57 protein-coding genes (2 of these 57 only partly in view) are annotated in these 54,501 nt (G+C 74.2%); 23 read left to right on the top strand and 34 right to left on the bottom strand.

Annotation, left to right across the window (positions count from 1 at the left end):
* Positions 1-334, bottom strand: partial view of a VOC family protein gene (locus QSK00_RS26090; RefSeq protein ID WP_285595671.1) — the 5' portion only. 131 nt of this gene lie to the left of the window's left edge; only the first 334 of its 465 coding nucleotides appear in the window; the start codon lies at positions 332-334; its stop codon lies off the left edge, out of view.
* A 62-nt stretch (positions 335-396) separates the two neighbouring features.
* Between QSK00_RS26090 and QSK00_RS26085 the strand changes: the two genes are divergently transcribed.
* The 4 genes from QSK00_RS26085 to QSK00_RS26070 all read left to right on the top strand — a co-directional run bounded on the left by QSK00_RS26085 (position 397) and on the right by QSK00_RS26070 (position 3,433).
* A complete protein-coding gene (locus QSK00_RS26085) occupies positions 397-1,440 on the top strand; it encodes a helix-turn-helix transcriptional regulator (protein WP_285595669.1) in 1,044 nt (347 codons plus the stop codon).
* A gap of 62 nt (positions 1,441-1,502) precedes the next feature.
* On the top strand, positions 1,503-2,093 hold the full coding sequence (locus tag QSK00_RS26080; RefSeq protein WP_285595667.1) for a TetR/AcrR family transcriptional regulator: 591 nt from the start codon (positions 1,503-1,505) through the stop codon (positions 2,091-2,093).
* A gap of 100 nt (positions 2,094-2,193) precedes the next feature.
* Positions 2,194-2,928: an SDR family NAD(P)-dependent oxidoreductase gene (locus tag QSK00_RS26075; protein WP_285595665.1), complete on the top strand. Its 735-nt coding sequence runs from the start codon at positions 2,194-2,196 to the stop codon at positions 2,926-2,928.
* 349 nt (positions 2,929-3,277) lie between these two features.
* Entirely contained in the window at positions 3,278-3,433 is a 156-nt protein-coding gene (locus tag QSK00_RS26070; RefSeq protein ID WP_285595663.1) for a hypothetical protein, read from the top strand.
* A gap of 112 nt (positions 3,434-3,545) precedes the next feature.
* On the opposite strand, the gene QSK00_RS26065 is transcribed toward QSK00_RS26070, so the two are convergent.
* Complete coding sequence (locus QSK00_RS26065) at positions 3,546-3,992, bottom strand: winged helix-turn-helix transcriptional regulator (RefSeq protein WP_285595661.1); 447 nt, start codon at positions 3,990-3,992, stop codon at positions 3,546-3,548.
* Positions 3,993-4,074: 82 nt separating this feature from the next.
* Here QSK00_RS26065 and QSK00_RS26060 point away from each other — a divergent pair, with 82 nt between their 5' ends.
* Entirely contained in the window at positions 4,075-4,488 is a 414-nt protein-coding gene (locus tag QSK00_RS26060; protein WP_285595659.1) for a tautomerase family protein, read from the top strand.
* A gap of 57 nt (positions 4,489-4,545) precedes the next feature.
* Here the strand turns inward: QSK00_RS26060 and QSK00_RS26055 are convergent, their stop codons facing one another.
* The 15 genes from QSK00_RS26055 to dnaK all read right to left on the bottom strand — a co-directional run bounded on the left by QSK00_RS26055 (position 4,546) and on the right by dnaK (position 20,934).
* The gene (locus tag QSK00_RS26055; protein ID WP_285595657.1) at positions 4,546-5,424 is read right to left on the bottom strand and encodes an ABC transporter substrate-binding protein; all 879 of its coding nucleotides are present in this window, start codon (positions 5,422-5,424) and stop codon (positions 4,546-4,548) included.
* 31 nt (positions 5,425-5,455) lie between these two features.
* On the bottom strand, positions 5,456-6,202 hold the full coding sequence (locus QSK00_RS26050) for an SDR family NAD(P)-dependent oxidoreductase (RefSeq protein WP_285595655.1): 747 nt from the start codon (positions 6,200-6,202) through the stop codon (positions 5,456-5,458).
* Positions 6,203-6,402: 200 nt separating this feature from the next.
* Positions 6,403-8,961, bottom strand: coding sequence for an HAD-IC family P-type ATPase (locus tag QSK00_RS26045; protein WP_285595653.1), 2,559 nt, complete (start codon positions 8,959-8,961; stop codon positions 6,403-6,405).
* A complete protein-coding gene (locus QSK00_RS26040) occupies positions 8,958-9,386 on the bottom strand; it encodes a hypothetical protein (RefSeq protein WP_285595651.1) in 429 nt (142 codons plus the stop codon). The genes QSK00_RS26045 and QSK00_RS26040 overlap by 4 nt, the downstream gene beginning before the upstream one ends.
* Positions 9,383-9,862, bottom strand: a complete 480-nt coding sequence (locus tag QSK00_RS26035; RefSeq protein WP_285595649.1) for an FMN-binding protein — start codon at positions 9,860-9,862, stop codon at positions 9,383-9,385. The genes QSK00_RS26040 and QSK00_RS26035 overlap by 4 nt, the downstream gene beginning before the upstream one ends.
* Positions 9,856-11,247 (bottom strand): ferredoxin reductase family protein, encoded by a 1,392-nt coding sequence (locus QSK00_RS26030; protein WP_285595647.1) that lies wholly within the window; start codon positions 11,245-11,247, stop codon positions 9,856-9,858. Before QSK00_RS26030 ends, QSK00_RS26035 begins: the two co-directional genes overlap by 7 nt.
* Complete coding sequence (locus tag QSK00_RS26025) at positions 11,244-11,792, bottom strand: hypothetical protein (RefSeq protein ID WP_285595646.1); 549 nt, start codon at positions 11,790-11,792, stop codon at positions 11,244-11,246. Before QSK00_RS26025 ends, QSK00_RS26030 begins: the two co-directional genes overlap by 4 nt.
* 45 nt (positions 11,793-11,837) lie before the next feature.
* Entirely contained in the window at positions 11,838-13,289 is a 1,452-nt protein-coding gene (locus QSK00_RS26020; RefSeq protein WP_285595644.1) for a sensor histidine kinase, read from the bottom strand.
* Positions 13,286-13,993 carry a response regulator transcription factor gene (locus QSK00_RS26015; RefSeq protein WP_285595642.1) on the bottom strand — a complete coding sequence of 236 codons (708 nt, stop codon included), beginning with the start codon at positions 13,991-13,993 and terminating at the stop codon, positions 13,286-13,288. The genes QSK00_RS26020 and QSK00_RS26015 overlap by 4 nt, the downstream gene beginning before the upstream one ends.
* Before the next feature lie 70 nt (positions 13,994-14,063).
* Positions 14,064-14,549 carry a thioredoxin gene (gene trxA / locus QSK00_RS26010; protein ID WP_285595640.1) on the bottom strand — a complete coding sequence of 162 codons (486 nt, stop codon included), beginning with the start codon at positions 14,547-14,549 and terminating at the stop codon, positions 14,064-14,066.
* A complete protein-coding gene (clpB, locus tag QSK00_RS26005; RefSeq protein ID WP_285595638.1) occupies positions 14,546-17,182 on the bottom strand; it encodes an ATP-dependent chaperone ClpB in 2,637 nt (878 codons plus the stop codon). The genes trxA and clpB overlap by 4 nt, the downstream gene beginning before the upstream one ends.
* Positions 17,182-17,493 (bottom strand): chaperone modulator CbpM, encoded by a 312-nt coding sequence (locus tag QSK00_RS26000; RefSeq protein ID WP_285595636.1) that lies wholly within the window; start codon positions 17,491-17,493, stop codon positions 17,182-17,184. The genes clpB and QSK00_RS26000 overlap by 1 nt, the downstream gene beginning before the upstream one ends.
* Entirely contained in the window at positions 17,490-18,449 is a 960-nt protein-coding gene (locus tag QSK00_RS25995; protein WP_285595634.1) for a DnaJ C-terminal domain-containing protein, read from the bottom strand. The genes QSK00_RS26000 and QSK00_RS25995 overlap by 4 nt, the downstream gene beginning before the upstream one ends.
* Before the next feature lie 6 nt (positions 18,450-18,455).
* Entirely contained in the window at positions 18,456-19,010 is a 555-nt protein-coding gene (locus QSK00_RS25990; protein ID WP_285595632.1) for a nucleotide exchange factor GrpE, read from the bottom strand.
* A 10-nt stretch (positions 19,011-19,020) separates the two neighbouring features.
* Positions 19,021-20,934, bottom strand: coding sequence for a molecular chaperone DnaK (dnaK, locus tag QSK00_RS25985; protein WP_285595630.1), 1,914 nt, complete (start codon positions 20,932-20,934; stop codon positions 19,021-19,023).
* Positions 20,935-21,275: 341 nt separating this feature from the next.
* Between dnaK and QSK00_RS25980 the strand changes: the two genes are divergently transcribed.
* The 4 genes from QSK00_RS25980 (at position 21,276) to QSK00_RS25965 (ending at position 25,096) form a co-directional block, all read left to right on the top strand.
* On the top strand, positions 21,276-21,548 hold the full coding sequence (locus QSK00_RS25980) for a UBP-type zinc finger domain-containing protein (protein ID WP_285595628.1): 273 nt from the start codon (positions 21,276-21,278) through the stop codon (positions 21,546-21,548).
* On the top strand, positions 21,545-23,257 hold the full coding sequence (locus QSK00_RS25975) for an FAD-dependent oxidoreductase (protein WP_285595626.1): 1,713 nt from the start codon (positions 21,545-21,547) through the stop codon (positions 23,255-23,257). The genes QSK00_RS25980 and QSK00_RS25975 overlap by 4 nt, the downstream gene beginning before the upstream one ends.
* Before the next feature lie 155 nt (positions 23,258-23,412).
* Complete coding sequence (locus QSK00_RS25970) at positions 23,413-23,709, top strand: putative quinol monooxygenase (protein WP_285595625.1); 297 nt, start codon at positions 23,413-23,415, stop codon at positions 23,707-23,709.
* 259 nt (positions 23,710-23,968) lie between these two features.
* On the top strand, positions 23,969-25,096 hold the full coding sequence (locus tag QSK00_RS25965; RefSeq protein ID WP_285595623.1) for an AI-2E family transporter: 1,128 nt from the start codon (positions 23,969-23,971) through the stop codon (positions 25,094-25,096).
* 9 nt (positions 25,097-25,105) lie between these two features.
* Here the strand turns inward: QSK00_RS25965 and QSK00_RS25960 are convergent, their stop codons facing one another.
* Both QSK00_RS25960 and QSK00_RS25955 read right to left on the bottom strand, forming a co-directional pair.
* Positions 25,106-26,320, bottom strand: a complete 1,215-nt coding sequence (locus QSK00_RS25960; RefSeq protein WP_285595618.1) for an MFS transporter — start codon at positions 26,318-26,320, stop codon at positions 25,106-25,108.
* Between the two features lie 64 nt (positions 26,321-26,384).
* Complete coding sequence (locus QSK00_RS25955; RefSeq protein ID WP_285595616.1) at positions 26,385-26,972, bottom strand: PadR family transcriptional regulator; 588 nt, start codon at positions 26,970-26,972, stop codon at positions 26,385-26,387.
* Here QSK00_RS25955 and QSK00_RS25950 point away from each other — a divergent pair.
* Together QSK00_RS25950 and QSK00_RS25945 are read left to right on the top strand one after the other, a co-directional pair.
* A complete protein-coding gene (locus QSK00_RS25950; RefSeq protein WP_285595614.1) occupies positions 26,931-27,263 on the top strand; it encodes a hypothetical protein in 333 nt (110 codons plus the stop codon). The genes QSK00_RS25955 and QSK00_RS25950 overlap by 42 nt on opposite strands.
* Positions 27,260-28,033 (top strand): PIG-L deacetylase family protein, encoded by a 774-nt coding sequence (locus tag QSK00_RS25945; protein ID WP_285595612.1) that lies wholly within the window; start codon positions 27,260-27,262, stop codon positions 28,031-28,033. Before QSK00_RS25950 ends, QSK00_RS25945 begins: the two co-directional genes overlap by 4 nt.
* Positions 28,034-28,431: 398 nt before the next feature.
* Here QSK00_RS25945 and QSK00_RS25940 read toward each other — a convergent pair whose 3' ends face one another.
* Positions 28,432-29,001: a TetR/AcrR family transcriptional regulator gene (locus tag QSK00_RS25940; RefSeq protein WP_285595610.1), complete on the bottom strand. Its 570-nt coding sequence runs from the start codon at positions 28,999-29,001 to the stop codon at positions 28,432-28,434.
* A gap of 89 nt (positions 29,002-29,090) precedes the next feature.
* On the opposite strand from QSK00_RS25940, the gene QSK00_RS25935 reads away from it, so the two are divergent.
* The gene (locus QSK00_RS25935) at positions 29,091-30,104 is read left to right on the top strand and encodes an NADP-dependent oxidoreductase (RefSeq protein ID WP_285595608.1); all 1,014 of its coding nucleotides are present in this window, start codon (positions 29,091-29,093) and stop codon (positions 30,102-30,104) included.
* A 60-nt stretch (positions 30,105-30,164) separates the two neighbouring features.
* On the opposite strand, the gene QSK00_RS25930 is transcribed toward QSK00_RS25935, so the two are convergent.
* Positions 30,165-31,202: an LLM class flavin-dependent oxidoreductase gene (locus QSK00_RS25930; RefSeq protein ID WP_285595606.1), complete on the bottom strand. Its 1,038-nt coding sequence runs from the start codon at positions 31,200-31,202 to the stop codon at positions 30,165-30,167.
* 134 nt (positions 31,203-31,336) lie between these two features.
* Here QSK00_RS25930 and QSK00_RS25925 point away from each other — a divergent pair, with 134 nt between their 5' ends.
* Both QSK00_RS25925 and QSK00_RS25920 read left to right on the top strand, forming a co-directional pair.
* Positions 31,337-31,912, top strand: coding sequence for a TetR/AcrR family transcriptional regulator (locus tag QSK00_RS25925; protein ID WP_285595604.1), 576 nt, complete (start codon positions 31,337-31,339; stop codon positions 31,910-31,912).
* Positions 31,913-32,012: 100 nt separating this feature from the next.
* The gene (locus tag QSK00_RS25920; RefSeq protein ID WP_285595707.1) at positions 32,013-34,166 is read left to right on the top strand and encodes a malate synthase G; all 2,154 of its coding nucleotides are present in this window, start codon (positions 32,013-32,015) and stop codon (positions 34,164-34,166) included.
* A 17-nt stretch (positions 34,167-34,183) separates the two neighbouring features.
* Here QSK00_RS25920 and QSK00_RS25915 read toward each other — a convergent pair whose 3' ends face one another.
* Positions 34,184-36,196: a fatty acid desaturase gene (locus tag QSK00_RS25915; RefSeq protein ID WP_285595603.1), complete on the bottom strand. Its 2,013-nt coding sequence runs from the start codon at positions 36,194-36,196 to the stop codon at positions 34,184-34,186.
* 76 nt (positions 36,197-36,272) lie between these two features.
* Here QSK00_RS25915 and QSK00_RS25910 point away from each other — a divergent pair, with 76 nt between their 5' ends.
* Positions 36,273-36,854, top strand: a complete 582-nt coding sequence (locus QSK00_RS25910) for a TetR/AcrR family transcriptional regulator (RefSeq protein WP_285595601.1) — start codon at positions 36,273-36,275, stop codon at positions 36,852-36,854.
* Positions 36,855-36,888: 34 nt separating this feature from the next.
* Entirely contained in the window at positions 36,889-37,671 is a 783-nt protein-coding gene (gene budC, locus QSK00_RS25905) for a meso-2,3-butanediol dehydrogenase (RefSeq protein ID WP_285595599.1), read from the top strand.
* A gap of 4 nt (positions 37,672-37,675) precedes the next feature.
* On the opposite strand, the gene QSK00_RS25900 is transcribed toward budC, so the two are convergent.
* Entirely contained in the window at positions 37,676-38,590 is a 915-nt protein-coding gene (locus QSK00_RS25900) for a ketopantoate reductase family protein (protein ID WP_285595597.1), read from the bottom strand.
* Between the two features lie 6 nt (positions 38,591-38,596).
* Entirely contained in the window at positions 38,597-39,439 is an 843-nt protein-coding gene (locus tag QSK00_RS25895; protein WP_285595595.1) for a sulfurtransferase, read from the bottom strand.
* Positions 39,440-39,504: 65 nt separating this feature from the next.
* Between QSK00_RS25895 and QSK00_RS25890 the strand changes: the two genes are divergently transcribed.
* Positions 39,505-40,089 carry a CGNR zinc finger domain-containing protein gene (locus tag QSK00_RS25890; protein ID WP_285595594.1) on the top strand — a complete coding sequence of 195 codons (585 nt, stop codon included), beginning with the start codon at positions 39,505-39,507 and terminating at the stop codon, positions 40,087-40,089.
* Positions 40,090-40,093: 4 nt separating this feature from the next.
* Here the strand turns inward: QSK00_RS25890 and QSK00_RS25885 are convergent, their stop codons facing one another.
* The 5 genes from QSK00_RS25885 to QSK00_RS25865 are packed head-to-tail and all read right to left on the bottom strand — an operon-like array spanning position 40,094 to position 44,526.
* The gene (locus QSK00_RS25885; RefSeq protein WP_285595592.1) at positions 40,094-40,807 is read right to left on the bottom strand and encodes a flavin reductase family protein; all 714 of its coding nucleotides are present in this window, start codon (positions 40,805-40,807) and stop codon (positions 40,094-40,096) included.
* On the bottom strand, positions 40,804-41,667 hold the full coding sequence (locus QSK00_RS25880; protein WP_285595590.1) for an MBL fold metallo-hydrolase: 864 nt from the start codon (positions 41,665-41,667) through the stop codon (positions 40,804-40,806). Before QSK00_RS25880 ends, QSK00_RS25885 begins: the two co-directional genes overlap by 4 nt.
* An 11-nt stretch (positions 41,668-41,678) precedes the next feature.
* A complete protein-coding gene (locus QSK00_RS25875) occupies positions 41,679-42,476 on the bottom strand; it encodes an enoyl-CoA hydratase/isomerase family protein (RefSeq protein WP_285595588.1) in 798 nt (265 codons plus the stop codon).
* Positions 42,473-43,387, bottom strand: coding sequence for an alpha/beta hydrolase (locus QSK00_RS25870; RefSeq protein ID WP_285595586.1), 915 nt, complete (start codon positions 43,385-43,387; stop codon positions 42,473-42,475). Before QSK00_RS25870 ends, QSK00_RS25875 begins: the two co-directional genes overlap by 4 nt.
* Positions 43,384-44,526: an alpha/beta fold hydrolase gene (locus QSK00_RS25865; RefSeq protein ID WP_285595585.1), complete on the bottom strand. Its 1,143-nt coding sequence runs from the start codon at positions 44,524-44,526 to the stop codon at positions 43,384-43,386. Before QSK00_RS25865 ends, QSK00_RS25870 begins: the two co-directional genes overlap by 4 nt.
* A 189-nt stretch (positions 44,527-44,715) precedes the next feature.
* On the opposite strand from QSK00_RS25865, the gene QSK00_RS25860 reads away from it, so the two are divergent.
* From QSK00_RS25860 to QSK00_RS25845, 4 genes are all read left to right on the top strand, one after another.
* Positions 44,716-45,927, top strand: coding sequence for a thiolase family protein (locus QSK00_RS25860; protein ID WP_285595583.1), 1,212 nt, complete (start codon positions 44,716-44,718; stop codon positions 45,925-45,927).
* On the top strand, positions 45,924-46,622 hold the full coding sequence (locus tag QSK00_RS25855; protein ID WP_285595581.1) for an SDR family oxidoreductase: 699 nt from the start codon (positions 45,924-45,926) through the stop codon (positions 46,620-46,622). Before QSK00_RS25860 ends, QSK00_RS25855 begins: the two co-directional genes overlap by 4 nt.
* Before the next feature lie 191 nt (positions 46,623-46,813).
* Positions 46,814-48,109: a DUF222 domain-containing protein gene (locus tag QSK00_RS25850; protein WP_285595579.1), complete on the top strand. Its 1,296-nt coding sequence runs from the start codon at positions 46,814-46,816 to the stop codon at positions 48,107-48,109.
* A 141-nt stretch (positions 48,110-48,250) separates the two neighbouring features.
* Entirely contained in the window at positions 48,251-48,493 is a 243-nt protein-coding gene (locus QSK00_RS25845) for a hypothetical protein (protein WP_285595577.1), read from the top strand.
* A gap of 11 nt (positions 48,494-48,504) precedes the next feature.
* Here QSK00_RS25845 and QSK00_RS25840 read toward each other — a convergent pair whose 3' ends face one another.
* A complete protein-coding gene (locus QSK00_RS25840; protein WP_285595575.1) occupies positions 48,505-49,539 on the bottom strand; it encodes an alpha/beta fold hydrolase in 1,035 nt (344 codons plus the stop codon).
* Between the two features lie 145 nt (positions 49,540-49,684).
* On the opposite strand from QSK00_RS25840, the gene QSK00_RS25835 reads away from it, so the two are divergent.
* A complete protein-coding gene (locus QSK00_RS25835) occupies positions 49,685-51,205 on the top strand; it encodes a cobyric acid synthase (RefSeq protein WP_285595572.1) in 1,521 nt (506 codons plus the stop codon).
* Positions 51,206-51,209: 4 nt separating this feature from the next.
* On the opposite strand, the gene QSK00_RS25830 is transcribed toward QSK00_RS25835, so the two are convergent.
* The 4 genes from QSK00_RS25830 to QSK00_RS25815 all read right to left on the bottom strand — a co-directional run bounded on the left by QSK00_RS25830 (position 51,210) and on the right by QSK00_RS25815 (position 54,358).
* The gene (locus tag QSK00_RS25830; RefSeq protein ID WP_285595570.1) at positions 51,210-51,686 is read right to left on the bottom strand and encodes an SRPBCC family protein; all 477 of its coding nucleotides are present in this window, start codon (positions 51,684-51,686) and stop codon (positions 51,210-51,212) included.
* Positions 51,687-51,777: 91 nt separating this feature from the next.
* Positions 51,778-52,650, bottom strand: coding sequence for a class I SAM-dependent methyltransferase (locus tag QSK00_RS25825; RefSeq protein ID WP_285595569.1), 873 nt, complete (start codon positions 52,648-52,650; stop codon positions 51,778-51,780).
* Positions 52,647-53,870 carry a saccharopine dehydrogenase family protein gene (locus tag QSK00_RS25820; RefSeq protein WP_285595568.1) on the bottom strand — a complete coding sequence of 408 codons (1,224 nt, stop codon included), beginning with the start codon at positions 53,868-53,870 and terminating at the stop codon, positions 52,647-52,649. The genes QSK00_RS25825 and QSK00_RS25820 overlap by 4 nt, the downstream gene beginning before the upstream one ends.
* Before the next feature lie 26 nt (positions 53,871-53,896).
* A complete protein-coding gene (locus QSK00_RS25815; protein WP_285595567.1) occupies positions 53,897-54,358 on the bottom strand; it encodes a nitroreductase/quinone reductase family protein in 462 nt (153 codons plus the stop codon).
* A 102-nt stretch (positions 54,359-54,460) separates the two neighbouring features.
* Between QSK00_RS25815 and QSK00_RS25810 the strand changes: the two genes are divergently transcribed.
* Positions 54,461-54,501, top strand: the start of a protein-coding gene (locus tag QSK00_RS25810) for a TetR/AcrR family transcriptional regulator (RefSeq protein ID WP_285595565.1). 604 nt of this gene lie beyond the right edge of the window; 41 of the gene's 645 nt are visible here — the first part of the coding sequence; its start codon is at positions 54,461-54,463; its stop codon lies off the right edge, out of view.

The following is a 54,501-nucleotide window of genomic DNA, read 5'->3' as shown; positions in this document are numbered from 1 at the left end:
GCGTCGGGGGCTGCACGACCTGCAGCGCGTCGCCGAGCTCGGCGCGCAGCTGCTGGAAGAGGAGGTCGACGTCGTCGACCAGGAACTCGGTGATCGCGCTGTCGTTGGCGGCGGCCCGCGGCGGGGTCCCCCCGACGAAGGCCACCCGGTCGACGTGGCTGACCGCGAAGGTGGCCGACGGCGTGACCATCTCGGCGAAGTCGTCGGTCAGCCAGCGGGCGGTGACGCCGGTGACGGCCTCGTAGAAGCGGACGAGACCGCCGACGTCCTCGGTGAGGAGGCGGACGGAGGCGAGCTGGACGGTGGTGGTGCGGACGGTGTCGTGGTCGGTCACGGCGAGCACGCTAGGCCGGATACCGGTCAGAACTCGCCCGGGAGAAGTGCGATCATCGCGGCATGGTGAGACCGGCCGGTCGGGTCCTGGCGCTGCTCGAACTCCTCCAGGCCGGCGGCACCCACACCGTCGCCGAGGTCGCCCGCCGGCTCGCCGTCGACGAGCGGACCGCGCGCCGGTACGTGGAGCACCTGCGCGAGCTCGACGTCCCGGTGGAGACGGTGCGCGGACGCTACGGCGGCTACCGGCTCAGTCGGCACTCCCGGCTGCCCCCGCTCATGCTCACCGACGAGGAGGCGCTGGCCGTCGCGTGGGCCCTGCTGGCCGACCGACGCGACGGGGTCGGCCCGACCTCGGCCCTCGCCGTGCGGAGCGCCTCGGCGAAGGTGCGGCGGGTCCTGCCGACGGGACTCGCGCGGCGCATCGACGCGGTCCTCGACACCGTCAGCTTCACCGCGGTGTCGGCGCGCGACGGGCAGGAGGAGCAGGGTGGGTCGGCGAGTGGGGCCGTGCTGCTCGCCCTGGCGGAGGCCGCCCGCGACCAGCGCCCGGTCAGCTTCGGGTACACCGCGCGGCGCGCGGCACCGACGCAGCGCCGCGTCGAGCCGTACGGCATCGTCGCGCACCGGGGTCGGCTCTACCTCAGCGGCTTCGACACCACCCGGCAGGCGGTCCGCACCTTCCGCCTCGACCGCATCGACGCGGTGCGGACGCTCGAGGGCAGGGTCTCGGTGCCGCGTGGTACCGATCCCGTCCAGCACGTCCTCGGTCCCTTCGCCCCGGCGCCGCAGCTCCACGAGGTCGCGCTGCGCGTGCACGCCGAGCCGGCTCACGTGCGGTGGTGGCTGCCGGAGACGATGGCGTCGGCGACGCCCGTCGACGCGGTCGGCAGGACGGGGTGGCTGCGGGTGTTCCTCCGGGCCGACCGCCTCGAGTGGGTGGTGGGCACCCTGGTCGCGATGGACCGTCCCTTCGTGGTCGAGAGCCCCGAGGCGCTGCGCGACCTCACGGCCTCTCTCGCGGGCCGGACGGCCAAGGTCGCCGTCGCCGAGGACGACGACGCCGCGATCCTCGCGTGGTCGGGCGGTCGGGAGGCGCCTCGCTGACGCCGGGCAGCAGCCGCCACCAGGTCGTGGACCGGTCGGTCCAGAACGGGTAGCGTCGGCCCGTGCCTCGGCCACGTCAGTTCGACGAGGAGCGCGTCCTGTCGTCCGTGCAGGCCGCGTTCTGGGACAACGGGTACGCCGGGACCTCGCTGGAGGATCTCCTGGCGGCCAGCGGCCTGGGCAAGGGGAGCCTGTACGGGGCCTTCGGGGACAAGAAGAGCCTGTTCCTGCGGGTGCTGCGCGACTACGACGAGGCCAACGACCGGATGCTGCGGGCTCGCCTCGAGCAGGCCGACCGCGCCGTGGAGGTGATCCGCGGCTTCGTCCTCGGCCCGTCGGACGACCCCGACGGGGTCCAGGCCCGGCGGGGCTGTCTGCTCGCCAACACCGCGGCCGAGCTGTCGACGAGCGTCCCGGAGGCCGCTGCCGAGGCCCGGCGCAGCTACGGGGCGACGACGGCGCTGCTCGCGGACGCGATCCGGCTGGCGCAGCGCGAGGGCGACGTCGCCGCCCACGTCGACCCCGACGTGGGCGCCCACGCGGTGCTCGCGGGCCAGCTCGGCCTGCTGGTCCTCGGGCGGATCGGGCAGGACCCGACCGCCCTGTCCACGACGGCGGAGGCCCTGCTCCGGGGACTGCTCCCTCCTCCGTGAGCCGGTCGGGGACCTGTGCCGCGTCGCACTGCCGGAATTCTTGACCGGACGGTCCACATCGGATGATATGGACCGACCAGTCAAGAACGAAGGGGTGGCCATGACGGTCCTCGAGGGCAAGGTCGCGGTGGTGACCGGCGGGAACGCGGGCATCGGACGGGCGATCGCGCGGGCCTACCGCGCGGAGGGCGCCCGGGTGTTCGTCGCGGGTCGTCGTCAGGAGCAGCTCGACGAGGTCGAGGCCGAGCTCGGCCCCGGGGTGACCGGGGTCCGGTGCGACGTGGCCCGGCTCGAGGACCTCGACGCGCTCTACGCGACGGTCTCCGAGCAGGCGGGGCGGATCGACGTGCTGGTCGCCAACGCGGGGATCGGGATCGTGGCGCCGTTGGGGGAGATCACCGAGGAGCAGTTCGACGCGATGTTCACCGTGAACGTCAAGGGCTCGCTGTTCACCGTGCAGAAGGCGCTGCCGTTGCTCTCGCCCGGGGCGTCGATCATCCTCACGGGCTCGACGGCGGCCTCGCGTCCCGAGCCGTTCCTGCCCGTGTACGGGGCGACCAAGGCCGCCGTCCGCAATCTCGTGCGCGGATTCGCCCACGGTGCCGGGCAGCGCCGCTACCGCATCAACATGCTCTCGCCCGGCGCGACCCGCACCCAGGGCCTGATCGACCTCGTCCCCGCGGACGACCTGGCGGCGAGCGAGGCGTCGATCCCGCTCGGACGGCTCGCCGAACCCCCGGAGATCGCGGCCGCGGCGGTGTTCCTCGCCTCGGACGCGTCCAGCTACGTCAACGGCGCCGAGCTCGCCGTCGACGGCGGTTACGCCCAGGTCTGAGAATCGGATCGCGGAATCGCCCGGTCCGCGTCGTGCGGGGTCCGGAACCGGAGGACATGGTGGCCCCGGCAGCCGCCGTGTCTCCTGTCAACGTTTTCGGCGCACTCGTCGTACGGACGCAGAGCAGGTCGGTCCGCGGTCGTCGCGCTCGAGGGTCGTGGGAATCGTCGCGGGAATCGGCGGCCTGGATCGTCGCGATGCCCGGGGTACGGCCGGGATGGCGCCCCCGGCGCCGTTCCGTCCCGACCGGGAGACGGCGGGCCAGGGGTTCCGAGCGGCCGCGTCCATCTCGTGGACCGGTCGCGGCGGCGGTATCTTCACGATCCCCGCGACACGAAGGAGCGTCCCGATGGTTCTCGGTCTGGCCCTGCGAGCACTCGGTCCCGTCCTGCGAGGCACGGCGCTCATCCTCGCCCCGGTGGCGGCGGTCCTGGCCTGGGGTGCGGTCGAGAACGGCCTCGACCGGAAGAACGCGCCCCGTGAGGTCGGCGCGGGAGTCCACTGACCCGTCCATGACGGGGGCTGCCTCGTCGTCGTCCCTCCCGACCACGACGTGACCCGCACCTGACCGCCGTCCCGGACGGCCCGCGCGTGCCGGCGCCGCCGGGCGACGGCGACTACCAGGCGGTGGGCGCCACCTCGGCGGTCATCTCCCGCCATGCGATCTGCTCCCCGCAGTGGGTGCAGGTCGTGCGCGGCTCGGCGCGGTGCCCGCACCCGCGGTGGACGAGGCGCACCGGGGGAACGTCGTTCTCGTAGGTGTCGCCCCAGTTCATCAACGCCACCAGGACGGGGTAGAGGTCGGCGCCCTTGGGCGTGAGTCGGTACTCGTGGCGCACCGGCCGGTCCTGGTAGGGCACCCGCTCGAGCACCCCCTCGGCCGTGAGCACCCGGAGGCGGTCGTTGAGCACGTTGGCGCCGAGGCCGAGCTTGGTGCGGAAGTGCTCGTAGCGCCGCTCGCCGCGGAAGCACTCCCGCAGGATCATCATCGTCCAGCGCTCACCGATGACCGACCACGTGCGCGCCACCGAGCAGTAGACGTCACCCAGTTCGTCGTGTCGCACCCGCGCAGGCTAGGGCCCTTTTCGAGTCCCTGCACCTTGCGGGGTCGACGAGCTCCGTCCTACGGTCGGACTCAGATCGCCTGTGACCGACGAGCGGGAGGCCGACGTGCCCTTCTACCAGTTCACCGTGCCGACCGGTGACCCGACGCTGCAGCACAGGGCCGAGGTCGCGGCCGCCGTGACGAAGGTGCACTCCGAGGTGACCGGCGCCCCGAGCGCCTACGTGCACTGCTCCTTCGTCGAGGTCCCGCCGGGGAGCATCTTCGTGGCGGGGGAGGAGGTCACCGGGCCCCGGATGGTCGGGATCATCCGCGACGGCCGGTCCGCGGCCGTCCGCGGTCAGCTGCTGCACGGGATCGCCGACGCCTGGTCGGAGATCACCGGCGTCGCGAAGAAGGACATGGCCGTCTTCCTCCAGGAGGTGCCCGGCGCCAACGTCCTCGAGGACGGCGTGATCCTGCCCGAGTCCTCGCAGGACCAGGGCGCGATCGCCTGACGCACGACGAGGCGCCGGACGTGCTCCAGGAGAGCTGACGTCGGGCGCGAGCGCCGGTCAGCGTGGGACGAGGTCGGTGCGGTAGATGTCGGCGGCGCTCGGGACGTGGGTGACGCCGAGTTCGGCGGCGACGGCGGCGAGGCCCTCGTCGGCCAGGGCGAGGTCGACCTGCCCGTCGGTGGTGAACCAGGGCGCGACGAAGCGGGCGTGGTAGCGGCGGACCTCGTCGGGGGTGGCGCGGCCCAGGAACCGCTGGAGGTAGGCCAGGGTGGTGTCCGGGTCGTCGGCGAGCAGGGCCAGGGCCCGCCGTTGGGCCCGGACGGCGGCGGTGACCGCGGGGTCGTCGAGGGGGATGGCGGCGGGGTCGACGGCGAGTCCGACGGTGGGGACGGCCAGGTGGTCGCCGACCCAGGCGAGTTCGTGGAACCCTTCCTCGGCGGCGACCTGGGCGGGGTCGAGGGTGCTGCCGAGGTAGGCGGCGTCGACCTCGCCGGTGCGCAGGCGCCGGAGGTCCATGGCGTAGTCCCCGGGTGGGCGGACCACGCACTCGACGTCGCGGTCGGGGTCGAGGCCGTGGCGGCGCAGGACGATGCGGGCGAAGCATCCCGGCGCGGTGTGCGGGGCGTGGACCAGCAGCCGTCGCCCTCGCAGCTCCTCCATCGCGCGGACCTGCGGGCCGCCGACGAACCAGAACAGGGGTCGGTGGGTGCTCACCGACAGGGCGGTCCATTCGACGCCGTCGGTGAGCCGGGCGAACACCGAACGCCCCAGGCCGATGGTGGCGCCGCGGCGCAGGCGCTGGTCGTCCCAGCTCACCCCGTCGCGGAGCGCGAGGTGCACGCCCTCCTGCTCTGCGAAGCCTTCCTGGTCGGCGACGTGGGCGACGAGTTCCTCGTGCAGGCCGTGGCCGACATAGGTGAGGTCGAGAGTGTGCACGGTGCTCCTGGTCTCGGGGGGGGGGTCCTGGTCACGGCATGATCGAGCCGCCGTTGACCGGCGCCCAGCTGCCGGTGGTGAACGCGGCGTCATCGCCGGCGAAGTGGGCGACGGTGCGGGCGACGTCCTCGGGGCGGGCGAGCCGACGCATCGGGGTCGCGGCCGCGAGCTGGGTCCTGAGTTCGTCGGGGAGCCCGTCGCCCACCGCGGTGTCCTCGACGGTGGAGGGGGCGACGACGTTGGCGGTGATGCCGTCGGGGGCCACCTCGGCGGCGACGTAGCGCACGAAGGAGTCCAGGGCGGCCTTGGCGACGCCGAGGGCGATCATGCCGTCGCGGGGGCGCCGGGACAGCCCGGTCGAGAGATAGACCAGCCGTCCGTGGCCGCGGTCGGTCATCCCGGGCAGCACGGCCTTGGTGAGCAGGTAGGCCGCGTGCATCTCCTGGTCGAGTTTCGCCGAGAGCTGCTCCCAGTCCAGGTCGGCGAACGAGGTGACGGGAAACGGGGCCATGGCGTTGTGCACCAGCACGTCGAGTCGCCCCCAGTGGCCGACCGCTGTGTCGACGAGCCGGTTCACGTCGCCCGGGTCGGTCACGTCGGCCTGCACCACCAGGGCGTCCCCGCCGGCCGCCCGCACGTCGTGGGCGACGGCTTCGGCCGCGGTCGCACTGTCCCGGTGGTTGACCACCACCCGGAAACCGCGGATCCCGAGTTCGCGCGCCGTCGCCGCTCCGATCCCTCGGCTGGCCCCGGTGATCAGACACACCCGCTCGCCCACGAACGCTCTCCCCGCTGTCGGTCCCGATGAGCGGTGATCCCCGACCCGGCCGCGGCCCAACCTGCCCGTCGATCACAGCTCCTGATCCCGTCCCGATGCCGCCCAGCTCGGGATCGCGCTGGAGAGCCGGGACCTGATCGGACAGGTCGAGGGCATCCTCCTCATGGAGCGCTTCGTCGTGAGCGACGACGCCTCGTCCATCATCCGGCAGCGGGCGCACCGCCGCTCCCGTGGTGGGTCCTGGTGCCGGCGCGCTCACCGCTCGGCGGCGTCAGGCCGATCGCCCGCTCGAGCAGGCGGTAGCGCAGGGCGACGGTGAGCACCACGAACCATCCGACCAGCGCGATCCCGCCGGCGTAGAGCACCGGCGGATCGGGCGCGGTCAGGCCGAAGTACGAGCGGGTCGCCGGCACCACGAGCACCACGGCGAAGGCCACGAACAGGGCGAGGGCGAGCCAGGTCGGGCGCCGGTCGTCGGACACCGGCCGCCACGCCGTGAAGATTCGATGCGGCGGCTCCAGGAGCAGGATCAGCACGATCGCCGTCGTCGAGACGAACACCGACAGCCCGCTCTGCGCGCCGAGCGTGGCCGAGGACGTGACGAAGTCCGGGGCGGTACGGGCGAGCCCGGTGTACCGCTCCCACATCTCGACCCCGGGGTCCCCGCCGCCCGACAGCCCGTCCGAGACGAGGCGGTACAGGGAGGCGTAGACGGCGGTGGCGAACCCCGCGGTCAGGATGCCGACCGGCAGCACGAACCGGGCGAGGGAGACCAGGAGGTCCTCGGCCGGGGGCGCCGGGCGGGCCCACATCGTGAGGAAGAACGTCGGCAGCCCGACCGTGAACAGCGTGAGCCCGACCTGGGTCGGCGTGTACGGGAAGCCCAGCCCGAGCAGCGTCACCGTGAGGATCACCAGCATCTGCGTCACGACGCGGGCGAGGAACAGGTACATCGACGATCCGACCCCGGCGACGATCCGACGACCCTCGGTCCGGGCGGGCGGCAGGGTGGCGAAGGAGTCGCCGAGCAGCACGATGTCGGCGACGTCGCGGGTCACGGCGCTGCCCGAGCGCATCGCGACGCCGACGTGGGCCCGTTTGAGCGCGCGGGCGTCGTTGACGCCGTCGCCGACCATCGCCACGTGGTGGCCGCGGCGGCGCAGTGCCGCGACGATGTGCTCCTTCTGCTCCGGCGCGATCCGTCCGAACACGGTGGTCGCGTCGACGGCCTCGTCGACGGCGTCGGCCGGCAGGGCCGCCAGCTCGGCTCCGTACAGCGCGGCCCCGACCAGCCCTGCACGTCGGGCCAGGGCGGCCACGGTGACGGGGTCGTCCCCGGAGATCACCTTGACCGCGACACCCTCCGCGGCCAGGCCCGCGAGGGTGTCCGCCACCCCGGGCCGCAGCTCGTCGCCCAGCACCACGAGGGCCTCGGCGCGCAGCCTGGGCAGTGACGGACGCCCGTCGCCGTCCCGCAACGGTCCCGACGACGAGGCGAGCACCAGCACCCGGAACCCGCGCTCGGCCCGGGCCCGGGACTCCCGCGCGACCAGGTCGACGGTCACCGTGTCGTCGGCGAGCCGCTCGAGCACCACCGAGGGCGCGCCGAGGACCAGCGTGCGGCGCGCGGACCGCTCGGGAGCGGCGGCGCGCGGCAGCTCGAGACCGCTCCAGCGCCGCGCGGAGCGGAACTCGACCTCGTCATCGGGAACCACCTGCCGTCCGGGGAGGTCGACGAGGGCCGCCGTCGTCGCGTTGGTGCTGCGCCCCGAGCGGGCCAGGGTGCCGAGGAGCTCGCGCACCGGGGAGTCGCTGATCTCCACGACCTCGACGAGCCCGAGGTCCCCGCTGGTCAGGGTGCCGGTCTTGTCGGTGCAGACGACGTCGACGCGGCTGATGGCCTCCACCGCGTTGGTCTGCTGCACCAGGGCGCCCTGCCCCGCGATGCGGGCACCGCCCACGGAGTAGGCGACCGCGATGAGGAAGAACAGCCCGTAGGGCACGAGCCCGGAGAGCACCGCGGAAGTCTGGACGAAGCGCAGCACCGTCGAGCCGTCGAGCAGGGCCTGGGCGAGGATCGCGCCGCTCATCAGCAGCACGAGCAGGATGACCAGCCGGACGACGAGGTCGATGCGCCACTGCAGCGGCGTGACGTCGGTGGTGTCGGCCCGCGCGGCGAGGGTCAGCCGACCGGCGTGGCTCGCGGCGCCGACCGCCTCCGCCCGTTGCCGCCCCTCGCCCGAGGCGATCACGCTCCCGGAGAGCAGCGTCGCGCCCACCGGCTTCGGCACCGGGTCGGACTCACCGGTCAGGAGCGACTCGTCGGCCTCGACGGCCCCCTCGACCACCGGTCCGTCCACCACCACCTGGTTGCCCCCGCGCACCCGGAGCAGGTCGCCCTCCACGACGTCGGCCGGGGACACCTCGGTCTCCACCCCGTCGCGCAGCACCGTGACCGGCTCCCGGGCGAGCAGCTGCAGCCGGTCGAGCGCCCGCCGGGCCCGGAGTTCCTGCACCGCCGCGAGGGCGGCGTTGATGATGCCGAGCCCCACGCTGACCAGGGCGTCCGAGTACCGGCCGAGCGCCAGGAGCGCGATGCCGATGACGAACAGGATGTTGTTGTAGAAGGAGAAGACGGTGGTGCGCAGGATCGTGGCGGTGGTCCGGCTCGAGCCGCGGACCGGCGTGTTCGCCCGGCCCTCGCGTGCCCGCCGTGCGGCCTCGGCGGCGGTGAGACCCGCCGTCGTCACGGTGGTCATGCCGTGGATCGTCCCAGAGCCGCCGAGAACGGCTCGGCGGTGCCGTCCGCCCACACGACGAGACCGGTCCGCCCGACCCGTCGTCGCAACCAGGTGAGGGCGTCGGGCCCGAGGGCGTAGGCGGCGGTGGCGTCGACGTCGGCGTCGGTGAGGGAGGCGGCCAGGACGGTGACACCGGCGATGCCGGCGGGCGCCGCGCCGGTGCGGGCGTCGCCGAGGGCGAGCTCGCCGAGGTTGATGCGGCGGACGACGGAGTCGGCCCGGTAGGTGCTGAACACCTGGTCGGCATCGCGGAGGGAGGCGAGGACGGCCGCCCACGCCGTGTCGGCGGCCGGTCCGTCGGCCTGCCGGCCGCGCAGGGCGAGGCTGATCGGCAGGCCCATCACGTGCTCCACCCGGCGGGTGACCGGCGGCGCGACGGTCATGCGAGGCCCGCCTGGTCGAGGGCGCTCTGGAGGGACGTCACGTAGCCCTCGGAGGTGTAGGTCGCCCCGCTCACCATGTCGATCCGGGTGCTCTGGGCCTGCAGCGTCTCGCTGACCAACGTCGGGACCGCGTCCGCGTTGATCTCCCGGTCGCGGCCGTTGCCGTCGGGCTCCTCCACGACGTCGACGGCGGTGATCTTCCCGCTCGCCACGGTGACGCGGACCTGGACCGGGCCCCAGCGGGTGTCGGCGGCGGTGCCGGTCACGGTGCCGGTGTAGGTGCTCGTCGAGGTCCTCGAGGGGGTGGCGGCCGTGGTCGTGGTGCCGGTCGCCGGGGCGACGGTCTCGGCGGCGGTGGAGGACGAGGTGGAGGTCTTGTAGGAGAAGAGCAGGGCGACCGTGCTGATCGTGGTCAGGCCCCACAGGGCGATCCGGCGGGCGCCGCGGTCGAAGCGCAGGGGAGGCACGCTCACCATCCGAAGGTCTCGGTGTGGACGCGGTCGCCGGGGACGCCGGCTGCGCGGAGGGTTGCGACGACGAGCCGGGTCCAGGGCTCGGGTCCGCAGACGTAGGTCTCGCGCTCGGCGATGTCGGGGACGCGGGCGCGCAGCGCGGCGAGGTCGTCGACCGGGCCGACGCCCGCTCCGAGCCACGAGTCGTGCGCCCGGCGGGGGCCGGGCAGCGGAATCAGGCCGAAGCCGCGTTCGGCGGCCAGGACGGCGAACTCGCGGGCGAAGACGGCGCTGCCGGTGAAGCGGTGCAGGACGACGACGTCGCCGGTGAGTTCCTCGGCGAGCGCGCGCACCGGGGTGATCCCGACCCCGGCGCCGATCAGGGCCACCTTCGTCGCGGTGCGGGCCCGGTCGGTCAGGCGGCCGTAGGGGCCCTCGACCAGCGCCCGGGTGCCGGGGTGCAGGCCGGCGACCTGTCCGCTGCCGTCGCCGAGGTTCTTGACGGTGATCCGCAGGCTGCGGCCGTCGGGGGCCGCGGAGAGGGAGTAGGGGTGCGCCCGGGTCCAGCCGGCGCCGGAGAGGAAGCGCCAGGTGAGGAACTGCCCGGCGCGCACCTGCAGGTCCTCGAGGTGGCGTCCGGCGAGGTGGACCGAGGAGCAGCCGTCGCCCTCGTCGACGACGGAGGTGACCACGAGGCGGTGGCGCAGGCTGCGTCGCAGCGGCAGGCCGACCCGGTAGACCAGGACCGCGGCCGCGGTGAGCGCCCACAGCGTCCACCAGAACACGGTGCGGGCGGGGGAGGCGCCGAGGTCCTGGCCGGTCCAGAGCTGGTGGGGGAGGGCGAGTCCGACGCCGAGGTAGGCGTAGAGGTGCAGCAGGTGCCACGACTCGTAGCGCAGCGCGGCCCGCGCCGCCTTCACGCTGGTGAGGACCACCATGACCAGGCACACCGTCCCGGCGGCGGCGAGCAGCATGCCCGGGTAGGAGACGGTGAGGTTCCACAGTTCACCCGGGGTCGCGATCAGGTCCCCGGCCGCGTAGCCCCAGGTGACCAGCCCGATGTGGGCGAGCATGCCGGTGAACGAGGTGAACCCGACGAGCCGGTGGGTCGTCGCGAGCCGGTCCTGCCCGAACGCCCGCTCCAGCAGCGGCACGCGGGCCATGAGCAGGACCTGCACCAGCAGCAGCACCGAGGCCAGCAGCCCGGTGAGCCGGCCCAGCGAGGTGAGCCCGGAGGCCCACCCGCCGAGGTCGGTGACCCCACCGCCGGTGGCCCACCAGAACGTGACCAGCACCAGCGCCGCGCACAGGGCGGCCTCGGCCGCGGTCCGGACGCGCCGGTCCACGACGGCGGGGGCGCTGACCCGGCGGGTCGCGTGTCGCCCCGGCCGGGCGGCGACGGCGGTCATGCGCCCGTGACGCCGGCGGCGCCGGGTGGCACCGCGCCGGGCTGCGTCGGAGCGGCGGGCTGACCGGGGACCGCGGGCTGAGCGGGGACCGCGGGCTGACCGGGCTGACCGGGCACGGCCGGCGCCCCGGGCCGGACCTGTCGGTCGCCGTGCCGACCGGGCTCCCCGTCGGCGCGGTCGCCGTCCGGACCCCGTCGGCGCTCGCCGTGGCCGTCCCGGTCGCGGTCACCGTGCCGGTCGCCGGCGATGCCCGGGCGGCCACCGCCGGAGTCGCCGACGGCGTAGCCGGTCGCGAACCCGCCACCCGCGAGCACGAGCGCCGCGACGACGGCCGCGACGATCAGGCCGGCCCGGCCCGGCCGCCGGCGGGGACGGGCGGGAGCGGGAGCCGGGTCCACCGCGGTGGGGGTCCCGGCCCGGGTGTCGGTCTCGGCGGTCGTCGCCGACCCGTCGTCGGGACCCTCGGGCCCGGGCTCCCGACGCGATCCGCCGGCGACGGTCGGCTCGTCGGCGGGGCGCTCCTGCCCGGGGCGGTCGTCGGCCACCGGTGCCACCTCTCGTGGGACGTCGATCGCCCCACGATGGGTCGATCAGGTGCCACCCACGGTCGTGTCCTGCGGTGAAGCGCCGACGTGGCCCGCTTCGGAGTCGGGTAAGAGCCGCTCCGGCGCGACCGTGAAGCCGACCTGGGCCCCGCCGCCGGCAGGGGCGGTCACGAACGCCGTCCCGCCGTGCCGCTCCGCCACGTCGCGCACGATCGCGAGGCCGAGCCCGGAGCCGGGCAGCCCGCGGGCCGCGGGGGCGCGGTAGAAGCGGTCGAAGACGCGCTCGACGTCGCCGACGTCGATGCCCGGCCCGTGGTCGCGGACCGTCACGCCCCCGGCCCGGACCCGGAGCTCGAGCGCCTGCCCGGAGGCGTCGAACTTGGCGGCGTTCTCCAGGAGGTTCCCGACCGCCCGCTCCAGCGCGGCCGGGAAACCGCGCACCACCGACCCGTCCGAGGTCACCGTGACGTCCCGGCCGGTACGCCGGCCGACGCGCGCCGTCGCCCGCCGCACCACCGCGTCGAGATCCACCGTCTCCTCGGGGTCCTCGGTGTCGCCGCCGGAGAGCGCGAGGGCGACCAGCTCGTCGACCAGGTGGGAGAGCTCGCGGGTCTCGCCCTGGACGTCGGCGAGCAGCCGTTCCCGCGCCTCGGGGGAGAGCTCGGCGAACCGCCGCAGCACGCTCGTGTTGGTCCGCAGGCTGGTCAACGGGGTGCGCAGCTCGTGGGCGGCGTCCTGCACGAGCCGGTCCTGCGCCTCCCGCGACGCCGCGAGTCGGCCGACCATCGTGGTGAAGGAGGCGGAGAGCCGTCCGACCTCGTCGCGGCCCTCGACCGGCATCTCCGCCGACGTGCCGCCGCGGGCCGTCACCTGCTCGGCGAGCCCGGTCAGCCGTTCGAGCCGTCGGGTGATGCGCCGCGCCAGGAGCCAGCCCGCCCCGGCCGCGACCACCAGCACGCCGAGGCTCACCAGCGCGATCTCGTTCGCCATGCCGCGCAGCACGCGGTGGCTGAGGTCGACGTCCATCGCCACCTGCCAGGCACCCCGACCGCCGCCCTCGGAGGTGGTGAGCACGCGGTAGGTGTCGTCCCCGACGGTGGTCTCGACGGTGTTGGTGACCCCCGGGACCGACGTGGCCGCGAGGGCGCGGGCGGTGTCCGTCACGGGGATCGCGACGTCGCGCCCGCCGAGGAAGGTCGCCGTGCCGTCCGGCGCGATGCGGCGCCCGACGAGCTCCTGCAACCGGCCGTGGTCGTCCCCCCGACCGGGCCCGCGTCCCGGGCCCGGACGAGGGTCGTCGTCCGAGGGCGGCGGCGCGATCGGGGCGAGGACGCCGGTCTGCCCGTCGGCGACCGCCGTGGTGGCCGCGCCGAGGGTCGTGTCGGTCGCCTGGGTGATCCGCTCGGCCGCCGCGTGGTAGCTCAGCACCCCGACCAGACCGGCCACCACGACGCTGACCAGGGCGAACGCCAGCGCGAACCGCGTCCGCAGACTCACGGCCGACGCACCGTGTAGCCGACCCCGCGCACGGTGTGGATCAGAGCGGGAGCCCCGACCGCGCTGAGCTTGCGACGCAGGTAGCCGACGTACACCGCGAGGTTCTTGGAGTCCGCCCCGAAGTCGTAGCCCCAGATGCGTTCGTAGACCGTCGTGTGGTCGAGCACGATGCCCTCGTTGCGCACGAGCAGCTCCAGCAGGTCGAACTCGGTCTTGGACAGGGCCAGCTCCGCGTCGGCCCACCAGGCTCGGCGCGCCGCGGGATCGACGTGCAGCGCACCGACCTTCAGCGACCCGCGGTCGTCGATCTCACCGGTCGTCAGGAAGGCGGCCCGGCGCAGCAGGGCGCGCAGGCGTGCCAGCAGCTCGTCGAGCTCGAAGGGCTTGGGCAGGTAGTCGTCGGCGCCCGCGTCGAGCCCGGCCACCCGGTCGGCGGTCTCCTGGCGCGCGGTCAGCATCAGGACGGGGGTGCGGTCGCCCTCGGCGCGCAGTACGCGGCACACCGCGAGGCCGTCGACGCCCGGCATCATGACGTCGAGGACGAGGGCGTCGAAGGTCTCGTGGCGGACCCGGGTCAGCGACTCGACCCCGTCGACCACGGGCACCACGTCGTAGCCCTCGAGCTCGAGGGCGCGGGCGAGGGACTCGCGGATGGCCCGATCGTCGTCGGCGACCAGCACACGCTGCGGCACGTCGCCCAGCATGCCTCGCGTGGACGCCGGGGAGCCGACGCGCCCCGTCTCCGTCGGCGGGCGGTGCGGCCCGTCCCGTCGGTCACGCCTCCGTGGACGGTCGGGTCGCCGCGGCCTCCCCGACGTCGACGCCAGGTGCGCCGTCCAGCCAGGCGCGCAGCGCCGGGAGCGGCGCCGCACCGGCCTGGCGGGCGACGACCTCGCCCCCGCTCAGGACGAGCAGGGTGGGGACCGCCATGATCTCGAAGCGCCGGGCGACCTCCTGGTTGGCGTCGACGTCGACCTTCACGAGCTTGATCCGACCGGCGCGCTCGGTGGCGAGCTGCTCCAGGGCCGGGCTCACCATGCGACAGGGTCCGCACCACGTGGCCCACAGGTCGACCAGGACCGGCGTGGGCGCCCGCTCGGCGACCTCGGCGAAGTCGGCGTCGCCCGCCTCGGCGATCCACGGCAGGTGCGCGTGGCAGTTCCCGCACGTCGGCCGCCCGTCACCCACCGCGGGCACCCGATTGCGCGTGCTGCAGTTCGGGCAGGTCACCACCGCGCTGCGCACCGCTCCCGCCGTCATACCGGCACCACGACCTCGTCGGTCCGCGTGGGGGCGTCGTGGCTGACGACGAGTCGCCCGTCGCGGACGTCGACGTCGATCGTCGAGCCGTCGACGACCTCGCCCGCCACCAGCGCCCGGGCGACGCTCGTCTCCACCTCCCGCGCGATGAAGCGGCGCAGGGGTCGCGCCCCGTACACCGGGTCGTAGCCCTCGCGCGCGACGAAGGCGCGCGCCTTGTCGGTCACCCGCAACCCGATGTGGCGCTCGGCCAGCCGGGCCCGCAGCTCGGTGAGCATCAGGTCCACGATCTCGGTGATCTGCCCGGGCACGAGCGGGGTGAACAGCACGGTGTCGTCGACGCGGTTGAGGAACTCGGGGCGGAAGTGAGCGCGCAGCTCGGACAGCACCTCCACGCGCGCGTCCTCGGTCAGCTCCCCGCTCGGGGTCACCCCCTCGATGAGGTACTGCGACCCGATGTTGGAGGTCATGATCACGACGGCGTTGCGGAAGTTGACGGTACGGCCCTGCGCGTCGGTCAGGCGCCCGTCGTCGAGCACCTGCAGCAGCGTGTTGAACACGTCGGGGTGCGCCTTCTCGATCTCGTCGAACAGCACCACGGCGTAGGGCCGCCGGCGGACCGCCTCGGTGAGCTGGCCGCCCTCGTCGTGGCCGACGTACCCGGGCGGGGCCCCCACCAGGCGCGACACGGTGTGACGCTCCTGGTACTCACTCATGTCGATGCGGATCATGTTGTCCTCGGAGTCGAACAGGGCCGAGGCCAGCGTCTTGGCCAGCTCGGTCTTCCCGACGCCCGTGGGGCCGAGGAAGATGAACGAGCCGGTCGGGCGCCGGGGGTCCTTGATCCCGGAGCGGGCCCGCAGGATCGCGTCGGACACCGCCCGGACCGCCTCGTCCTGCCCGACCACCCGGCTGTGCAGGATCTTCTCCAGCCGCAGGAGCTTCTCCCGCTCGCCCTCGGTGACCTGGCTGACCGGGATGCCCGTCCACGCGGACACGATCTCGGAGATTTCCTCCGCGGTGACCTCCTCGCGCAGCAGACGCCGACCACCCTGCTTCGTCGCGAGGTGCTGCTCCTCGGAGGCCAGCCGGCGCTCCAGCTCGACGAGCCGGCCGTAGCGCAGCTCGGCGGCACGGTTGAGGTCGTAGGTGCGCTCGGCCTCCTCGGCCTCACGGCGGACCTGCTCCAGCTCCGCCCTCAGTTCCTGGACGCGCCTGATGGCCCGCCGCTCGGCCTCCCACTGCGCGCGCATGGCGTCGGCCTCGGCGCGCAGGTCGGCCAGCTCGCGACGCAGCTCCGCCAGGCGGGACGCGCTCGCGGCGTCCGTCTCCTGGGCCAGCGCCGCCTCCTCGATCTCCAGCCGGGTGACCCGACGGGTGATCCCGTCCAGCTCGGCGGGCATCGAGTCGATCTCGGTGCGGAGCCGGGCGCACGCCTCGTCGACGAGGTCGATCGCCTTGTCCGGGAGGAAGCGTTCGGTCAGGTAGCGGTCGGAGAGGGTCGCGGCGGCCACCAGCGCCCCGTCCTGGATCCGCACCCCGTGGAACACCTGCAGGCGCTCGCGCAGGCCACGCAGGATCGAGACGGTGTCCTCGATGGAGGGCTGGTCGACGTGGACCGGCTGGAAGCGACGCTCCAGCGCGGCGTCGGACTCGACGTACTTGCGGTACTCGTCGAGCGTCGTCGCCCCGATCATGTGCAGCTCGCCGCGGGCGAGCATCGGCTTGAGCATGTTGCTCGCGTCCATCGAGCCCTCGGCGGCGCCTGCGCCGACGACGGTGTGCATCTCGTCGACGAACAGCAGGATCCGGCCCTCGGCCGCCCGGATCTCGGAGAGGACGGCCTGCAACCGCTCCTCGAACTCGCCCCGGTACTTCGCGCCGGCGATCAGCAGACCCATGTCCAGGGCGAAGAGCGTGCGGTCGACGAGACCCTCCGGGACGTCGCCGTGCGCGATGCGCTGCGCGAGCCCCTCGACGATCGCGGTCTTCCCCACGCCCGGGTCGCCGATCAGCACCGGGTTGTTCTTCGACTTCCGGGACAGGATCTGGATCACCCGGCGGACCTCGGCGTCGCGCCCGATGACGGGGTCCGTCCGGCCCGTCCGCGCGTTCGCGACGAGGTCCTGGCCGTACTTGGTGAGGGCCTCGTAGGTGGCCTCCGGGCTCGCCGAGGTGACCCGTTGGTTGCCGCGGATCGTCGTGAGCTCGGCGAGGACACGGTCGCGGGTGACCCCGTACCGGGCCAGGAGGCGACCCGTGCCCGTCCCGCCCTCGGCGAGGGCGACCAGCAGGTGCTCGACGGAGACGTACTCGTCGGTGAGCCGAGCCGCCTCGCGTTCGGCCGCCTCCAGGACCCGCGCGAGGGCCTGCGTGACCGAGACCTGGCCCGGGGACGCGGCCGGGCGGGTCGTCCTCGGCTTGCGGGCCAGCGCGGCGTCGAGGTCCTCGCGCAGGCGGGCCACCTCGACGCCCGTGCCGGTGAGCAGGCGGGGCACCAGCCCCTCGGGCTGTTCGAGCAGGGCGAGCAGCAGGTGCTCGCCGTCGACCTCGGTGTGGCCGGCGCGGGTGGCGAGGTCCTGGGCGGCGGACAACGCCTCCTGGGACCGTTGGGTCAGTCGGTTCAGGTCCATCAGCTGCTCCCTTCCCGCAGTCGGACTTCCAGCTCCTGGATGCGGTCGAGCAGGTCACCGACCAGTCCGATCGCGGCGTAGTTCAGCCCGAGCCCCTGCCGGAGGCGCTCGATGCGCGCGACGACGGCGACCTGACCCGGCGGGAACCGCAGCTCGCCGTCGGCCCGCACCGCCTGCACCAGCCCGAGGGCGACGAAGCGCCCTACCAGCTCGGGGTGCATCCCGCTGCGCCGGCAGAACTCCTCGCGGCTCAACCGCTGCGGGGTCCCGGCCGCCCGCGACCGTGTCATCGCGTACCGCCTCTCCGTCATGGCTCACCTCGTCGTGCGTCACGCCGCGGATCGAAGTCGGAGACCTCGGCCAGGCGGGTGAAGAGGTCCCGCTCGGCGTCGGTCGGCCGGGGCGGGACCATGACCTCGATCTCGGCGTACAGGTCGCCCGGCGTCCCCCGTGGGTTCGGCATGCCCTGTCCCCGCAGCCGCAGGCGGCGCCCGGTCGACGAGCCCGGCGGGACCTCGACCTTCGTCCCGCCCGCGGGCGTGGGGACCGGCACGCTCCCGCCGAGCGCGGCCTCCCACGCCGCGAGCGGCAGGTCGACGTCGATGTCGCGCCCCTCCACCTGGAACCGGGGATGGGGGAGGAGCCGCACGACGAAGTAGAGGTGGCCCGGCTCGCCTCCTCCGGTGCCGCGGCCGCCCTCGCCGGCCAGCCGGATGCGCTGCCCGTCGGTCACGCCCGGCGGGATCCGCACGGTGTAGGTGCGGGGTCCGGCCGTCCCGGTCAGCGTCACCGGGCGGGAACCGCCGCGGTACGCCTCCTCCACGGTCAGGGGCAGCTCCGCCTCCTGGTCGGCGCCGGCGATCGGCCCGGACCGCGCACGCCCCCGACCGAACATGCCACCGAGGAGGTCCTCGAGGTCGATGTCGATGTCCCCGCCGAGGTCGTCGAAGCCCGCCGAGCGGAAACCGGACGCGGATCCGGGGCGCGACCGTCCGCCCGCGCGGCCGCCCACCCCGGCACCGACGGTCTGCTCCCAGTCGTCGGGGACCGCGCGGTAGTCGTCCCCGAAGCGGTCGTACTTCCGGCGCTGCTCGGGGTCGGACAGGACGCGGTAGGCCTCGTTGATCTCCTTGAACCGTTCCTCCGCCGCCGGATCCCGGTTGACGTCGGGATGGTGGGCGCGGGCCAGCCGGCGGAAGGCCTGCTGGATCTCCTCGCTCCCGGCGTCGCGGGGGACGCCGAGCACCTCGTAGAAGTCGCGGGCCATCCCCGCTCACCCCTCCGCCGGCCCGGTGACGGTCACCGAGGCCGGCCGCAGCTGCTGCTCCGGGGTGCCGTAGCCGGGTCGGACCACGTCCACGACGCGTCCGGGCCCGGGGTCGCCGCCGGCGTCGTCCCCGTGGTCGCCTCCGGGGGCGACCACGCCCACCACCTCGTGGCGGGCCGGGTCGAACGGCACGCCGGTGTCGTCCTGGCGGGGGTAGCCCAGCCCGGCGAGGATCGCCGCCGCCTGCTCGCGGACGGCACGGACGCCGTCGACGACGGCCCCCGCGTCGCCCTGCGCGTGCTGCAGGGCCAGGTCCAGGTTGTCCAGCACCGGGAGGAACGCCGCGGCCACGCGCTCGCGCTCGAGGGCGCGTTCCCGCACGAGGGCCCGGGCGTGCCGCTTGCGCAGGTTGTCCAGGTCCGCGACGGCCCGCCGCCAGCGGTCCTCGAGCTCGGCGGAGGAGGGACCGGGCTCGACGCCACCGTCCGGTGCGCGCCGGTCCTCGTCCCCCTCGTCGTCGTCGGTCGGTCCCGGGTCGGTCCCGGACGTCGGGGAGGTCATCGTGTGCGGCTCAGGTGCGATCGAACTCGGCGTCGATCACGTCGTCGTCGCTGCCGCCCCCGCTGCCGCCGCCCGTCGGGCCCGCCGTGGCACCCGCGGTCGCCCGGGCCGACGAGCCGTCACCCCGCCCGGCCACCGCGGCCTGGAGGCCGGCGAGCACGCCCTGCAGCTCGCTCGTCAGCTCCTCGGCCCGGTCGCGCGGCGCCTCCTCCTGCACCGCCGTCCGGGCGTCGGCGACGAGCATCTCGGCACGCGCCCGCTCGTGCGGCGGGGCGCCGTCGCCCAGGTCGTCGAGGAGGCGCTGCACCTGGTGCGCGACGGCGTCGAGGGTGTTGCGGGCGTCGACGTCGCGTCGCAGCTCCTGGTCGGAGGTCCGGTTCCGTTCCGCCTCCGCGACCATCCGGTCCACCTCGGACTGGTCCAGGTTGGAGCTCTCGGAGATCGTGATCCCCTGCTCCGCGCCGGTGTCGCGGTCCCGCGCGGTCACGTTGAGGATGCCGTTGGCGTCCACGTCCAGGGTGACCTCGACCTGTGGCTCGCCCCGAGGCGCCGGCCGGATGTCGCCGAGCTGGAAGCGGCCGAGCACGCGGTTGTCGGCAGCGCGCTCGCGCTCGCCCTGCAACACCACCACGTCGACCGCGGGCTGGTCGTCGGCCGCCGTGGAGAAGGTCTCGCTGCCCCGTGCCGGGATCGTGGTGTTGCGCTCCAGGATCCTCGTCATGACGCCGCCCTGGGTCTCCACCCCGAGCGAGAGGGGCGTGACGTCGAGCAGGAGCACGTCCGAGACGTCGCCGGTGAGCACGCCCGCCTGGGTCCCGGCACCGTCGGCGACCACCTCGTCGGGGTTCACGCTCATGTTCGGGTCCCGCCCGCCGGTGAGCCGGCGCACGAGCGCCTGCACGGCCGGTATCCGGCTGGAGCCGCCGACGAGGATGACCTCGTCGATGTCGTCCGCCGTCACCTTGGCGTCGGCCATGGCCTGCTGCACCGGCCCCATCGTGCGGTCGACGAGGTCCTCGGTGAGCCGCTCGAAGGTCGACCGCATCAGGGTCGTGGTGAGGTGCTTGGGTCCGGTCGCGTCCGCCGTGACGAACGGCAGGCTGACCTGCGTCTGCGTGACGGAGCTCAGCTCGACCTTGGCCTTCTCGGCCGCCTCGTAGAGCCGCTGCAGGGCCTGCGGGTCACTGCGGAGGTCGATGCCGTTGTCCGACCGGAACCCGTCCGCGAGCTCGTCGACGATCCGGCGGTCGAAGTCGTCCCCGCCGAGGTGGGTGTCGCCGGCGGTGGCGCGCACCTCGACGACCCCGTCGCCGACGTCGAGGATGCTGACGTCGAACGTGCCGCCGCCCAGGTCGAACACCAGCACCGTCTCGTTCCGGCGCCGGTCCATCCCGTAGGCCAGTGCCGCCGCCGTCGGCTCGTTGATGATGCGGAGCACCTCGAGGCCGGCGATCCGGCCGGCGTCGCGGGTCGCCGTGCGCTGGGCGTCGTTGAAGTAGGCCGGCACGGTGATGACGACCTTGTCGACCTTCTCGCCCAGCTGGCGGCCCGCGTCGTCGGCCAGCTTGCGGAGGATCATCGCGCTGATCTCCTCCGGGGCGTACGTCCTGTCCCGGATCCGGATCCGCGCGTTGCCGTTCTCGTCGGCCACCACGTCGTAGGTGACCTGGTCGGCCTCCTCGGTCACCTCGTCGAAGCGGCGTCCGATGAAGCGCTTGACCGAGTGCACCGTGCCCCGGGGGTTGAGGATCGCCTGCCGGCGGGCGAGCTGCCCGACCAGGCGTTCCCCGCTGTCGGTGAACGCGACCACCGACGGCGTGGTCCGTGCTCCCTCGGCGTTCGGGACCACCTCGGAGGCGCCGCCCTCCCAGGCGGTGATCACCGAGTTCGTGGTCCCGAGGTCGATGCCTGCGGCGCGTCCCATGTCGTGGCCTCCTGGTGGAGTCGCACTGCTCGCGGTGGTGCCCCGACGGCTGCAGGGCGCAGCCACCGTGCTCCCCTCGCACGTCCCGTCGAACCGGTCCCGCAGGTGCAACCTCGCCACGGCGGATCGCCCCACGAGGTCGGCGCCGCCCCGACTCCGCCGTCGGACCGGCCCACCGGGCCCACCCGACGCCCCGGGTTCTCCTCCGCGGGACCGGTTCGGCCGCGACGCCGTGGTGTGACGGTGGCCGCCCGCCCCTCCACACCCCAGGAGTCGCTCGTGACACCGCTGCCGGCGCACCCGACCGGACCAGGACCGACGTCGGGCCGGGGAGGTCGGCGATGACCGTCCCCCGCGGTGTCGTCGCCGACCCCCACCTCGGCTGGATCCGGGACGTGGCCCCACGGACCGACGGGTGCGAGGAGTGCCTGCGCCTCGGCACCCGCTGGGTGCACCTCCGCCTCTGCCTGACGTGCGGGCAGGTCGGGTGCTGCGACTCCTCACCGATGCGCCACGCCCGCGCCCACGCGGGCCTCGTCGGGCACCCGATCGTGCGCTCCGCGGAGCCGGGGGAGCGGTGGCGCTGGTGCTACGTCGACGAGGCGTTCGCATGACCCCCACGACGGCGGCCGCCGAGGGCGTGGAGCGGTTGCTCGCCACCGCCCCGCCGGACGAGACCCCGGATCTGAGCGGCGCCTTCCCCCGACTGTCCGAGGACCGGATCCGGGTGCTGGACGGCTACGGGTCGCGCCGGCCGACCCACCGCGGGGAGGTGCTCCACACCGAGGGACGCCCCGAGGAGTCCTTCCTCGTGGTGACGTCGGGTCGGGTCGCCGTGGTCGAGGCGCTCGGGACCCCGGCGGCGCGGGTGGTCCGCGTCCACGGAGCCGGACGGTTCCTCGGGGAGCTCGGCCTGCTGACCGGGGAGGTCGCCTTCTTCTCGACGGTCGTGCTGGAGCCCGGGGAGGTGCTCGACGTCCCCGCGGACCGCCTGCGGGACCTCCTCGTCCGGGAGCAGGCGTTCGGGGACGAGGTCCTGCGGGCTTACCTGGTCCGGCGCACGCTCGCGATCGGCGAGGGCCTGGGATTCCGCATCATCGGCTCCCGGTACTCGCCGGACACGCGCCGGTTGCGGGAGTTCGCGGCGCGCAACCGGCTGCCGCACCGCTTCGTCGACGTCGAGACCGACGCCGAGGCCGAGTCCCTGCTGCGGGCGCTCGGGATCACGGCGGCCGAGACCCCGGTGGTGCTCTGGCGGGACCGGGTCCTGCGCAACCCCGACACGGCCGAGCTCGCCTCCCTCGTCGGGCGCCGTCCCGACCGGTCCGCGGCGCGGCTGTGCGACCTGCTCGTCGTCGGCGCCGGGCCGGCCGGGCTCGCGGCCGCCGTGTATGCGGCCTCCGAGGGGCTGTCCACCCAGCTCCTCGACGCGGTCGCGATCGGCGGTCAGGCGGCGCGGTCGTCCCGCATCGAGAACTACCTCGGCTTCCCCGCCGGCGTCTCCGGGGCCGAGCTCGCCGAGCGGGCCGAGGTGCAGGCCCGGAAGTTCGGCGCGACCGCGACCGTCCCCGCCGACGTCGTCACGCTCGACGTGGCGGAAGGGCATCCCGTCGTCCGGCTGTCGGAGGGGGGAGCGATCTCCGCGCGCACCCTCGTCATCGCGACCGGGTGCCGATACCGCCGGTTGCCGGTCCCGCGACTCGAGGAGTTCGAGCAGACGAGCGTCTACTACGCCGCGACCCTGGTCGAGGCCCAGGTGTGTGCGGCCGACCCGGTCGTGGTGGTCGGGGGCGGGAACTCCGCGGGCCAGGCCGCCCTCTTCCTCGCCGACCACGCCCGGTCGGTCGGGCTGGTCGTCCGCGAGCAGTCCCTCGACGAGTACATGTCGCGGTACCTGAGCGACCGCATCCTGCGCGACCCGCGGATCGAGGTGCACCTGCACAGCGAGGTGCGCGAGCTCGAGGGTGCCGACGGTCGGCTCGAGGCGGTGGTCGTGGAGGACACCGCGGACGGGAGGCGCACGGAGCTGCCGGCCCGCGAGCTCATGGTGTTCATCGGGGCCGATCCGTGCACCGGCTGGCTGAGCGGGGCGGTCGCGCTCGACGACGGCGGATACGTCCGCACCGGCTCTGCCGCCCCCGACGGCGACGGCGACGACCCGCGACGCCCACCGGCGATGCTGGAGACCGACGTCCCCGGCGTGTTCGCCGCGGGCGACGTCCGCAGCGGCTCGGTCAAGCGGGTGGCGTCGGCGGTCGGCGAGGGGGCGATGGCGGTCCGCCTCGCCCACGAACACCTGGCCCGGACCACCGGTCGGAGCTGACGGCCGGTGCGCCTCGCGCGTCCGCCCCGACCCGGGCGCCCTGCCCCGCGAGGTCGAACGATCGTCCGCGGCTTCGACTCCCGCGGGCGAGGCGGGTGTCCGCACCGGCCCGGCAGAGTCGGTGATCCGAACCCCGTCACCCGAGGAGACCATCGATGGCGACCAAGGCGTTGCTCGTGAAGCTCGTGGCCAGGCCCGGCAAGGAGGACGCGGTCGAGGAGTTCCTGCGCTCCGCGCTGCCCCTGGTGCAGGAGGAACCCGGTACCTATCCCTGGTTCGCGGTCCGCTTCGACGCCTCCACCTTCGGGATCATCGACGCCTTCCCCGACGACTCCGCCCGCGAGGCGCACCTGGGCGGCGCGGTGGGGAAGGCGCTCGGTGAGCGGAGCGACGAGCTCTTCGCGTCGCCGCCCGAGATCAGCCCGCTCGACGTGATCGTCGAGAAGCTGTGACGAGCGGCGGCCGGCACGGTCGGGACCGGGGGGCCGGGACCCGGTCGAGGCCGACCGTCCGGTGGGTCGGCTCCTCGCGTCCCGAGCCCGTCCGGCCGCCGCAGCAGGCCGAGCCGGCGGGTCGCCCGTGAGGGCCGGGACACGCTCCTGGGGGTCCCGCCCGGACGACGCGGGGCCACCCCCGGCGACAGCCCGACACACCGGGAGGACGCGGGGCGGCGCCGCGACCGCCGAGGCAGAACGGGCGCACCACGCCTCGGTGGCCCAGCCCCATCTCGACACGGAGGGGCCGATCGCCGAGGCGGAGGCGGAGGCCGCGCGGTCGAGCACGACGCAGCAACCCCTCGGCCCCCTGGGGGCACCGCTCGACCGCCGCTCACCGTTCCTGGTCGGCCTCGGCGCGGCCCTCGGCGTGGCGGTCGTGGTCGCCCTGGTCGGACTGGTCACGCTCGCGGCGCACGTCCTGATCCTCATCGGGGTCGCCCTGTTCGTCGCGCTCGGGCTGGAGCCGGCCGTCTCCTGGCTGGCCCGTCGCGGCCTCCGACGCGGGCTCGCGGTCACCCTCGTCTGCGTCGGGTTCGTGGTGGTCGTGGGCGGCTTCCTGGCCCTGGCCGTCCCTCCGCTCGTCGCGCAGGCGGTCGGTCTCCTCGAGCAGTCCCCGCGCTACCTGGCGTTGCTGCAGGACCGCAGCTCGACCCTCGGGCAGCTCGACGCCCGGTTCGGACTGCAGCAGTACCTGCAGCAGGCCCTCGCCGGCGACGGTTCGACGCTGGTCGACGGGCTGCTCGGAGCGGGGCTGGCCGTCCTGAGCGGCCTCGGCGACACCCTGGTGGTGGTCGTGCTCACCGTGTACTTCCTGGCCACGCTGCCCGCCATGCGCCGCACGGCCTACCGGTTGGCGCCGGCCTCGCGGCGGCCGCGCGCCGTCCTGATCGGCGACGCCATCTGCGTGCGCTTCGGGGGGTACGTGCTGGGCAACGTGGTGATGTCGGTGATCGCCGGCGCGGCCACGTTCGTCTGGCTGCTGATCCTCGGGGTGCCCTTCGCGCTGCCGTTGGCGGTGCTGGTCGCCCTGCTGGACCTGGTCCCCGTCGTCGGGGCCGTCATCGGTGGCGTCGTGACCACCCTGGTGGCGCTGACCGTCTCCGTCCCCGTCGCGCTGGCCACGGCCGGGTTCTTCGTCGCGTACAAGCTCGTCGAGGACTATCTGCTGATGCCGAAGATCATGGGCCGGACGGTGGACGTCCCCGCGGTGCTCACCGTGGTCGCGGTGCTCATCGGCGGTGCGCTGCTGGGCGTCATCGGTGCCGTGGTGGCCATCCCGGTCGCCGCCGCCGTGCTGCTGGTCGTCCAGGAGATCGTCGTCCCGCGGCTCGACCGCGCCTGAGCCCGGGGCTCACGCCCGGGCCCGGGTCCGGGTGCGCAGGGTGAGGGCCGCGGCCGCGCTGACGAGGGCGAGCGCGGCGACGAGGGCGCCGTACGCCACGGTCGAGCCGAGGAGCCCCCAGGCGGGGACCAGGAAGCCGACGAGGTAGCTCGGGACGGCGGAGCCGATGTAGCTGACCAGGTAGGCGGCCGCGAGGAGCCCGGCCCGCTCGGACGTCGACCGGTCGGCGAGGACCCAGCGCATCGCCCCGGTGAACGAGGCGCCGAACCCGACCCCGGCCACGACCGAGGCCACGAAGAAGCCCGCGGTGGAGCCGGCGACGGCGGAGCCCACGACGCCGCTGACGCCCAGCAGGAGGGCCGCCAGGCCCCCCAGCATGACCCGGTCGTGGGGGAGGCCGCTCACGGCCAGGCCGGCGATCCCGGACGTCCCGGTGAGGCTGGCCAGGACGAGGCCGCCGACCAGCGGGTTCGTCGCCCCGAGGACGTCGGCGGCGACGGACGGCCCCAGCGCCTGGTAGTAGCCGGCCAGCGCCCAGCTCGCGACGAAGCAGAGGCAGGCGGTGGCGAACAGGGGACCCGCCCCGGCCGGGACGTGCAACGACGGACGGAGCGAGCGCAGGGCGCCCGGCCCCGGCCGAGCCGTCTCCGGGGCGAGGAGGACCGCGACCGCCGCGAGGGCGAGCAGTCCCGCGAACACCAGGTAGACCAGCACGAGCGGAGCGGGGCCGACGGCGACGAGGACGCCGGAGACGAGGGCACCGGTCGCGAGCCCGCCCGGGGCCGCGGCGCCGGCCACCGCTCCGGCGAGCCCGGGACGCCGCGGCGGACCGAGGTCGACGACGAACGCCGCGATCGCCGCCAGCCCGAGGCCGGTGGCGAGACCCTGGATGCTGCGGGCGAGCAGGAGCACCCCGCTCGAGTCCACCTGGGTGAAGACCCCGCACGCGACGGCGTCGAGGAGCAGCGCCACGGCGGCGACCGGACGCCGACCGAGATGGTCGGAGAGTCGGCCACCGATCAGCAGCATGGCCGCGAGCGGCACGATGTAGATCGCGAAGGCCCCGGTCAGACCGGAGGGCGAGATCCCGTACCGGTGCTCGTAGGCGACGTACAGGGGAGCGGGGGCCCCGGCCGCGGCGCCGAGGACGAGCAGGGAGAGGGACACGGCTCCGAACGCCCACCGCGGGGCGTCGTCGGTCCGCTCGTCCGCACGACCGGTCACCGAGCCGGTCCGGCAGGAGGGGTGTGCACGCCCACCGACGCTAGGAGGTGGAGCGCGCTCGAAGTCAAGGACCGACGGCGCGGCTCGCGGTGCGGCAGTCCGCGACGGTCGCGGCGAGCTGGGCGCGGGTGTCCCAGTCCCCGGGGTCGTCGGTCGCGGCCCAGCTCGCGACCTGGGCGTCCGCCCACCGGGCCCAGTCGAGGATGCTGAGTTCCTGGTCGAGCTGGAGCCGGACGGTGAGCGCGTTGAGGTGCAGGCGCTCGGGGAAGGTCGGCTCGACGGCGATCCCGGCGGTCAGTTCCCCGAGCGCCTCGATGCGCTGCGTCGCCTCCTCGGCGACCCGCCGCAAGGTCGTGCGCAGCTGGTCGATCGAGCCGGCGTCGGCGAAGAACACCTTGATCATGGCCTCGAACTCGCCGGCTCGAGGGGCCGAGGGCTCGTCGAGCCACCTCCGCAGCTCGTCCCGCCCCGCGTCGGTGATGGCGTAGACGGTCTTCGGGCGCTTCCCGGTGCTCTCCGCCGAGGCGGTGGCGAGGCCGTCGGCCACCAGGCGCTTCGGCTCCTCGTAGAGCTTGCGTTCGGCGCGCGGCCAGAACCAGCTCAGGCTGCGTTGGACCTGCTTCGCCAGCTCGTAGGTCGTCCAGCTGCGCACCCTGAGCAGGCACAGGATCGCGTACGGCAGCGGGCCGGCCGGGAGATCGCGGCGGGCTTCGCCGCCACACCGGTCCCGCTCGACGCGCTGGCCGCGCTCGGCCCCTGCCCGACCCTGCATCTCTACGCCCTGCCCGCCGACGACGCCTACCTCGCCGCCCAGCAGGCCTACGCCGCGACCCACCCGTGGTTCTCCCCGGTCCGCCTCGAGGCCCGCAGCCACTTCCCGATGTTCGAGGTCCCCGCCGGGATCACCCGCGAGATCAGGACCTTCCTGGCGGGGCTCTCGTGACGACCCGGCTGCACGTCGTGGTCGCCCACCCCGACGACGAGACCTTCGGGTGCGGCTCTCTGCTCCTGTACGCCGCCGACCGGGGCGTCCACACCGTGGTGACCTGCCTGACCCGTGGGGAGGCGGGCGAGATCGCCGACGATCTCGACGCCCCGCGCGGCGTCGGTGCGCTGCGCGAGGACGAGCTGCGCGCCGCGGCCTCGGCCCTCGGCGTCGCGGAGGTCGAGGTCGGTGACCTCACCGACTCCGGCATGGACGGCGAGCCCGCCCCGGACAGCCTGTGCGGGGTCTCCGGGCAGGCGCTCACCGACGCCGTCGCCGACGCCCTCGCGCGACACCGCGCCGACGTCGTGGTCACGCTCGACGGGGGCGACGGGCACCGCGACCACCGACGCCTGCGGCAGGTGCTCGAGGGCCTCCTGGTCGGCGGCCCGACGCCGCTGTACCTGCAGTGCCTTCCCCGTTCCCTGATGTACGAGTGGATCCGCCACCACGCCGGCGACCAGCACGCGGCCGCCTACACCGAGCTCCCCGAGATCGGCACCCCGGACGACCTCGTCACCACGCTCGTCGACACCGGGGCGTACCTGGCCTCCCGCACGGCCGCGATCGCCCTGCACCGCTCGCAGCGCTCCCCGTTCGACGGGCTCCCCGCCGACCTGAGCCGCCGTTTCCTCGGACGCGAGCACCTCATCCGCGCCAACCCGCCCTGGACCGGCGGACCCGTGGAGACCGCGCTCTCCACCCGCGCCACCACGACCGACTCCTGAGCCGCCCCCCTGATCGGAGAACCTCGATGACCACCACCGAACGCCCTGCCCCCGCCCCGGTCCACTGCGGCGCCCACCGACACACGGCCCGGTGCCACTGGGACCTCGCCGACGCGAGGTGGCGCTGCCCCGAGGGGGCCGGCGACCGGATCGGCCTCCTCCCGGCCCTGCCTCGCGCGCTCGTCGAACCCCGGCGCCGGCCACCGGCCCGCCGGACGTCCGCTCCGGCTCCGCCCGGGCGTCCGTTCCGACCCACCGCCGACCCGGGGGTCGACGACGGCTGCTGAGCGGCCGCACGTCCGGGGACCGCGCTCAGGGCGCGGAGTGCCCTCATGATCGGGACCGGCAATCGGGCTGCCGGCGGATCGACCGTCGGTGCCGGCGGTCGGGCCGGTCCGTCAGACCGTCTCCCCGACGACGGGCCGGGCGCGCAGTGCCGGCACCGCGATCACCTCGAACAGGTGCTCGGCGCGGTCCGCGAGGGCGGCCTGGTCGCCGAGCCAGGCCAGGCCGGCGATCAGGGCGAAGAGATCGGTGCCGTCCATGCCGTCCCGGGCGTCGCCCGCTTCCTGCGCGCGCCGGAGCAGCCGGGCCCCGGCGGCGCGGAGCTCGACGCACGACGCGTGCAGGGCCGAGTCCGGCTCCTCGATCGCGGCCACCATCACCTGGGTCACGCCGTGGTAGGTCGTGGTGAACCGGGTGCACTCGCGCGTCCAGGACAGGAGGGCCTCGCCCGGCGGGAGGGTGCCGGCGAGGTCGACGGCGCGCGCCGTCAGGGCGGCGAAGCTGCTGCGCAGCAGCGCCTCGAGCAGCGCCTCCCGGGTCGGGAAGTGGCGGTAGAGGGTGCCGAGGCCCACCCCCGCCGTCCGGGCGATGTCGCGCAGCGAGGCGTCCGCGCCGTGCTCGGCCACGATCCCGCGGGCGACCTCGAGGAGGTGGTCGTAGTTCTTCCTCGCATCCGCGCGCACCCACCCAGCTTGACACACGGAGCACTGCTCCGAATAAGCTGAGCACTGCTCCGCTTCCGCGGGGCGACGGACGGACGACGAGGTGGAGCATGTCGACGACCATGACGGCGGTCCGGCAGGACGAGTTCGGCGGCCCGGAGGTGCTGCATGCCGAGCGCGTGCCCGTGCCGACCCCGGCGGCGGGGGAGGTGCTGATCGCCGTCCACGCGGTGGGGGTGAACCCGCCCGACTGGTACCTGAGGGCGGGGATGCCCGACGTCCCGGCGCACCTGCGTCCGTCGATGGAGCTCCCGCTGACGCTCGGCACGGACGTCTCCGGGGTGGTCGCCGCGGTCGCGGACGACGTCACCGGGTTCGCCGTGGGCGACGAGGTCCTCGGGCTCCTGCGCTTCCCCGAGCCGATGGCCGCCGGTGCGTACGCGGAGTACGTCACGGCCCCCGTCGGGGACCTCGCCCGGAAGCCCGCGGGCCTCGACCACGCCCACGCGGCGGCGCTGCCGATGGCGGGCCTGACGGCCTGGCAGTTCCTCGTCGAGGTCGGGCACGACCACCCGTCCCCGTTCCAGGAGGCGCGACACGCCCCGGTGCCGCTCGGACGCGGGACCACCGTGGTCGTCAACGGGGCGGCCGGAGGAGTCGGCCACCTCGCGGTGCAGCTCGCGGTGTGGCGGGGCGCCCGCGTCGTCGCGATCGCGTCGGGTCGGCACGAGGCCTTCCTGCGGGGGCTCGGCGCGGAGTTCGTGGACTACACGGCCGGGCGCCCCGAGGAGGCCGTGTCCGACGCCGACCTGGTCCTCGACCTCGTCGGCGGGCCGACGAGCGGCCGGTTCCTGCGCACCCTCCGGCGGGGCGGCGCCCTGTTCCCCGTGTACGTCGCCGAGTACGATCCCGACGAGGTCGCGGCCGCCGGTGTGACGGTCTCGGCCACCCAGGTCCGGGCCGACGGGGCCCAGTTGACCCGCCTCGCCGGGCTGCTCGACGAGGGGGTCCTGCGCGTGGCCCTCGACAGCACGTTCCCGCTCACGGAGGCCGCCGCTGCACACGAGCGCGCCGCGGCGGGCCACCTGCAGGGCAAGATCGTGCTCACCGTCGAGGAACGATGACGGCGAGCGCGGATCGACGACGGGTGGGTCCTCCGTGGAGGGCTCAGCCGTCGTCGCGCGTCACACGCCGGCCGCGGTGAGGGCCGACCGGTCGTGGTCCCGCTGGTCGGTGCCCGGCGCGAGGAGCTCGAGGGTGCGGTGCTGGTGCTGCTCCTCGACGGCGGCGTTGACGACGATGAGCTCGTCGGCGCGGACCTCCTCGGCCAGCGCGTCGAGCCCGGCGACGACCTCGGGGCCGGTCCCGACGAGGGTGCGGCGCAGCATGCCGAGCACCTGCCGTCCCTGGGGGTGGTCGCGGAGCACGGCCAGCTGCTCGTCGGTCAGGTCCCGGCCACGGCCGAGGATGGAGCGCAGCCACTCCAGCTCGGTCTTCCGGTACTGCTCGGCCGCGGTGTCGGCGTCGTCGGCGGCGATGACGTTGGCCGCCGCGATGAAGTGCGGCGCCGCGCCCGGGCCGGCGAGGGGGCCGGCGGGGTCGAAGCGGGCGCGGTAGGTCCGGGCCGCCACCTCGAGGTCGTCGGGCGCGAAGTGGGAGGCGAAGGCGTAGGGCAGGCCGAGGTGCGCGGCCAGCTGCGCGCCGTAGAGCGACGACCCGAGGACGTAGAGCGGGACGCCGGTGCTGCTGTGCGGGTAGGCGTTGACGTCGGCCACCTTCGTCGCGCCGGTGAGATAGCCGTTCAGCTCGACGATGTCGGAGGGGAAGTGCTCGGAGGCGCGGGCGTCGCGGCGCAGCGCCGCCATGGTGGGCCCGTCGGTGCCGGGCGCGCGTCCCAGGCCGAGGTCGATCCGTCCGGGGAAGAGGGTCTCGAGCAGGCCGAACTGCTCGGCGATCACCAGCGGGGAGTGGTTCGGCAGCATGATCCCGCCGGACCCGACCCGCACGTTCGTGGTGTGGGCGGCGATGTGCTGGATGTAGAGGGCGGTCGCCGAGGACGCGAGGCCGGGCATGTTGTGGTGCTCGGAGATCCAGATCCGGCGGTAGCCCAGGCCGTCCGCGGTCTGCGCGAGACGCACGCTGCGGGCGATGCCCTCCGCGGCGTTCTCGCCGGGGCGGACCCGGGCGAGGTCCAGGATCGAGATCGGGACGGACGGGGCCATGGTGGTCCTCTCGTGCTCGCCGGAGGCAACGACCGGATGCCGACGCCGGTCGAGCGGAGGCACCCTCCGGTTCAGCGTACACGGAGGCCGCCTCCGCTAAGGTGGGTCCGGCGGACGCGGTGGAGGAGGGGTCGATGGCGAGCACCGAGCGACCCATGCGCGCGGACGCCCGGAAGAACCGGGACCTGCTCGTCGCCGTCGCGCGGCAGCACGTGCGCCGGCAGGGCATCACGACCTCGTTGGAGGCCATCGCCCGCGACGCCGGCGTCGGTCCGGGCACGCTCTACCGGCACTTCCCCGACCGCGAGAGCCTGCTCGCCGAGGTCCTGCGCATCGAGAACGACGAGCTCGCCGCGGCCCGCGACCGGGTGGCCCGGGAGGTCGACGTCGCCGACCGGCTCGACGCCTGGCTGAGCGAGGTCGAGCGGCACATCGCGACCTACCGCGGCCTGTCCGGTCCGCTCGTCGGTGCGCTCGAGGACGCGGAGCCGACGCCGCTCGGCTCCGTGTGCGCGGAGATGCTCGTGGCGACCGAGCAGTTCCTCGCCGACGCCCGGCGGGCCGGGGTGGCCCGCGCGGACGTGACGGCCCACGACCTCCTCGGGTGTGCGGCCATGCTGGCCTGGCTCGGGTCGACCTGCCCCGCGGGTTCGCGGCAGGCCGACGGGGCGCGCGACATCCTCCGGCGCGGGTACCGCGCCGACCGGTAGGTCGGGGACCCGCCGTCGCCCGAGTAGTCCGGGCCGTGAGCGGGGAACAGACGTGCTGATGAGCCCAGCACGCGAGAGAGGCGGTCCGTCAGTGTCCGAGATGTCCGAGCGGTCCGGGCTGCAGGTCGACGAGCACCTGCGGGCGTTCGTCGAGGACGAGCTCCTGGCCCAGGTCGAGATCACCCCCGAGCAGTTCTGGTCGACGCTGGCCGACCTGCAGGAGCGGTTCGCGCCGCGGATCGCGTCGGCGCTGGCCGAGCGCGACGACCTGCAGGAGAAGATCGACGCCTGGCACCGGCAGCACGGGGCGGGCTCCCGCGACGACTACGAGAAGCTGCTGACCGACCTCGGCTACCTGGAGCCGGAGCCGTCGAGCGTCCCGACGATCGACGTCGACCGGGTCGACCCGGAGATCGCGGAGGTGCCCGGCCCGCAGCTGGTGGTGCCGTCGACGAACGCGCGCTTCGCGCTCAACGCCGCGAACGCCCGCTGGGGCTCGCTGTTCGACGCCTTCTACGGCACCGATGCGCTGCCCCAGGACCACGAGCTCGCGAAGGGCTACGACGAGAAGCGCGGCGCGCAGGTCATCGAGGCGGCCGACCAGCTCCTCGACGAGCTGTTCCCGCTCGAGCGCGGCAGCCACGCCGACGTCACCGCGTACCGCCCCTCGGCCGACGGATTCGCCGCCGACACCGCCGACGGCACCGTCGGCCTCTCCGACCCCTCGGCGTTCGCGGGGTTCAACGCCCCCGACGGCGACGGGAAGGGCAGCGTGCTGCTGGTCCGCAACGGACTGCACGCCGACCTCGTGATCGACCCGTCCACGCAGGTGGGCCGCCAGCACCACGCGGACGTCAGTGACGTCGTGCTCGAGTCGGCGGTGACCACGATCGTCGACCTCGAGGACTCGGTCGCCACGGTCGACGGCGAGGACAAGGCCCTGGCCTACCGCACCTGGCTCGGCCTGATGACCGGCGACCTGGTCGCGGAGTTCTCCAAGGGCGGCGAGACCGTCACGCGGCGGGTCCACCCGGACCGCGAGTACACCGGCGCCGACGGGTCCTCCCTGACCCTGCCGGGTCGCTCGCTGATGCTCGTGCGCACCTGCGGCCACCACATGACGACGAACGCGGTGCTCACCGGCGACGGGGAGGAGACCAACGAGGGCGTCCTCGACGCGCTCGTGTGCGCCGTCGCCGGCCTGTACGACCTGCGCGGGCTCGGCCCCCACACGAACTCCCGCGCCGGCAGCCTCTACCTCGTCAAGCCCAAGCAGCACGGGCCGGCGGAGGTCGCGCTGACCGTCGAGCTGTTCGCGGCGGTCGAGGAGGCCCTCGGGCTGGAGACGAACACGCTCAAGATCGGCATCATGGACGAGGAGAAGCGGACGACGACGAACCTGTCGGCCTGCATCGGCGCCGCCGCCCACCGCGTCATCTTCGTCAACACCGGCTTCCTCGACCGGACCGGCGACGAGATCCACACCTGCTTCGCGGCCGGGCCGGTCCTGCGCAAGGGCGACATGAAGTCCACGACCTGGCTGCAGACCTACGAGGACCGCAACGTCGACGTCGCCCTGGCCGCCGGGTTCGAGCACCACGCCCAGGTGGGCAAGGGCATGTGGGCCAAGCCCGCCGCGATGGCCGAGATGCTCGAGCAGAAGATCGGCCACCCGAAGGCCGGGGCCAACACGGCGTGGGTGCCCTCGCCGACCGCCGCGACGCTGCACGCGCTGCACTACCTGCGCGTCGACGTGCACGCCGTCCAGGACGAGATCGCACAGCGTCCCGTGGCCGACCGCCGCAACCTGCTCGAGCTCCCGCTCTCCGACCCCGGCACGCTGTCCGAGGAGGACGTGCGCCACGAACTGGAGACCAACGCGCAGTCGATCCTCGGCTACGTCGTGCGCTGGGTCGGCATGGGGATCGGCTGCTCGACGGTGCCCGACCTCGAGGGCGTCGGCCTGATGGAGGACCGCGCCACGCTGCGCATCTCCAGCCAGCTCATCGCGAACTGGCTCGAGCACGGCGTCGTCGACGAGCAGACCGTCCGCGAGACGTTCGCGCGCATGGCCGCCCTGGTCGACGAGCAGAACGAGGGCCAGGACGGCTACCCGCCCATGGCACCCGACCTGGAGGGCAGCGAGTCCTTCCAGGCCGCCCTCGAGCTCGTCTTCACCGGCGGGACCGAGCCCAACGGCTACACCGAGCGTCCCCTGACGCAGTGGCGCCGGAAGGCCAAGGCGTCCGCGTGACGTGCTGACCCCGGGGGTCAGCGGTCGTAGTCGACCGCGACCTCCGGGGTGGTCGGGCGCGCCTGGCAGGTGAGGACGCGTCCGGCCTCGATCTCGGCCGGCGAGAGCGCGTAGTTCTGCTGCATGTGGACGCTCCCGCACGTCACGGTGGCGACGCACGTGCCGCAGATGCCGCCCGCGCACAGGTACGGCGCGTCGACCCCGGCGGCGAGCGCGCTCTCGAGCAGCGACGCCGTGCCGGTGCTCGCCACCTCCGTGGTCTCGCCGCCGCGGGTCACCGCGACGGTCGCGGGGACGATGTCGCCGAGGTCGCCCGGCTCGTCGTCGGGGGCGACGAAGAGCTCGCGCCGCACCTCGGTGACGCCGTGCTCCCGCAGGACCGGCTCGAGGTCGTCGAGCATCGCGGCCGGTCCGCAGAGGAACCAGTCCGCCGAGCGCAGGGCCGGGTCCGCCAGGTGCCCGGCGAGGCGATCCGGGTCCAGCCGGCCGGGGACGACCCGCCGTCGGGACGAGGCCGCGCGCGAGTGGTGGTGGACCACCGTGAGCCGGCCCTCGTAGCGGCGGACGAGCATCGCGAGCTCGTCGTCGAACATGGTGTGCTCGGCGTCGCGGTTGGCGTAGAGCAGGGTGGCGCGCGAGCGCGGTTCGGCGTCGAGGGTGCTGGTCAGGACGGAGATCACCGGCGTGATCCCGCTGCCGGCGGCGATCGCGGCGACGTGGCGTGCCTGCCGGCGGTCGGTGGTGACCGTGAACGAGCCGGCGGGCGGGGTAACCTCCAGCTCGTCGCCGGCGCGCAGTGCGCTGTTCGCCCAGGTGGAGAAGCGCCCGCCCTCGACCCGGCGCACGGCGATCCGCAGGACGCCCGACCCGGCGGCGGTGCAGATCGAGTAGTTCCGCCGGACGACCTCGCCGTCGATCTCCGCCGCCACGGTCACGTTCTGGCCGGGCGCGAAGCGGTAGGCCTCCCGGAGCTCGTCGGGCACTGCGAAGGTGACCGAGACGGCGTCCGGGGTCAGCCGCCGGACCTCCTCGACCCGCAGCCGGTGGGGGAGGCGCGGCAGGTCGGCGTCGCGGTCGTAGGTGGCGATGATGTTCCGCCAGGCGCGGTACTCCGAGGCGGAGAGCTCGGTGCCCCACGCGGTGACGATCGGGACGTCGCGCTCGAGCCAGTCGGACTCGGAGCGCCGCCAGACCTGCACGTACCGGTAGAACGGGATCGTCGGGTGGATGTGATGCACCAGGTGGTAGTTCTGGTAGAGCATCAGCGGGTTCATGATCCGCTCCCAGCCGACGCGGATCCGGGTCGCGTGGAAGCGGTCGGACCGGGCGGTCGCCTCGAGGTCGTGGTGGGGCAGCCAGTCGAACCACCAGACGAGCACGCCGACGCCGATCCGCTGAGGGATCAGGTAGATCACCAGCAGTTCCCAGCCGTGACCGGTCAGCGCGAGCGTGACGAACCCGCCGATCACCACCGTGGACACGGCCAGCTGCTCGGCCAGTTCCGACCGCGGGCGGCCCGGGATGCGCGGGGCGTAGAAGCGCAGGTACCAGAGGTCGAGGGTCATCCAGCGCAACGGCCAGAGCCACGGCGGGCCCGCGGAGGACCAGGCGTCGGGGTCGGTCGTCACGTCCTCGTTGGTGTTGCGGTGGTGCTCGATGTGCAGGTAGCGCACGAGCGGGAACGCCGCCCACGCGACGACGAAGGGCATCGCCAGGCGACCGAGCACCTCGTTGACCGCCCGCGACCGGCCGCCCGCGAGGTGGATCGTCTCGTGGAGCACCGTGAACATCGTGAAGGTGACGATCGCGTGCACCGGGATCGTCACGGCGTAGCGCCACGGGTCCTCGCCGGCCAGCACCCACCACGTCGCGCCGATCCAGGCGGCGAGCGATCCGAGGAACAGGGTGAGCGTCGGCAGGGCCACCACGGGCATCGGAACCCGCGGGTGGGGGACCCCGCGGCGGATCGCGCGGGACTCCTCCTCGCTGAGCACCCGGTCCTCGTCGGCCGGCTCGGCGGTCGTCGTCATGAGGTCGAATCGTTGACATTCGTCGCTCACTTGTCAACGCCGTTGTCGTCTGGCTCGGTTCTGTAAGGTCGGGTTCATGACGACGGGTGGCTCGTTCCGCGAGGACACGCGGGCCGAGCTGCTCGCCCGGCTGCTCGACGCCGCGCGCGAGCTCACGACCGCGCAGGGCTGGTCGGCGGTGACGATGGGGGCCGTCGCGAGCCGCGCCGGGATCAGTCGCCAGCACCTGTACAACGCGGTCGGCACCAAGGCGGCCCTCGGCGACGCGCTGGTGGGCCGCGAGACCGACGCGTTCCTCGCCGTCGTCTGCGGGGAGCTGCGGGCCCATCCGGACGACCTCGTCGCGGGGTCGGTGGCCGGGGTGGCCGCGGCGCTGGCGTTCGGCGCGTCGAACGACCTGCTCAAGGCGATCCTGACGGCGGACGGGGGCGAGAGCCTGCTCCCGGTGGTCACGGCGAGTCCGGAGGTCGTGCTCGAGCGGGGCGTCGGGGTGGTCGCGGCCCAGCTCGCAGCACTGCACGGCGAGGACCCGGACCTGTCGGTGCTGGCCGACGGCCTGGTCCGGCTCGTCATCAGCCACGCGACCCAGCCCACCGGCCCGGACCTGGCGGCGACCCAGGCGCGCTGGCTCGCGGAGGGCCTCGCCCGGCGGTGCTGAGCCGGTCGCGGGGCCGGAGGTGTATGGGTGGGGGATGAGCACCGGCGCGCACTTCGACTTCAGCGACTCCGTCGTCCTGGTCACGGGAGGCGGGACCGGCATCGGGCTCGCGATCACCCGGGCCTTCCTCGACGCGGGCGCGATCGTGGCGGTCGCCGGCCGTCGTCGGGAGCCCCTCGACGAGGCGCTGCGCGGCGCACCGGCCGACCGTGCGCTCGCCGTCCCGACGGACCTGGCCGACCGGCAGCAGATCGGCGACCTCGTCGACGAGGTCGTGCGCCGGTTCGGCCGCCTGGACGTCGTCGTCAGCAACGCGGCGGGCTACGTGAACGGGGAGATCACCGACCTCGAGGACGCGGACTGGGCGGCCATGCGGGCCACCAACGTCGACGGCTTCTTCCACCTGGCGAAGAAGGCGCTGCCCGTCCTCGCCGAGAGCGGCGGCAACCTCGTCGCCGTCTCCAGCGTCTCGGGCCTGGCCGGCGACTGGGGCCAGGCCGGCTACAACGCCACGAAGGCCGCGGTCTCGAACTTCGTGCGCTCCCTGGCGTTGGACTGGGGGCCGCGCGGGGTCCGCCTCAACGCCGTCGCGCCCGCGCTGACCCGCACCAGTGCGGTCGCCGCGGTCACGGAGAACCCGTCGCTGCTCGAGACGTTCGTCGACCGGGTCGCCCTCGGACGCATCGGGGAGCCGGAGGACATCGCGCCCGCCGTGCTGTTCCTCGCCAGCGACGCCGCCCGGTACGTCACCGGCGTCGTCCTGCCCGTCGACGGCGGCACCAGCGCGTCGACCGGCCAGGGTCGTCCGAGCCTCTGACGGCTCACCGTCCGGGCTCGGTCGCACGGCCGAGCCGAAGACGGACCCGCGCCGCGTCGAGCAGCGGAGATGCGAGTGCTCCCCGCCGGGCGAGGGCCGCGAGCTCGTCGAGGACCTCCACCTCGACCGGACGCCCCGCCCACAGCTCGCGCGTCATCGACGGGACGAACCGCGAGGTCGGGTCGGAGAAGGTCCGCACGAGGACGTCGGGATCCTCCCCGTGGCCCTCGGCGGCCGCGATCGCGGACAGCTCGGCGACCACCGTCCGGACGAGGTCCGTCCCTCCCGGGGCGGCCGCGACGTCGCCCACCGGTCCGCCTCCGAGGCTCGTCAGCACCGTGCTCGCTCCGATGAAGAGCCACTTCGTCCACATCGCGGCGCGGATGTCGTCGACCACCCGCACCGTGACCCCGTCCACCGCGAGTTCGCGGCGCACGGCCTCGAGGTCCTCACCCAGAAGTCCCGGACGGCCGAGCTCGAGCGTGACCCCGGGCGCCTGCTCGACGATCACGCCGTGCGGCAGCAGGGTCGCGGCCAGCCGGGCGGTCGCCCCGAGCACCGACCCGGCGCCGAAGGCGTCGACCAACGCGTCCAGGTGCGCCATCCCGTTGAGCAGCGGCACGACCTGCGTGCCGGGACTCACGGCAGGGGCGAGGTCCTTCACCGCGTCCGCCAGAGCGCGTCCGCGCACCGCCACGACCACCAGGTCGTAGGGGGAGCGCAGCTCTCCGGCGGTGACGACGGACGGCACCGGGTGCGAGCGGGTCGTCCCGTCGACGCCGCGGACCTGCAGTCCCTCGAGGGACAGCCGGTCCGCCACACCCGGCCGGACCAGGAAGGTCACGTCGCGACCGGCGGCGAGCAGGAGCGCCCCGAGGTGGCCGCCGGTCGCGCCGGCCCCGAGCACCAGGGTCCGCATCGCCGATCAGCCCCGCTCGTCGCCGAGCTGGATCGGCACGCCGACCAGGGAGCCGTACTCGGTCCACGACCCGTCGTAGTTCTTGACGTCGGCGTGGCCGAGCAGTTCGTGCAGCGCGAACCAGGTGTGCGACGAGCGTTCGCCGATGCGGCAGTAGGTGATCACCGGGGTGGACGGGTCGACGCCCTCGCCGCGGTAGAGCTCGCGCAGCTGCTCGTCCGACCGGAACGTCCCGTCCTCGGCGACCGCGCGGCTCCACGGGATGTTGACGGCGCCGGGGATGTGCCCGGGCCGCTGCGCCTGCTCCTGCGGGAGGTGCGCCGGCGCCAGCAGCCGCCCCGCGTACTCGTCCGGCGACCGAATGTCGATCAGGTTCCTGGTGCCGATCGCGTCGACCACCTCGTCGCGGAAGGCGCGGATCGAGAGGTCCTGCTCCTGGGCGGTGTAGTTCGTCTGCGCCCGCTCGGGGACCGCGGTGTCGAGCGTGCGGCCGTCGAGCTCCCACTTCTTGCGGCCGCCGTCGAGCAGCTTGACCGCGGTGTGGCCGTAGAGCGTGAAGTACCAGTAGGCGTAGGCGGCGAACCAGTTGTTGTTGCCGCCGTAGAGCACGACGGTGTCGTCGTTGGAGATGCCCTTGGCGGAGAGCAGCTTCTCGAATCCGGCCTTGTCGACGAAGTCGCGGCGGACCTGGTCCTGCAGCTCGGTCTTCCAGTCGATCTTCACGGCGCCGGGGATGTGCCCGCCGTCGTAGGCGCTGGTGTCCTCGTCGACCTCGACGAACACCACACCGGGGGCGTCGAGGTTCTCCTGCGCCCAGTCGGCGGTGACCAGGGCGTTCTGGCGGCTCATGGATGACTCCTCTGCGGGTGACAGAACTCAACGCGATAGGTGTGTGTCGTCGGTAGGATCGATCCATGGCCTGGGACACGACGACGCGCTACGGCTGTGCGGTGGCCGAGGGCGGCCTGGCCCTCGTGCAGGACCTGCTGAACACGATCTCGGCGGGCCGGCCGCGGGAGGCCGACCTGCTGGCCGACCTCGCCTCCGCCCGGGAGTGGGCGGACACCGCGCTCGCCGACCACGCCGACGGAGGCCCCGTCGGTGGGATCGACCTCGACGACCGCGGGGTCGACGAGCTGCGGGCGCTGCGCGCGGAGCTGCGGGCCGCCGTCGTCGCCGGGGGAGAGCGGGACGGAGCACCGGTCGAGGTGCGGACGGCCGGCGCGGTCCTGGCCCTGCGTCCCGACGGCACGGTGGACCTGGAGCCCCGGGGCCAGGGGTGGCGGCGCCTGGTGGGCCTCGTGCTCGTCGAGGTGCTCGAGGCCCAGCGCGCCGACACCTGGCGTCGGCTCAAGGTGTGTCGCAACGACCGGTGCGGGGTGGCCTTCTACGACCGCTCGCGCAACAACAGCGGCGCCTGGCACGACGTCCGGGTGTGCGGGAACGCGGTCAACCTCCGCGCCTCCCGGGCCCGGCGCCGGGCAGCCGCCGCGCCCTGACCGGTCAGGTCGCATCGGGCACCGACCCCGACGGCGACCACGCCGCCGTGCCGATGGGGCTGTACCCGTCCTCCTGCTCGTCGAGGCGCCGCATCCGGCCGCCGCGGGCCGCGAGCAGCCCGTCGTCGAGCGGGGTGGTGAAGACGTTCTCCACCAGCGTGTACTCGGCGGCGAGGCGGCCGACCGGCGCGAGGGCGGCGGTGTCGACCCGCCCGCGGTCGAGGTAGAGGTCGTCGCGCACGTGCACGCGCTCGACCACGCCCCAGACGACGTGGTCGTCCAGCTCGCCGACCGGGATGATCCGCTCGAGCCGGCACTCGAAGTGGATGGGGGCCTCGGCGACGCGGGGCGGGGCCACGAGCTGCGACGGTGCCTTCGTCAGCCCCACCGCCTCGAACTCGTCGACCTCGCTCGGGAACTCGTGGGCCGTCCGGTGCATCTGGTGGGCGTGCGGCAGGGAGACCAGGTTGGTGACGAACTCGCCGGTGTCGCGGATGTTGGTGAAGGTGTCCTTGAGCTCGCCGGTCGAGCGCGGCTGCATCGTCAGCGACACCATCGGCGGCTTGCGGCCGACGGCGGTGAAGAACGAGATCGGGGCGAGGTTCGCGATCCCGTCGGGCGAGATCGTGCTGACCCAGCCGATGGCACGCGGGACGATGCTGCCGATGAGGAGCTTGTAGCCGGCCGCGGCGTCCAGCTCGGCCGTGTCGATGATCATGCGGGACTCCCCGCGGGGAGAGCGGCGCGGACCGAGCCCCACAGGGCGCCGGGGTTGACCCGGTCCGGGTGGCGCCCGCGCATCGCGCGATAGAGCGCGAGGGGGTCGGAGGCGGTCGTCAGGAGCTCCTCGAAGTCGTCGAGGTAGGCGCGGGTCGCCTCGATCGCCGCCGGGTCCCCGGTGCTCCCGGGTCGCTGGTGGCCGGCGATGACGGTGCGCGGGGCCAGGTCGCGCACCACGTCGAGCGCGTCCCGCCAGGCCGCGCGGCCGACCGCGGGCGACTCGGCGAGGTAGAGGTGGACGTCGTCGTACACGGCGTCGCCCGCCACGACGAGGTCGAGCGAGGGCACGTGCAGGCAGCTCGTGTCGTCGGTGTCGGTGTGCCCGAGCGGGACCGCCACCAGCTCGTGGCCCTCGAGCTCCAGGGTCCGGCCGGTCATCGGCTCCGGCGCGACGCGGTGGACCGGGATCTGCCCGCCGGGGAACCGCACCTCCCAGAAGGCGGTGACGTCCTCCGGGCTCTGGGCCCGCGCCCGCGCGGCGACCTCGGGCAGCGCGACGACCCGGGCGGCGGGGAACCGCTCGAGCAGCGCGGCCGCCCCGAACCAGTGGTCCCCGTGCGCGTGCGTGACGTAGATCGTGGTCAGCTCGCGGCCCCAGGCGTGGACGCGTTCGACGACGGAGTCCGCCTGCTCGACGGTCAGCGGCGGGTCGACGAGCACCGCCTCGCGCTCGCCGCCGATCAGTGTCGTGGCGATCGGCGACCAGACGCGGACGTCCAGGTCGGGCGGGAGGTCGGTGACGGCGGTGGGGATCGGGGGGCTGACGTGCACGTGGACGTGCAGCGGAGGCGGGGGCATCGGATCTCCTCTCATCGGCCCTCGAACGACATGGCCGGGCGGGGTCGCCCGGCCCGCAGGGCCTCGACGGCGGTGGGGATGGCGGTCCGGGTGTCCGCGGAGTCGAAGAGCGGCAGCGCGACGTCGAGGATCGCCTCGTCGGCCGCGGCGACGCCGCCGACCGCCCAGGTGCGCAGCAGGGCCTTGTGCGCGGCGTGCGCGAGCGTCGGCCCGGCGGCCACGCGGTGCGCGAACGCGGTCGCCTCGTCGAGGAGGTCGGCGTCGTCGACCACCCGGTCCACCACGCCGAACCGCTCCATCTCGACGGCCTCGACCTGCTCCGAGGTCAGCGCCCACCGCATCGCCCGGGAGCGCCCGGCGCGCTCGGCGATGCGGTAGATCCCGCCGAGCAGGGTGACGATGCCGATCGACTGCTCGGGGTGGCCGAACCGCGCGGTCCGGCCCGCGATGATCACGTCGGCCCGCACCGCGAGCTCGAGCCCGCCGCCGAAGCACAGTCCCTGCACGGCCGCGATCGTCGGCACCGGGAGCCGCTCGAAGCGGTTGAAGGTCTGCAGGAAGTGCTCGAAGTGGGAGCGCATGAGGCGGCGGTCCCAGTCGGGCCAGGGCTCGATGTCGCCGCCGAGGCTGAAGTCGGCCCCCTCGGCCCGCAGCACCACCGCGCGGGCGTCGCCGGCGGCGATCTCGTCGAGGGCACGGTCGAGCTCGTCGACCATCGTGGTCCCGATGCGGTTCTGCGGTGGTCGGTGCAGCACCAGGACGGCGACGCCGTCCTGCGTGGTCACCGAGACGTGGGACATCCGGGTCATGACCGTTCCTCCTGCTGCAGGTGCTCGGCGAACCAGGCGCGGGCCGCGCGGCTCGCCGTCGGGAAGTGCTCGCGGTAGGGGGCGAAGTGGCCGCCGGGGACCGTCACGAGCCGCTTGGGTTCCAGTGCACGCCCGTAGGCCGCGAGCGCGGTGTCAGTGAGGGTGACCGTGTCGGCCGTGGCGACGACCAGGAGGAGCGGGACGGGGGAGACGAGCCCGACGTAGGTGCCCGGCTCGTAGGTCGTCGCCGCGAGCGTCGAGCGCACCGTCACCTCGTTCGACCAGACCCCCTCGGGCACGTCCTGGAGGTAGAACGCGACGGCGTCGGGAGCGCGGTAGGACGCCGGGACGGCGGGGTCCGCCGAGACGATCGCGCGCCGGGCGGGCGCCCGACCGGCCGCGCGGTCCCGCTCGTCGTCGAGCAGCCCGGCGCGGAAGGCGGCCACGTCCTCGGGCTTCACTCGACGGCGGGTCTGCTCGATCCCGCTGATCGTGGGGACCTGCGCGACGACGGCGCGCAGCCGGGGGTCGGTCGCGCCGAGGACGAGGGCGTGGCCGCCCGCGTAGCTCGTGCCCCACAGCCCGAGGCGGTCGGCGTCGACGTCGGGGAGCGCCTCGAGGTGGGAGAGGGCGCGGCGCCAGTCGGCGATCTGGACCCAGGGGTCGACGTCCTGACGGGGCACGCCGTCGCTCGCGCCGAAGCCGCGGTGGTCGTGCAGGAGCACGACGTGCCCGTCGTCGGCGAAGGCCTCGGCGAACGGTGCGAGGCCGTGGTGCCGGGTGCCGGCGTACCCGTGGGCCATGCTGATCGCGGAGTGCGGTCCGGGCCGGTCGGGCCGGTAGAGCCAGGCCCGGAGCACGGTGCCGTCGTCGGCGGTGAACGCGGTGTCCTCGCGATGGTGGCCGCTCATGCGTGGTGGAACCGGTCCCGGGCGACGCGGCCCTCGAGGCGACGGCCCAGCTCGTCGGAGAAGTGGAGCAGGCCGTCGAGCGGGCGGTGGTGGATGGCCACGTCGACGGTGCGCCCGGCGTCGTCGGCGAGCAGGCGGGTCACGCCCCCGAGCTCGGTCCCGTCGGGCAGCGTCGCGACCCACTCCAGGTAGGTCCGCGGCCCCTGCCGGGCCTCGTGGGTGAAGCTCAGCGAGGAGTAGAGGCCGCTCGCGGCCGCCATCACCGCGGCGACCTCCTCGCGGCCCTCGACCGGGGCACGCAGCGCGGAGGCGCGGAGCACGACGTCGGCGGCCAGGGTGTCGGTGAAGGCGGCCGCCGTCCGCGCACCGAAGGCGGCGGTCCAGCCCCGGCCGCCCGATCCGTCGGTGCCGGAGACCCGGTCGACCAGGTCGTCGAGCAGGGTCGCCACGGCCTCGGGCCGCTCGAGGTGCGGCCAGTGGCCGGCGTCCGCGACCGTGGCGACGGCGACGTCGGTGAACCGCGGGACGACGCCCTCCTCGACCGTGGCGGCGGTGACGAACGGGTCCTGCTCCCCCCGGACGACGAGGACCGGCACGGCGACGGGCGACGTCACCGCACCCGCCGGGTCGCCCGCGTTCCACGCGTGGACGGCGTCGGCCACCGCCGCCGTCGTGGTGGCCGCGCCGACGGCCGTCAGCCGGTCCAGCTCGGCGGGTGGGAACGCCACGGAGAGCTGCTCCCGCACCGCGCGCTGGGCCTCCCCGTCACCGCCCAGCGCCGCGAACGGCGCCGCGGCGTCGGCGGGCATCCCGGCGCCCGCGAGTGGCACCGGGGTCACGAGGACGAGCCCGACGACCCGGTCCGGACGGCGGGCGGCCACGAGTTCCGCCACCTGCGCGCCCATGCTCTGCCCGACCAGCACCACGGGACCGTCGAGACCGTCGACGAGCTCGGTGACGTCGTCGGCGTGCCGGGCCAGCGTGCACGGACCGTCGGCCCGCGGTCGGCCGCCCATCCCCGCCAGCTCCGCGACGGCGGTGGGCGTTCCGTGGGCGCGCCGGTCGATCACCGGCCGCCACACCGCGCCGTCGTCGAGGAACCCGTGGACGAACACCGTCGTCGGAGCCGCCTGCGCCATCGTCGGACCTCGTTCCCGTCGGTTCAGTCATTTGCAACGTAAGCGAACCGTGTTGACCTCTGTCAAGAGCGGCGCTGCGGCGGTGTGGGCCGGAGCACCTGGCTCGACATTGACCGCGACCCGTCGCGAGCGGAGGATAGCGGACCGAGCGGTCCGGGACCGATCGGTCCGCTACGTGGAGGAGTGACCATGAGAGACGCGGTGATCGTCGAGGCGGTCCGGACGCCGCTGGCGAAGGGCAAGGCCGACGGGGCCTACGCGGGCGTGCATCCGGTCGAGCTGCACGCGCACATCCTGCGGGCGCTGGTCGACCGGGTGGGGCTCGACCCCGCCGAGGTCGACGACGTCATCGGTGGGGTGGTCGGGCAGGTGGGCGAGCAGAGCGGCAACACCACCCGCTTCGCCGCCCTGGCCGCCGGCTTCCCCGAGTCGGTGCCGGGGACCACGGTCGACCGGCAGTGCGGGTCGAGCCAGCAGGCGCTGTCGTTCGCCGCACAGGGGGTGGTGGCGGGCGCCTACGACATCGCGATCGCCTCGGGCGTGGAGTCGATGTCGCGCATCCCGATCGGCAGCCAGACCCGCGTGGACGGCGTGCCGCAGGACGTCGCCGGCCCGTCCGTCGCCGCTCGGTACGCGCCGGGCCTGATCCCGCAGGGTGTGAGCGCCGAGCTGATCGCCCGGCGGTGGGGGTTGTCGCGGACCGAGCTCGACGAGTTCGCCCTGACCAGCCACCAGCGCTCCGCCGCCGCGTGGGCCGACGGGCGCTTCGCCCGCGAGGTCGTGCCGCTGAAGGCCACGCGCCGCGACGGCTCGGTGGGGGAGCTGGACACCGACGAGACGATCCGGCCGGGGACGACGGCCGAGGCGCTCGCCGGACTGCGGACGCCGTTCGCCGACCCCCGCTGGACCGAGCGCTTCGGCGAGATCGATTGGACCGTCACCGCGGGCAACGCGAGCCCGTACAACGACGGCGCCGCCGCGCTGCTGGTGACGACCTCCGAGATCGCGGCCGCCCACGGCTGGACCCCGCGCGCCCGGATCCACACCGCCACGGTGACCGGCGACGACCCGATCCTCATGCTCACCGGCATCATCCCGGCGACGGCGAAGGTGCTCGCCCGGGCCGGGCTCGCCCTCGACGACATCGACGCGTTCGAGGTCAACGAGGCGTTCGCGTCGGTGGTGCTGGCCTGGCTCGCCGAGACCGGCGCCGACCCCCGGCGGGTCAACGTGAACGGTGGCGCGATCTCGATCGGCCACCCGCTGGGCTCGAGCGGGGCGCGCCTCGCGACGACGCTGCTCGGCGTGCTCGAGCAGACCGGCGGGCGCTACGGCCTGCAGACGATGTGCGAGGCCGGCGGCACCGCGAACGCCACGATCGTCGAGCGGATCGGCCGGTGAACGTCTCGGGAGTCAACGCGCTGGTCACCGGCGCCAACCGCGGGCTGGGCGCCGCCTTGGTCGGGGAACTGCTCGCCCGCGGGGCCGGCACGGTGTACGCGGCGGCCCGTGACCCCCGGTCGGTCGTGCACGACGACCCCCGGGTGGTCCCGCTGCAGCTCGACGTCACCGACCTCGCGAGCGTCCGCGCGGCCGCCGCCCGGGCGGACGACGTCGACCTGGTGATCAACAACGCCGGGACCAGCGGGGCGGGGTCCCTGCTGACCGGCGACCCGGAGCACGCCCGCGCCGAGATGGAGACCAACTTCTGGGGCCCGGTCGCGGTGCTCCGGGCGTTCGCCCCGGTACTCGCCCGCCGCGGCGGGGGCACGGTCGTGACCGTCCTGTCCGCGCTGTCCTGGGCCGCGGCACCGTGGGCCGGCTCCTACGCGGCGACGAAGGCCGCGGCGTGGTCGCTCACCAACGGCGTGCGGGTGGAGCTGCGCGAGCAGGGCACGCACGTGGTCGGCGTCTACCTCGGCTTCATGGACACCGACATGGTCGCCCACCTCGACGTCCCGAAGATCGCCGCGAAGGACGTCGCCGCGCAGATCGTGGACGGGATCGTCGCGGGGGCCGACGAGGTCCTCGCCGACGCGCCGAGCCGGGGGCTCAAGCAGGCGCTGGCCGGTGCGCCGGCGGGTCTGGAGGTGTGAGCGGGGCCCCGCGGCGGTCGGTCGGGCGCAGGACGATCCGCTCCGCGGCGGCCGCCTCGACCGCGGCCCGGCCCCTGCTTTCGTGGCAGGAAAGCGTCGTTGCTGTCACTGGACGCCAGGTTCGCCGCATCCTCGCTGGTGGCGGCGCTGGACTGGCCGTGACTGTCGGGGGTCGCTGCTAGCTTGCGAACATGAGTTCGAACGAGGCGGTGGACGCGGTCGGCGAGGAGCTGACCGCGCTGCTCACCCGCCTCAGCGAACTCGCCGAACTCCCCACCGACCCGGCTCCTGGTGACGACGGCGCCGCCCAGATCGACCGGATCGCGGTCCTGGAGCAGGTCCGGTCCGCGGTCGCGGCGGCGCAGCACACCGCGATGGTCGCGTTCGGGCGTGCCCAGGTCGAAGCGCAGCTCGCCCAGATCGCCACCGGCCGGTTGGACCCGGAGAAACTCGGGCGCGGCATCGCCGACCAGATCGCCCTGGCCGCACACGTCTCCCCACACGTCGCCGACCGACGCCTGAACGCCGCGCGGGCGTTGGCCACGGACCTGCCGTGTACCCGGGCGCTGCTCGCCGCCGGGCGGATCAGCGAATGGCTCGCCGAGCAGATCGTCTCGTTGACCTCCCACCTCGACCCCGAGACCCGCCGCCTGGTCGACAAGCAGGCCGCCGAGGCCGGGCTCGACGAACTGGGCCGCAAGGCCGCGGTCGCGGCGGTGAAGAAACTCGCCTACGAGGCCGACCCCATCGGATTCACCGCCCGCGGGCGCACCGCCCGCAAGGACCGCCGGGTCACCCTGCGCCCCGCCCCGGACACCATGGCCGTGCTCTCCGGCCTGCTGCCCGTCGAGCAGGGCGTCGCCTGCATCACGGCGCTACGGCAGTACGCCGACTCGTTGATCGCGACCGGGGACACCGACGACCGCACCCGGGATCAGATCATCGCCGACACCCTCGTCGAACGACTCACCGGACAGGTCTACGCCGAGGACGTCAACGTCGAGGTCGGGATCGTGCTCCCGCTCGACGCGTTGACCGACCCGGACAGCCCGAAGACCGCCGAACTGGTCGGGCACGGGCCGCTGCCGTCCGGGATCGTCTCCGACCTGCTGCGCTACACCGGCGGGCAGCGGTGGTGGCGGCGACTGTTCGCCCACCCCGCCCACGGCGGCCTGGTCGGGGGTGACCCGCAGCGGCGGTTGTTCGACGGGTTCCTCGCGAAGCTGGTCACCTGGCGCGACCACGGCTGGTGCCGCGAACCCTTCTGCGACGCCCCGATCCGCCACCTCGACCACATCACAGGCCGCAAAGCCGGCGGCCCGACCAGTTTCGGGAACGGCCGCGGTGGCTGCGTGCGCCACAACGAGGACAAGGAACTCCCCGGGTGGCACCACGAGGTCCTCCACGACGGCCTCGGCGACCAACCCCACACCGTCCAGACCACCACCCCGACCGGACACACCTACACCAGCCGAGCCGGACCATGAGCCGCGCCGTCCGACGACCGGGGGACAGGTGGGTCCTCCGGAGCACGGTGCCGTCGCCGGACACCACCTCCGGCCCGAGCGGACGACTCTTCTCCTCGACGGGCCGGGAGCCACCCGGCCGAGGACGAGCAGGAGGCGGACATGTTCACCGAGGAGACCCCGCGGGCGTGCGACGAGGACGGGACGTCCGACGCGGACGGCTACATGATCCTGGTGATCGACCCCGTGACCGGGCACGGCGACTGCTTCGGTCCGTACCGAACACGGGCCGACGCGGGGGAGCGCGCCTTCTGGCGCCGGCTCGAGTTCGACGTGGCGGATCTGCCGGACGTGCTGATCGGGGTGGTGCCCTGGCACGCCGAGGGCGACCGACCCACGATCTGATCAGGACCCGCTCACACCTCCCGGGCGAGCATGTCCCGGATGCCCTGGTCGATGAAGGCGGTGTCGTCGGGGTTCAGCCCGCCGCCCGCGAAGTGGCCCCACACCCCGGGGATGACGCGGACCTCGCCGTCGGGGATGTGCTGGGAGGCCCACTGCTCGTCCTCGGGCGGGAAGTAGAGGTCCTTCTCGGCCGGCATCGCGAGCAGGGGACAGCGGATGGAGTTGAGCGCGGCGACGGTGTCGCCGCCGAACCCCGGGGTCTGCCCGACGTCACCGTGGAACCACGTCCAGATCATGGCCAGCAGGTTGTTCGGGTCGCGCTCGTCGAGGAAGAACGCCTCCCAGAAGCCGATGAGGAAGTCCTCGAGGGAGGAGAACCCGAGCTTGCGCCATTCCTCCTGCCAGTAGAACGCCTGCGAGAAGCCCCACCCGGCGTAGACCCGCGCGAACGCCCGCAGGCCCGTCGTCGGCCAGGCGTCCTCGCGGTACCAGCCGCCGGCGAAGGCGGCGTCGGCCCGCAGCGCCGCCGCGATCGAGTCGAGGAACACGCGGTTGTGCGGCGCGGTGCGGCTCGACCCGCAGAACGGCACGGCCCGCTGCACCATCTCGGGGTGGCTCACGGCCCACTGGTAGGTCTGGCCGGCGCCCATCGACCAGCCGGTCACCAGCGGCAGCGTCTCGATGCCGAAGTGCTCGGTGACGAGGCGGTACTGGCACTCGACCTGGTCGTGGAAGGTCACGTGCGGGAAGCGCGCGCGGTCGTAGGGCGGCGGCGTGTTGCTGGGCGAGGAGGACAGCCCGTTGCCGAGCATGTTCGGCACGATGACGAACCACTCGTCGGGGTTCAGGGCCTTGTCGGTGCCGATCAGCCACTCGTTGTCGGTGTGCCGCCCGGAGTACCAGGTGGGATAGACGATCGCGTTGCTCTTGTCGGCGTTCAGCGTGCCGTACGTCTTGTACGCCAGGTGGGCGTCCCGCAGCGTCGCGCCGTGCTGCAGGACCACGTCGCCGAGGCCGAAGACCTCGAAGTCGGTGGGGGCGGGCATCGCGTCTCCTGGGCTCGGGGCGGACGTCGGTCGACGTCGAGGTCGACGATGCCGGGCGGGACGTCGGGCGGGCAACAGGCACGGCGCACGCCGAGGACGACGGGTGGGCGCCCGGCCGGTGATCTCCGCCTCCTACGCTCGGATCGTGCAGGGCGCCCTCCTCGTCGCGGGGACCACCAGCGACGCGGGGAAGAGCGTCCTCGTGACCGGTCTGTGCCGCTGGCTCGCCCGCCAGGGCGTCGACGTGGCGCCGTTCAAGGCGCAGAACATGAGCAACAACTCCGTCGTCACCCTCGACGGCGGCGAGATCGGCCGGGCCCAGGCCCTGCAGGCGGCGGCGTGCGGCCTCGCGCCGAGCGTCGCCTTCAACCCGGTGCTGCTCAAGCCGGGCAGCGACCGGACCAGCCAGGTCGTCGTCCACGGCCGGGTCGACGGCAACGTCAGCGCGCTGTCCTACCGCGAGCGCAAGCCGGCCCTGCTCGAGATCGTGACGGCGGGTCTCGCGCGGCTGCGCGCGGAGCACGACGTCGTGATCTGCGAGGGCGCCGGCTCCCCGGCCGAGATCAACCTGCGCGCCACCGACATCGCGAACATGGGGCTCGCCCGCGCGGGGGACCTACCGACGATCGTCGTCGGGGACATCGACCGCGGCGGCGTGCTCGCCCACCTCTTCGGCACGCTCGCCGTGCTCGAGCCGGCCGACCAGGCCCTGATCAGCGGCTTCGTCGTCAACAAGTTCCGCGGCGACCCCGCCCTGCTGGAACCCGGCCTCGCCCAGCTCGAGCGCCTCACCGGCCGGCCCACGCTGGGCGTGATCCCGTTCGCCCCCGACCTGTGGGTCGACGCGGAGGACTCCCTCGGTCACGACGGCGCCGTCGGCCGCCCCGCCGCCCCGCTGGGTCGGGACTGGTTACGGGTCGCGGTCGTGCGCCTGCCCCGGGTCTCGAACGGCACCGACGTCGACGCCCTCGCCTGCGAGCCCGGGGTCTCGGTCCGCTACGTGACCGCGCCGTCCGAGCTCGTCGGGGCCGACCTCGTCGTCCTGCCGGGCTCGAAGACGACCGTCTCCGACCTGGCCTGGCTGCGCTCGTCGGGCCTCGCGGACGCCGTCCTCGCCCACGCCCGCGCCGGGCGTCCGCTGCTCGGGATCTGTGGCGGCTACCAGATGCTCGCGCGGACGATCGACGACCCGCACGGCGTCGAGGCCGCTCCGGGACGCCACGAGGGCCTCGGGCTCGGCGAGTTCGACGTCGTCTTCGACCCCGACAAGCATCTCGGCAACCCGACGGGTACGGCCCTGGGCGAGGAGGTCGCGGGCTACGAGATCCACCACGGGCGCGAGGTCCGCGGCGATGGTGCAGCGTTGGTGACGACGGCCGACGGAGCCCCGGAAGGGCTCGACGTCGGGACCGTGCTGGGGACGCACTGGCACGGCCTGCTGGAGAACGACGGGTTCCGACGACGGGTGCTGGCGCGGGTCGCCGCGGCGACCGGGCGCGACTTCCGGGTCTCGACGACGACGTCGTTCGCGGCGACGCGGACCGCCCAGCTCGACCTGCTCGCGGACCTCGTGGAGTCCAACCTCGACACGGCAGCCCTCACACGGCTGATCGAGCGGGGTGCGCCGGCCGGGCTGCGGGTGGTGCCCCCGGCCGGCGCGCCCTGAGCGACTACTTCGCGGCGTTCGCGACCTTGTCGATCGTCTCGCTCATCTGGTCCTCGGTGACCATCGGGAAGAAGCCCCGGAACTGCTCGTCCTTCACGCCGGACCAGTCGTAGACCTGCGTGACCTGCGTGCCCGAGCCGGCCGGCTCGAGCTTCCAGGTCCAGGTGTGGCCCTCGGCGCGGACGTCGCCCAGCTTGTCCTTCTGCGCGTCGATCGGGTGCATCGACGGCGCCCAGCCGATCTCGCGGTTCTCCTCGAACGAGGTGACCTCGTTCTTCATCTGGTACGGGCCGAGCGCATCGTTGGTCATGTTCATGACGAACTCGTCGCCCGGCTTCGAGACCTTGTCCGGGCCCGAGTCGAGGCCCTGGAGCATGCCTGCACCGTCGAACTCGGTGTGGCGCTCCGGGCGGGAGAGCAGGTCGAAGATCTGCTCCGGGGTGGCGTCCACGGTCTTGGTGACGGTCTGCTGCTCGCTCACGGTCGTCCTTTCCTCGGGGAAGTCGGGGCGGACCGGGTCGTGCGGCACACGACCGGTCGACACGGGGGAGCGTGCCCCGATCGTGCACGTCTCAATCGCGGGCGTTCGGCCGGACGGCCCAGACCGGACGGGTCGTCCGCACCACGAGGTCGTCCCGGCGGAGGATGCTCCCCGGGCCGTCCGAATCGACGAGCCGGTCCAGTGCCGCGAGGTCCTCGCCGGACAACTCGTCGGCGACGCCGTCGCGGAGGCGGCGCAGTCCCTCGAACGCGTAGCGGTGCACCGCCCCCGACTGCGAGCCGTCGACCGTCGCGGTGACGGTGCGGTGCTGCTCGACGCGGAAGCCGGCCGCCTCGAGCAGCGGCGTGAAGTCCGCGTTCCGGTGGGGCATCTGCGCCATCGCGAGCCGGTCGGCCACGGCGCGGCAGCGCGCCTCGAGGCCCGGGCGGTCCTCCGGGGCGTCGTCGGGCAGGAACCGCGGGAACCCGTCGATCTCGACGACGACGAGCAGGCCGTCGGGGGCCAGGGCCTCCCGCACCCGGCGCAGGACGCGGTCCGGGTCGGCGACGTGGTGCAGCGACGCGGACGCCCACACCAGGTCCGGCGTCCCGAGGGGGAGGGCCTCGGCGTCGAGGTCCGCGGGGACGACGTCCACCTGCCCGGCCCACCCGGCGCCGTCGGCCTTCTCCTGCAGCCGCCGCAGGTGGGCGGCGGAGGAGTCGAGGGCGGTCACGTGCGCGTCCGGGAAGCGCTCGAGCAGGGCGAACGTGCCGACCCCCGTCCCGGCGCCGAGGTCGACGATGCGGCCGGGGGCGTCCGCGACGGGGAGCCCGGACACGATGTCGGCGAGGAGGTCGGCGAACACCACGGCGTCGAGGTCGAGCACCTCGGCCATGTCCGCGCCGCCCCCGTCGTGCCCGTGGCCGTGGCCGTGCCCGTGTCCGTGGCCGTGGGTCTCGCTCATGCGCGGGCGGCCTCGTAGACGTGCCCGGCGGTGCGCAGCCGCTCGACCAGGGCGGGCCCCATGGCGGTGGCGGGTGTGAGCGAACCGGCGCGCGAGGGCAGCCGGTCGCCGTCGAGGGCGAGGCAGAGCACCGACTCGCCGAGCATCACCGCGGTGGCCGCGTAGCCGGGGTCGCCGGACCCGGAGACGCGTCCGGTGTAGTGCGCGCCCGTCGTGGTGACGGCGTCGAGGTCGTGGCGGAAGAAGCCCTTGCGGCGCGTCTCCTCCGACGGGCCCTCGCCCGGCTTCGGGAGGACGCGGTCGAGGAGCTGGCGCGCACCCGGCGTCGCGAATCCGGCGAGCATCGCCCCGAGACCCGCCGTCACGGCACCCGCGGTCACGGCGCCGACCGGACCGGCGCCCGTGGCCATGACCTCGCCGTAGCGCAGGCCCTTGCCGTAGGAGTAGCCGGCGATCGCGTTGGAGCGCCGCACGATGCGCGTGTTGTAGGAGGCCATGACGAACGGCGCCGCCCACTTCCCGTCCGGGAGCCGGTGGGGCGCGGGGCTGTCACTGGGCTGGCGGGTGTCGGGCTCGCCCCCACGGTCGGGGGAGAGGCCGTACGGGTCGCGCAGCAGCTTCACCGTCGCGCGGTCGGACTTGACGGTGTCGGCGAGACCGCGCATCGAGTCGATCGTGCCGCCGGAGACCCCGCCCCGGACGCGGGCGACCGTCGTGACGTCGGTCAGCTCTCCCTCGCCGTCGGCCTGGACCTGCGCGTGCAGGAGGAGGACCCCGAGGTCGGAGGGGATCGAGTCGTAGCCGCAGGAGTGCACGATGCGGGCGCCGGTCCGCTGCGCCACCGCGTCCGTCGCGTCGATCGCCTCCCGCGCGAACGTGACCTCGCCGGTGAGGTCGGCGTAGTGGGTGCCCGCCGCCGCGGCCGCCTCGACCAGCGGCAGCCCGAACTTGGCGTAGGGGCCGACGGTCGACGCGATCGCGGTCGTCGAGGACACCATCGCGTCGAGGGCCGCGCGGTCGGTCGAGTCGGCGACGATCAGCGGCCAGTCGCTCCCCGGTGCGGGCAGCCCGGCGCGGACCGACTCGAGTTTCGCCCGGGACCGACCGGCCAGCGCGATCCGTGCCCCGGTCGGGGCGTGCCGGGCCAGGTAGTCGGCGGTGAGGGCCCCGACGAAGCTGGTGGCGCCGTAGAGGACGACGTCGTGCTCGCGCTCGCTCATCCGGCGCACGGTATCGGCGGGCCCGATCAGGCGCCGGTCGGCCGGTCCAGGATCACGAAGACGGGATGGCGCGGGGCGATCGCGGCCAGCTCGGCGTCGGAGGAGTCGGCCGACACGCCGTCGAAGAACGCCCCCACCTCCCACGCCCAGACCTTCAGGTAGGCCCGCAGCACCGGCACGGTCTCGGCGGGGTCGGTGAGTTCCCGGACGACGATCCGCTCGGTCCGGCGCCCGACGGTCAGCTCGGCCTCGCCGGCGACGCGGATGTTGCGCACCCACTGCGTCTGCCCGCGGGCGGCGACCAGGTAGCGCGCGCCGTCGAGGGGGAGCGGGTTGACCGGGGTCGTCCGCACCTCGCCGCTCGTGCGGCCGCGGACCCCGAGCACGGCCGACCCGGCGAGGGAGAGGCCGCGGCGGGTGAAGAAGCTGACCAACGGGTTCATGACGCGACGGGTGATGACGCCGGGCTGCTGGTAGTGGGTGGTCATGGCCGGTCTCCTCGGTGTGAGCAGTGCTCTCTGTTTGTGAGAGCAATGCTCTCTCTGGACCGGCGCGCTGTCAAGAGCAGTGCTCTCTGACATGCTCTGCGCATGCCCACCCGCCGCGAGCAGGCCCGCGCCGAGACGACCGA

This window comes from Actinomycetospora sp. NBRC 106378 (assembly GCF_030269685.1).
Classification (GTDB): Bacteria; Actinomycetota; Actinomycetes; order Mycobacteriales; family Pseudonocardiaceae; genus Actinomycetospora.
Note: the sequence above shows the minus strand (reverse complement) of the source record. Positions and strands in the feature narration are given on the sequence as shown.

What these genes read in the sequence shown, in the direction of transcription:
- QSK00_RS26085 (WP_285595669.1), top strand. Translation starts at nt 397, where the DNA reads ATGGTGAGACCGGCCGGTCGGGTCCTGGCGCTGCTCGAACTCCTCCAG.
- QSK00_RS26075 (WP_285595665.1), top strand. Translation starts at nt 2,194, where the DNA reads ATGACGGTCCTCGAGGGCAAGGTCGCGGTGGTGACCGGCGGGAACGCG.
- QSK00_RS26070 (WP_285595663.1), top strand. Translation starts at nt 3,278, where the DNA reads ATGGTTCTCGGTCTGGCCCTGCGAGCACTCGGTCCCGTCCTGCGAGGC.
- QSK00_RS26045 (WP_285595653.1), bottom strand. Translation starts at nt 8,961, where the DNA reads ATGACCACCGTGACGACGGCGGGTCTCACCGCCGCCGAGGCCGCACGG.
- QSK00_RS26040 (WP_285595651.1), bottom strand. Translation starts at nt 9,386, where the DNA reads ATGACCGTCGCGCCGCCGGTCACCCGCCGGGTGGAGCACGTGATGGGC.
- QSK00_RS26035 (WP_285595649.1), bottom strand. Translation starts at nt 9,862, where the DNA reads ATGGTGAGCGTGCCTCCCCTGCGCTTCGACCGCGGCGCCCGCCGGATC.
- QSK00_RS26030 (WP_285595647.1), bottom strand. Translation starts at nt 11,247, where the DNA reads ATGACCGCCGTCGCCGCCCGGCCGGGGCGACACGCGACCCGCCGGGTC.
- QSK00_RS26015 (WP_285595642.1), bottom strand. Translation starts at nt 13,993, where the DNA reads ATGCTGGGCGACGTGCCGCAGCGTGTGCTGGTCGCCGACGACGATCGG.
- trxA (WP_285595640.1), bottom strand. Translation starts at nt 14,549, where the DNA reads ATGACGGCGGGAGCGGTGCGCAGCGCGGTGGTGACCTGCCCGAACTGC.
- clpB (WP_285595638.1), bottom strand. Translation starts at nt 17,182, where the DNA reads ATGGACCTGAACCGACTGACCCAACGGTCCCAGGAGGCGTTGTCCGCC.
- QSK00_RS26000 (WP_285595636.1), bottom strand. Translation starts at nt 17,493, where the DNA reads ATGACGGAGAGGCGGTACGCGATGACACGGTCGCGGGCGGCCGGGACC.
- QSK00_RS25995 (WP_285595634.1), bottom strand. Translation starts at nt 18,449, where the DNA reads ATGGCCCGCGACTTCTACGAGGTGCTCGGCGTCCCCCGCGACGCCGGG.
- QSK00_RS25990 (WP_285595632.1), bottom strand. Translation starts at nt 19,010, where the DNA reads ATGACCTCCCCGACGTCCGGGACCGACCCGGGACCGACCGACGACGAC.
- dnaK (WP_285595630.1), bottom strand. Translation starts at nt 20,934, where the DNA reads ATGGGACGCGCCGCAGGCATCGACCTCGGGACCACGAACTCGGTGATC.
- QSK00_RS25980 (WP_285595628.1), top strand. Translation starts at nt 21,276, where the DNA reads ATGACCGTCCCCCGCGGTGTCGTCGCCGACCCCCACCTCGGCTGGATC.
- QSK00_RS25975 (WP_285595626.1), top strand. Translation starts at nt 21,545, where the DNA reads ATGACCCCCACGACGGCGGCCGCCGAGGGCGTGGAGCGGTTGCTCGCC.
- QSK00_RS25970 (WP_285595625.1), top strand. Translation starts at nt 23,413, where the DNA reads ATGGCGACCAAGGCGTTGCTCGTGAAGCTCGTGGCCAGGCCCGGCAAG.
- QSK00_RS25935 (WP_285595608.1), top strand. Translation starts at nt 29,091, where the DNA reads ATGTCGACGACCATGACGGCGGTCCGGCAGGACGAGTTCGGCGGCCCG.
- QSK00_RS25930 (WP_285595606.1), bottom strand. Translation starts at nt 31,202, where the DNA reads ATGGCCCCGTCCGTCCCGATCTCGATCCTGGACCTCGCCCGGGTCCGC.
- QSK00_RS25925 (WP_285595604.1), top strand. Translation starts at nt 31,337, where the DNA reads ATGGCGAGCACCGAGCGACCCATGCGCGCGGACGCCCGGAAGAACCGG.
- QSK00_RS25920 (WP_285595707.1), top strand. Translation starts at nt 32,013, where the DNA reads ATGTCCGAGCGGTCCGGGCTGCAGGTCGACGAGCACCTGCGGGCGTTC.
- QSK00_RS25915 (WP_285595603.1), bottom strand. Translation starts at nt 36,196, where the DNA reads ATGACGACGACCGCCGAGCCGGCCGACGAGGACCGGGTGCTCAGCGAG.
- QSK00_RS25910 (WP_285595601.1), top strand. Translation starts at nt 36,273, where the DNA reads ATGACGACGGGTGGCTCGTTCCGCGAGGACACGCGGGCCGAGCTGCTC.
- budC (WP_285595599.1), top strand. Translation starts at nt 36,889, where the DNA reads ATGAGCACCGGCGCGCACTTCGACTTCAGCGACTCCGTCGTCCTGGTC.
- QSK00_RS25900 (WP_285595597.1), bottom strand. Translation starts at nt 38,590, where the DNA reads ATGCGGACCCTGGTGCTCGGGGCCGGCGCGACCGGCGGCCACCTCGGG.
- QSK00_RS25895 (WP_285595595.1), bottom strand. Translation starts at nt 39,439, where the DNA reads ATGAGCCGCCAGAACGCCCTGGTCACCGCCGACTGGGCGCAGGAGAAC.
- QSK00_RS25890 (WP_285595594.1), top strand. Translation starts at nt 39,505, where the DNA reads ATGGCCTGGGACACGACGACGCGCTACGGCTGTGCGGTGGCCGAGGGC.
- QSK00_RS25885 (WP_285595592.1), bottom strand. Translation starts at nt 40,807, where the DNA reads ATGATCATCGACACGGCCGAGCTGGACGCCGCGGCCGGCTACAAGCTC.
- QSK00_RS25880 (WP_285595590.1), bottom strand. Translation starts at nt 41,667, where the DNA reads ATGCCCCCGCCTCCGCTGCACGTCCACGTGCACGTCAGCCCCCCGATC.
- QSK00_RS25875 (WP_285595588.1), bottom strand. Translation starts at nt 42,476, where the DNA reads ATGACCCGGATGTCCCACGTCTCGGTGACCACGCAGGACGGCGTCGCC.
- QSK00_RS25870 (WP_285595586.1), bottom strand. Translation starts at nt 43,387, where the DNA reads ATGAGCGGCCACCATCGCGAGGACACCGCGTTCACCGCCGACGACGGC.
- QSK00_RS25865 (WP_285595585.1), bottom strand. Translation starts at nt 44,526, where the DNA reads ATGGCGCAGGCGGCTCCGACGACGGTGTTCGTCCACGGGTTCCTCGAC.
- QSK00_RS25860 (WP_285595583.1), top strand. Translation starts at nt 44,716, where the DNA reads ATGAGAGACGCGGTGATCGTCGAGGCGGTCCGGACGCCGCTGGCGAAG.
- QSK00_RS25850 (WP_285595579.1), top strand. Translation starts at nt 46,814, where the DNA reads ATGAGTTCGAACGAGGCGGTGGACGCGGTCGGCGAGGAGCTGACCGCG.
- QSK00_RS25845 (WP_285595577.1), top strand. Translation starts at nt 48,251, where the DNA reads ATGTTCACCGAGGAGACCCCGCGGGCGTGCGACGAGGACGGGACGTCC.
- QSK00_RS25840 (WP_285595575.1), bottom strand. Translation starts at nt 49,539, where the DNA reads ATGCCCGCCCCCACCGACTTCGAGGTCTTCGGCCTCGGCGACGTGGTC.
- QSK00_RS25825 (WP_285595569.1), bottom strand. Translation starts at nt 52,650, where the DNA reads ATGAGCGAGACCCACGGCCACGGACACGGGCACGGCCACGGCCACGGG.
- QSK00_RS25820 (WP_285595568.1), bottom strand. Translation starts at nt 53,870, where the DNA reads ATGAGCGAGCGCGAGCACGACGTCGTCCTCTACGGCGCCACCAGCTTC.
- QSK00_RS25815 (WP_285595567.1), bottom strand. Translation starts at nt 54,358, where the DNA reads ATGACCACCCACTACCAGCAGCCCGGCGTCATCACCCGTCGCGTCATG.